Source organism: Methylobacterium sp. V23 (assembly GCF_002917135.1).
Lineage (GTDB): Bacteria > Pseudomonadota > Alphaproteobacteria > Rhizobiales > Beijerinckiaceae > Methylobacterium.
In genome coordinates this window covers 57489-101780 of sequence record NZ_PDHT01000020.1, presented here as the reverse complement: position 1 = coordinate 101780, position 44292 = coordinate 57489, and the positions used below count along the sequence as shown (strand labels likewise).

The 44292-nt window shown below is 69.2% G+C and carries 40 protein-coding genes and 2 pseudogenes (1 of these 42 cut by a window edge); 20 read left to right on the top strand and 22 right to left on the bottom strand.

Going from position 1 to position 44292, the window contains the following annotated elements:
* Window positions 1–431 precede the first annotated feature (431 nt).
* From CRT23_RS18635 to CRT23_RS18625, 3 genes are read left to right on the top strand one after another with little or no spacing between them, the layout of a single operon-like run.
* Window positions 432–1556: an efflux RND transporter periplasmic adaptor subunit gene (locus CRT23_RS18635; protein WP_245436349.1), complete on the top strand. Its 1125-nt coding sequence runs from the start codon at window positions 432–434 to the stop codon at window positions 1554–1556.
* The gene (locus tag CRT23_RS18630; RefSeq protein ID WP_103710984.1) at window positions 1556–3547 is read left to right on the top strand and encodes an ATP-binding cassette domain-containing protein; all 1992 of its coding nucleotides are present in this window, start codon (window positions 1556–1558) and stop codon (window positions 3545–3547) included. The genes CRT23_RS18635 and CRT23_RS18630 overlap by 1 nt, the downstream gene beginning before the upstream one ends.
* A complete protein-coding gene (locus CRT23_RS18625) occupies window positions 3544–5001 on the top strand; it encodes an efflux transporter outer membrane subunit (protein ID WP_103710982.1) in 1458 nt (485 codons plus the stop codon). The genes CRT23_RS18630 and CRT23_RS18625 overlap by 4 nt, the downstream gene beginning before the upstream one ends.
* A 280-nt stretch (window positions 5002–5281) precedes the next feature.
* On the opposite strand, the gene CRT23_RS18620 is transcribed toward CRT23_RS18625, so the two are convergent.
* Complete coding sequence (locus tag CRT23_RS18620) at window positions 5282–5653, bottom strand: transposase (protein WP_055958479.1); 372 nt, start codon at window positions 5651–5653, stop codon at window positions 5282–5284.
* A 250-nt stretch (window positions 5654–5903) separates the two neighbouring features.
* On the opposite strand from CRT23_RS18620, the gene CRT23_RS18615 reads away from it, so the two are divergent.
* The 12 genes from CRT23_RS18615 to CRT23_RS18560 all read left to right on the top strand — a co-directional run bounded on the left by CRT23_RS18615 (window position 5904) and on the right by CRT23_RS18560 (window position 19035).
* Entirely contained in the window at window positions 5904–7130 is a 1227-nt protein-coding gene (locus tag CRT23_RS18615; RefSeq protein ID WP_103710980.1) for a transporter substrate-binding protein, read from the top strand.
* A 55-nt stretch (window positions 7131–7185) separates the two neighbouring features.
* Entirely contained in the window at window positions 7186–8760 is a 1575-nt protein-coding gene (gene urtB / locus CRT23_RS18610; RefSeq protein WP_181017384.1) for an urea ABC transporter permease subunit UrtB, read from the top strand.
* Complete coding sequence (gene urtC / locus CRT23_RS18605) at window positions 8757–9872, top strand: urea ABC transporter permease subunit UrtC (protein ID WP_103710976.1); 1116 nt, start codon at window positions 8757–8759, stop codon at window positions 9870–9872. Before urtB ends, urtC begins: the two co-directional genes overlap by 4 nt.
* A complete protein-coding gene (locus CRT23_RS18600) occupies window positions 9869–10579 on the top strand; it encodes an ATP-binding cassette domain-containing protein (RefSeq protein ID WP_103710974.1) in 711 nt (236 codons plus the stop codon). The genes urtC and CRT23_RS18600 overlap by 4 nt, the downstream gene beginning before the upstream one ends.
* 11 nt (window positions 10580–10590) lie before the next feature.
* Complete coding sequence (locus CRT23_RS18595; RefSeq protein WP_103710972.1) at window positions 10591–11304, top strand: ATP-binding cassette domain-containing protein; 714 nt, start codon at window positions 10591–10593, stop codon at window positions 11302–11304.
* A gap of 22 nt (window positions 11305–11326) precedes the next feature.
* Window positions 11327–12283 (top strand): acetamidase/formamidase family protein, encoded by a 957-nt coding sequence (locus tag CRT23_RS18590; protein WP_103710970.1) that lies wholly within the window; start codon window positions 11327–11329, stop codon window positions 12281–12283.
* A gap of 229 nt (window positions 12284–12512) precedes the next feature.
* Window positions 12513–13493, top strand: a complete 981-nt coding sequence (locus CRT23_RS18585) for a quinone oxidoreductase (protein WP_103710968.1) — start codon at window positions 12513–12515, stop codon at window positions 13491–13493.
* Window positions 13494–13577: 84 nt separating this feature from the next.
* A complete protein-coding gene (locus CRT23_RS18580) occupies window positions 13578–14363 on the top strand; it encodes an ABC transporter ATP-binding protein (RefSeq protein WP_103710967.1) in 786 nt (261 codons plus the stop codon).
* Window positions 14363–15259 (top strand): ABC transporter permease, encoded by an 897-nt coding sequence (locus tag CRT23_RS18575; RefSeq protein WP_103710965.1) that lies wholly within the window; start codon window positions 14363–14365, stop codon window positions 15257–15259. The genes CRT23_RS18580 and CRT23_RS18575 overlap by 1 nt, the downstream gene beginning before the upstream one ends.
* Window positions 15260–15387: 128 nt before the next feature.
* A complete protein-coding gene (locus tag CRT23_RS18570) occupies window positions 15388–16365 on the top strand; it encodes an ABC transporter substrate-binding protein (protein ID WP_103710963.1) in 978 nt (325 codons plus the stop codon).
* 69 nt (window positions 16366–16434) lie between these two features.
* A complete protein-coding gene (locus CRT23_RS18565; RefSeq protein ID WP_103710961.1) occupies window positions 16435–17754 on the top strand; it encodes an amidase in 1320 nt (439 codons plus the stop codon).
* A 33-nt stretch (window positions 17755–17787) separates the two neighbouring features.
* Complete coding sequence (locus CRT23_RS18560) at window positions 17788–19035, top strand: amidase (RefSeq protein ID WP_103710959.1); 1248 nt, start codon at window positions 17788–17790, stop codon at window positions 19033–19035.
* A 283-nt stretch (window positions 19036–19318) separates the two neighbouring features.
* On the opposite strand, the gene CRT23_RS18555 is transcribed toward CRT23_RS18560, so the two are convergent.
* The 6 genes from CRT23_RS18555 to CRT23_RS18530 form a co-directional block, all read right to left on the bottom strand.
* On the bottom strand, window positions 19319–19741 hold the full coding sequence (locus CRT23_RS18555) for a hypothetical protein (RefSeq protein WP_103710957.1): 423 nt from the start codon (window positions 19739–19741) through the stop codon (window positions 19319–19321).
* A gap of 140 nt (window positions 19742–19881) precedes the next feature.
* Complete coding sequence (locus tag CRT23_RS18550) at window positions 19882–21495, bottom strand: ABC transporter ATP-binding protein (RefSeq protein WP_103710955.1); 1614 nt, start codon at window positions 21493–21495, stop codon at window positions 19882–19884.
* Between the two features lie 2 nt (window positions 21496–21497).
* The gene (locus tag CRT23_RS18545) at window positions 21498–22919 is read right to left on the bottom strand and encodes a M20 family metallopeptidase (RefSeq protein WP_103710953.1); all 1422 of its coding nucleotides are present in this window, start codon (window positions 22917–22919) and stop codon (window positions 21498–21500) included.
* 41 nt (window positions 22920–22960) lie between these two features.
* On the bottom strand, window positions 22961–23860 hold the full coding sequence (locus CRT23_RS18540) for an ABC transporter permease (RefSeq protein ID WP_245436348.1): 900 nt from the start codon (window positions 23858–23860) through the stop codon (window positions 22961–22963).
* Window positions 23861–23910: 50 nt separating this feature from the next.
* On the bottom strand, window positions 23911–24825 hold the full coding sequence (locus CRT23_RS18535) for an ABC transporter permease (protein WP_055958525.1): 915 nt from the start codon (window positions 24823–24825) through the stop codon (window positions 23911–23913).
* Window positions 24826–24879: 54 nt separating this feature from the next.
* Window positions 24880–26361 (bottom strand): ABC transporter substrate-binding protein, encoded by a 1482-nt coding sequence (locus CRT23_RS18530; protein ID WP_103711000.1) that lies wholly within the window; start codon window positions 26359–26361, stop codon window positions 24880–24882.
* 236 nt (window positions 26362–26597) lie between these two features.
* Between CRT23_RS18530 and CRT23_RS18525 the strand changes: the two genes are divergently transcribed.
* The gene (locus tag CRT23_RS18525; RefSeq protein ID WP_103710949.1) at window positions 26598–27506 is read left to right on the top strand and encodes a LysR family transcriptional regulator; all 909 of its coding nucleotides are present in this window, start codon (window positions 26598–26600) and stop codon (window positions 27504–27506) included.
* Between the two features lie 1093 nt (window positions 27507–28599).
* Here CRT23_RS18525 and CRT23_RS18520 read toward each other — a convergent pair.
* The 4 genes and pseudogenes from CRT23_RS18520 to CRT23_RS18505 all read right to left on the bottom strand — a co-directional run.
* Window positions 28600–29463, bottom strand: a complete 864-nt coding sequence (locus CRT23_RS18520) for a methyltransferase domain-containing protein (RefSeq protein ID WP_103710947.1) — start codon at window positions 29461–29463, stop codon at window positions 28600–28602.
* A gap of 351 nt (window positions 29464–29814) precedes the next feature.
* A complete protein-coding gene (locus tag CRT23_RS18515) occupies window positions 29815–30630 on the bottom strand; it encodes a methyltransferase domain-containing protein (RefSeq protein WP_103710945.1) in 816 nt (271 codons plus the stop codon).
* Between the two features lie 219 nt (window positions 30631–30849).
* Window positions 30850–31233, bottom strand: coding sequence for a VOC family protein (locus CRT23_RS18510; protein ID WP_103710943.1), 384 nt, complete (start codon window positions 31231–31233; stop codon window positions 30850–30852).
* Between the two features lie 127 nt (window positions 31234–31360).
* Window positions 31361–31758 (bottom strand): annotated as a pseudogene (locus tag CRT23_RS18505) (IS3 family transposase); the annotation flags it as partial.
* Window positions 31759–31765: 7 nt separating this feature from the next.
* Between CRT23_RS18505 and CRT23_RS18500 the strand changes: the two are divergent.
* Window positions 31766–32150, top strand: a pseudogene (locus tag CRT23_RS18500) (PLP-dependent aminotransferase family protein); the annotation flags it as partial.
* Between the two features lie 198 nt (window positions 32151–32348).
* Here the strand turns inward: CRT23_RS18500 and CRT23_RS18495 are convergent.
* From CRT23_RS18495 to CRT23_RS18480, 4 genes are read right to left on the bottom strand one after another with little or no spacing between them, the layout of a single operon-like run.
* The gene (locus CRT23_RS18495; protein ID WP_103710941.1) at window positions 32349–32897 is read right to left on the bottom strand and encodes a cytochrome b; all 549 of its coding nucleotides are present in this window, start codon (window positions 32895–32897) and stop codon (window positions 32349–32351) included.
* On the bottom strand, window positions 32894–34006 hold the full coding sequence (locus CRT23_RS18490; protein WP_103710939.1) for a catalase family peroxidase: 1113 nt from the start codon (window positions 34004–34006) through the stop codon (window positions 32894–32896). The genes CRT23_RS18495 and CRT23_RS18490 overlap by 4 nt, the downstream gene beginning before the upstream one ends.
* 51 nt (window positions 34007–34057) lie before the next feature.
* On the bottom strand, window positions 34058–34831 hold the full coding sequence (locus CRT23_RS18485) for an anti-sigma factor (protein WP_103710937.1): 774 nt from the start codon (window positions 34829–34831) through the stop codon (window positions 34058–34060).
* A complete protein-coding gene (locus tag CRT23_RS18480; protein WP_103710935.1) occupies window positions 34828–35358 on the bottom strand; it encodes a sigma-70 family RNA polymerase sigma factor in 531 nt (176 codons plus the stop codon). The genes CRT23_RS18485 and CRT23_RS18480 overlap by 4 nt, the downstream gene beginning before the upstream one ends.
* A gap of 289 nt (window positions 35359–35647) precedes the next feature.
* Between CRT23_RS18480 and CRT23_RS18475 the strand changes: the two genes are divergently transcribed.
* Both CRT23_RS18475 and CRT23_RS18470 read left to right on the top strand, forming a co-directional pair.
* The gene (locus tag CRT23_RS18475) at window positions 35648–35911 is read left to right on the top strand and encodes a hypothetical protein (RefSeq protein WP_103710998.1); all 264 of its coding nucleotides are present in this window, start codon (window positions 35648–35650) and stop codon (window positions 35909–35911) included.
* A gap of 374 nt (window positions 35912–36285) precedes the next feature.
* Window positions 36286–37542, top strand: coding sequence for a glycosyltransferase (locus CRT23_RS18470; protein WP_245436347.1), 1257 nt, complete (start codon window positions 36286–36288; stop codon window positions 37540–37542).
* Window positions 37543–37598: 56 nt separating this feature from the next.
* On the opposite strand, the gene CRT23_RS18465 is transcribed toward CRT23_RS18470, so the two are convergent.
* From CRT23_RS18465 to CRT23_RS18450, 4 genes are all read right to left on the bottom strand, one after another.
* Window positions 37599–38351 (bottom strand): phytochelatin synthase family protein, encoded by a 753-nt coding sequence (locus CRT23_RS18465; RefSeq protein ID WP_103710996.1) that lies wholly within the window; start codon window positions 38349–38351, stop codon window positions 37599–37601.
* 41 nt (window positions 38352–38392) lie between these two features.
* Window positions 38393–39313 carry an adenylate/guanylate cyclase domain-containing protein gene (locus CRT23_RS18460; protein WP_103710931.1) on the bottom strand — a complete coding sequence of 307 codons (921 nt, stop codon included), beginning with the start codon at window positions 39311–39313 and terminating at the stop codon, window positions 38393–38395.
* A gap of 8 nt (window positions 39314–39321) precedes the next feature.
* Window positions 39322–39567, bottom strand: a complete 246-nt coding sequence (locus CRT23_RS18455) for a hypothetical protein (protein WP_103710929.1) — start codon at window positions 39565–39567, stop codon at window positions 39322–39324.
* A 244-nt stretch (window positions 39568–39811) separates the two neighbouring features.
* On the bottom strand, window positions 39812–41050 hold the full coding sequence (locus CRT23_RS18450) for a cytochrome P450 (protein ID WP_103710927.1): 1239 nt from the start codon (window positions 41048–41050) through the stop codon (window positions 39812–39814).
* A gap of 233 nt (window positions 41051–41283) precedes the next feature.
* Here CRT23_RS18450 and CRT23_RS18445 point away from each other — a divergent pair, with 233 nt between their 5' ends.
* Window positions 41284–41520, top strand: coding sequence for a hypothetical protein (locus CRT23_RS18445; RefSeq protein WP_103710925.1), 237 nt, complete (start codon window positions 41284–41286; stop codon window positions 41518–41520).
* Between the two features lie 96 nt (window positions 41521–41616).
* Here the strand turns inward: CRT23_RS18445 and CRT23_RS18440 are convergent, their stop codons facing one another.
* From CRT23_RS18440 to CRT23_RS18430, 3 genes are all read right to left on the bottom strand, one after another.
* Complete coding sequence (locus CRT23_RS18440) at window positions 41617–42369, bottom strand: alpha/beta hydrolase (RefSeq protein ID WP_245436346.1); 753 nt, start codon at window positions 42367–42369, stop codon at window positions 41617–41619.
* Window positions 42370–42467: 98 nt separating this feature from the next.
* Entirely contained in the window at window positions 42468–43706 is a 1239-nt protein-coding gene (locus CRT23_RS18435) for an MFS transporter (RefSeq protein ID WP_245436344.1), read from the bottom strand.
* Window positions 43707–43720: 14 nt separating this feature from the next.
* On the bottom strand, window positions 43721–44292 hold the 3' end of the coding sequence (locus CRT23_RS18430) for a glycosyltransferase (RefSeq protein WP_103710921.1). Its footprint extends 700 nt past the window's final position; 572 of the gene's 1272 nt are visible here — the last part of the coding sequence; the start codon falls outside the window, past its right edge — the gene reads right to left on this strand; the stop codon is at window positions 43721–43723.

The window sequence follows — 44292 nt, the reverse complement described above, 5'->3', positions numbered from 1 at the left end:
GCCGGTCATCAGCGCGGTCTGGGGCGGCAGGCCGCCGCAGGGCGGGTGGTAGGGCAAGGGGGGCATCCAAAGGGCTCCGTGTCCGACAGGTGTGACGAACTTCCCCGGAACGCGTCAAGCTGCCGGTGCACCCGCCACACGGCGTGGCGGTTTTTCGATCTCGTTTCACAGGGGATGTGAAACCCTGCCAAGCTTGCCGCGTCGGCTTCGGAGGCGGCGTCCTGGCTTGCGCTCACGGGATCGCCGCCGAGAAACGGGCTCGCAACACAGCGTCGCGGCGCCATTCGCCGATTGCCAACGATCCCGGCTTTTTATGATCGTTGATCTCTTCAACAGATCCGTATGTCTGGCGTCAGGGCAACAATATGCCGAAAAAGCTCAAGGCATTCGTCTTCACTGTTGCTGTGCTTGTCATCTTGGCGGGAGCCTATGTGGCTTTCCGATCCCGGGGCACGGAACAGGGAAGCTTTGTGACGGCGCCGGCCTATCGCGGCGACATCACCACCATCATCGCGGCCAGCGGCTCGATTGAGCCGATCCGACTCGTCAGCGTCGGCGCACAGGTGTCCGGACGGGTGGTGGGCCTTCATGTCCAGCTCGGGCAGCAGGTGACGGAAGGGCAGCGCATCGCCGAGATCGACTCGATGCCTCAGATGAACGCCGTGCAGCGCAATCAAGCGGCCTTGAATGCCCTCCAGGCGCAACGCGAGCGCGCGAAGGTGGTTCTCAAGCAGACCGAGTCGGCCTTTCGCCGCCAGGGCGACATCGTGGCTGGAAAGGCCGGGACCCGTCAGGACTACGAGGCGGCCGAAGCGGCCTACGGGATCGCCCAGACCGACATCGCCGCCCTCGACGCGCAGATCGAGGGGGCGACGGTCAACGTCCGGAACGCACGCACCGAACTTACCTACACGCAGATCACCGCGCCGATCGGCGGTACCGTCGTGGCGATCGTCACGAAGCAGGGACAGACGGTGATCTCGTCCCAGATCGCGCCGACGATCGTCCGCCTCGCCGATCTCGGTACCATGTCGGTCAAGGCCAGGGTCTCGGAGGCCGATATCGGACGTCTCAAGCCGGGCATGTCCGTTCTCCTCAGTACCCTGGCGCAGCCCAACCGGCGCTACGAAACGACCTTGAAGACGATCGATCCGGCGCCCGATCAGATCGCGATCGAGGCGAATGCCTCCACGCAGGCGGGCGGCGCCAACGCGTCCAGCACGGAGAACCCGGCGGTCTACTTCAATGCAAGGTTCGAGATCGCGAACGCGGATGGGGCGCTCAAGCCGCTGATGACTGCCCTCGTGAGCTTCATCCTGGAGGAGGCCAAGGATGCGGTCCTGGTCCCTGCCGCCGCCGTCGAGCGGACCGGTCCGCGCCAGGGCCGCTTGCGGATCCTGGGTCAGGACGGCCGGCCGGAGGAGCGCAGCGTTCGGACCGGCTTGAGCAACGGGGCACAGCTTCAGGTCCTCGAGGGGGTCGCCCCCGGGGAGGTGGTGATCATCGCCGACCCGCGGGACGGTGCCAGTTTCGCCAATTCCCGGAAGCGCTCGTAATGGAACGGCGCGAGGCTCCGCAGACGCCGTGCGTCGGGGGCACGGCCCCCGACGCCGAGGCGCCGGTCCTGCTGGTCCTGGAGAACGTGCACCGGACTTACCGGATGGGCGACCAGATCGTGGCGGCGCTCGACGGGATCGACCTGCGGATCCGGGCCGGGGAATTCGTGGCCATCATCGGGCAGTCGGGCTCCGGCAAGTCGACCCTGCTGAACCTCCTCGGCTGCCTCGATCGACCGAGCGAGGGCCGCTACTGCATCGACGGGCGCGATACCGCCGGGGTCGATCCCGACGCGATGGCAGCGCTGCGCCGGCACACCTTCGGCTTCGTCTTTCAGAGCCACAATCTGCTGCCGCGACTCCCGGCTTGGGCCAACGTCGCCCTTCCGGCGATCTACGCCGGGGAAGCCGCTGCCTCGCGCAAACGGCGGGCTGCCACCCTGCTCGTCCGGCTCGGCCTCGGGGAACGCCTCGATCATCGTCCAACCCAGCTCTCCGGCGGACAGCAGCAGCGCGTCGGCATCGCCCGGGCGCTCATGAATGGTGGGCGGATCATCCTGGCGGACGAGCCGACCGGATCGCTCGACAGCCGCACGAGCGCGGAGCTTCTCACCCTGTTCCGGACCTTGTGCGACGAGGGCCACACGGTGGTGATCGTGACGCATGATCCCCAGGTGGCCGCGACGGCCGACCGGGTCATCGAGATCGCCGACGGGCGCATCCGCACGGATCGCACGCAGCGGATGGGTCAGGGGACCCGCCCGCCCCTCCAGCCGATCCCGGACGGATCGCGCCGCTGGGCCAATCAGATTCCGGAGGCGGTCAAGAGCGCGATCGGCACCCTCCTCGCGCATCGTCTGCGCAACGTCCTCACCATGCTGGGGATCGTGATCGGGATCGCCGCGGTCATCCTTGCCGTGGCGATCGGCCAGGGCTCGGAGCAAGAGGTGCTGGAAAAGATGAAGGGCCTCGGGAGCAACAGGACCGAAGTCTTGTCTCGATCCTACTACAGTTCCGGCCTGGGAAGTCAGAGGGGATCCCTGTCCCAGGCGGACCTCGACCGATTTTCGGCCTTCTCCTTCGTGACGGGGGCAACGCCCAGTGAGGAGAAGCCGAGCGTTCTTCGCCATCAGAACATGGTCATGTCTGGGACGGTGTACGGTGTCGAGCCGGCCTTCTTTCGCATTCACGATTTTCCGATCGTCTTGGGGCGAAACTTTACGGAAGGCGGCGCGCGAAGTTCAGGCGTCGAGATCATCATCGATGCGTCGATACGTGCGTCGCTGTTCGCACCGGGTGAAGATCCGCTCGGCGCCCTCATCCTGGTTGGGATGGTTCCGGCGCGCGTCGTCGGCATCGCGCAGATCGATGGTTCGTCCCGCTTCGGGCGTCGGCCATTCGCCGCCATCCTCAACAAGACCTTCAGCTATCGCATCTCGGGCCACGCGTACTTCGGACATCTGACGCTCCAGATCGCCGAGACCGTGGACCGCGACGTGGCCCTGGCCGCCATCTTCAAGTCGTTGCGCGCCTGGCACGGCGCTCAGGATTTCATCTTGTTCGACGCCGAAGCCCAGCGGGAGGCCATGCTGAAAGCCAAGGTCATCCTCGGGTTGGTGACCGTCTCCATCGCTGGAATCGCCCTGGTAATCGCCACCGTCGGCGTGATGAACATGATGCTCGTCGCGGTGACCGAACGAACCCGTGAGATCGGTCTGCTGATGGCGCTGGGCGCACGGCGTTCGGACGTGATGCTGCAGTTCTTCATCGAGGCCTCCACCCTGTGTGTCGTGGGCGGGGCCCTTGGAACCGGCCTGGCCCTCGCGCTCGGAGAAGTGGCGCAGGTCGTCACGCTGCCCTTCACCCTGGCCTTCGGCTGGCGCTCGGCGGTGGCCGCGTTCCTCTGTGCCAGCCTCGCCGGCCTGGGGGCGGGCGTCGTGCCGGCGCGGCGGGCCGCTCAGGTCGATCCGGTCGAGGCGCTGACACGATGACACCACCCGCCACCGGCCCGATGCCGTTTCTGGCGATGGCCGCCCTCCTGACGGCCGCCCTGCTAATGGCGGGCGGGTGCGTGGTGGGTCCTGACTTCGTGCCGCCCGTCCCGCCGGATGTTTCCCGGTACGGCGAGCGAGCCGATCCGACGCATCTGGTCGCCCCCGGGGTCGGGGGAACGCAGGTTCTGATCGCGGGAGCCAACCTGCCCGACGCGTGGTGGCACCTGTTCCGCTCCCGTCGTCTCGATGCCCTGGTGCGCGAAGGCCTCTCGGCGAACCCCACCGTCGAGCAGGCCGAGGCCGCCCTCCGCCAAGCCCAGACCCTGACCCAGTCCGTGCGGGCGGACATGCTGCCGAACCTCTCCGTCGGTGCCACGCGCGCCGGCGGTGGCGGCCTGGGACAGGCCGGCCCCGTCTCGTACGGGCTGTACGGTGCCAGCGTCACGGCCGGTTACACGCCCGACCTGTTCGGTGGGATTCGCCGCGCCGTCGAAGCCCAGGCGGCCCTGGAGGTGGTGGCGAGCGAGCAGCTGCGCGCGGCGACGCTCGCGCTCACGGGCAACATCGTCACCGCGGCGATCCAGGAAGCGACCGTGTCGGAGCAGATCGCCCTCTCCGAGGTGATCCTGCGCCAGTACCGAGATCAACTCGCGCTCGTGAAGGTCCGTTACGACGCGGGGGCCGAGCCCATCGCCAACGTCCTGAGCCAGGAGAGCTTGATCCGTTCCCAGGAGGTGACGATCATCGCCAGCCGGGCCGCGCGGATCCAGACGCGGCACCGACTCGCCGTGCTCCTGGGGCGACTGCCCAGCGCGTACGAACGCCCGAGCTTTCGCCTTCGCGAGCTGACGCTGCCCCGGCGCCTTCCGATCAGCCTGCCGTCCAGCCTGCTGGAGCAGCGTCCGGACATCCGCGCGGCCGAAGCTCAGTTGCACGCCGCCTCGGCCGGCATCGGTGTGGCGACCGCGAACCGGCTGCCCAACATCACCCTGAGCGCCAACCTGGCTGCAAGCGCCGCGACCCTCGCAAGCCTGGCGGCATCGAGCGCCTGGGGGGGCGGGCTCGGGCTGGCGCAGCCGCTCTTCGACGGAGGAGCCCTGGCGGCCCGACAGGCGGCGGCTTCGGAGGGCTACGCGATCGCCCTGGCGACCTACCGCATGACGGTCTTGAACGCGTTCCAGAACACCGCCGATGTGCTGACGGCGCTCGAGGCGGACGCGAAGATTCTGACCGGCGCCATGCAGGCGGAAACTCTCGCTCAGGAAGCGCTCACGGCGTCCCAAGTTCAGTACAAGGCTGGGTCCCTCGCCTATTCGGGCCTTCTTCTGAGCCAGGTCCGCTACGCCTCGGCAACGCTCACCCGTCTCGCGGCTCAGAGCCAACGCCTCATTGACACGGTCGCGCTTCAGCAGGCCCTGGGCCGGAACCGGTTCCAGCCGGACATCGACTGATCGCGATCCGGTCTGAAGTCCAAGGCGGAAGGCCACGGCGCCAGTCTACAGCGATCCTGTCGATCGACCTGCACCGTGGCCCTCTCGACGACGATCCCGCCTGCCCGGCCCCGGGGCGCTGCGCCGGCGGTCGCTGGCTCTGCCCCCGGGACCTGGATCGGTTCACCCTGCCGGGCTGTGTCGTCTCTCCGGGATGGCACTTCCGGGGTCTGAGTCCCGATCCGGTCCGCATCGATGGAGCCCCGTGGACCTAGCCCGCGCCCGTCCGGTCCTTCGGAGCTCAGGTCGCGGTCCTGAGACCGGCATAGCGACCGACCGAGGCGTGGCCGCCCCTGAAGCCGGTCGCCGGACCTGCCGATCCGGGCATCGGGGTCGCGCGTGGCGGGGATCCACGCTCCCTCCCGGCCGATGCCGATGCGAGGAGTGCCTGCCGGAGAGACATGACTTCGCTCCGCAGGCGCGCGTTCTCGCGCTCGACGTCCCCCAGGCGCGTGACACCGGCCGGCGACAGGCCACCGAAGCGTCGGCGCCAGCGGTAGAACGTGCCGATGGAGACGTGGGCGGTCGCGCAGATGGTCGCGATGGCGGTTCCGCTGGCCGCCTCCTGCAGCAGGAAAGCGATCTCTTGATCGGTATGTTGGGATCGACGCATGCGCCTCAGCCAATCGAGCGAGTCTCCGAGGACGCGGCCCAGCAAGAAACGCACCGTCGACCGATGGGTGCGGAAAGACCTGTCGCCCGGTCCAGAATGCAATTTTTGACGTTCGACCTGCGCGAGCGCACGCGTCGTGGGCGGAACGCCGTGGTTTTACGCAAGCCGCCGCCGCTCTGCAGCCTATTTGGCCTTCCTCCCCGAGCGCTCAACTCGGACAATTCGCCGGTCACGGAACGAGGCGAGAGCGATGGTCGAATTCACGAGACGCAGCTTCCTGGGAACGGCGGCGACCCTGTCCGCTCCGGCCATCATCCGCCCGGCCTGGGCCGCCGACACCGTCAAGCTCGGCTGCCTGTTCTCGTCCTCGGGCACCATGGCGAATATCGAGGGTCGCCTGAACCACGTGGTGCGGATGGCCGCCGACGGCATCAACGCGAAGGGCGGCGTCAACGGGCGTCGCCTCGAGGTGGTGACTTCGGACCCCGCCTCCGACTGGCCGCTCTACGCGCAGATCGGTCGACAGATGCTGCAGCAGGAGAAGGTCGCTGCCCTGTTCGGCTGCTGGACCTCCGTCTCACGCAAGTCCGTGCTGCCGGTGGTCGAGCAGAATGACGGGCTGCTGTTCTATCCGCTCCACTTCGAGGGCGACGAGAACTCGAAGAACATCGTCTACGTGAATTCGCCCCCGGCGAGCTCGGTGCTGCCGGCGGTCGATTACCTCATGGGTGCGGAGGGCGTCGGGGCTAAGCGGTTCTTCATGATCGGCTCGGACTACGTCTGGCCGCGGACCATCAACAAGCAGCTCAAGGCCTACTGGATGTCCAAGGGCGTGCCCGAGACCGCGTGGCGCGAGGAATACGTGCCGCTGGGCTTCTCCAACTTCCAGACCCTGGTGAACCAGATCCGCAGCTTCGCCGCGCAGCCCGGTGGACAGCCTATCGTAGTACTCACCGTGGTCGGCTCCTCGATTCCCGATTTCCTGCGGGAATTCGCCAATCAGGGCATCCGCGCCACCGACGTCCCGATCCTTGGCCTCGACATGGTGGAGGCGGATCTCGAGGGCCTCGACACCGCCCCCCTCGTCGGCCACCTCAACTGCTGGGCCTATCTCCAGGCCGCCAAGGCCGAGGCGAACACAACCTTCTTGTCCGAGTGGGCGGCCTACGTGAAGGCCAAGGGCGTCCCCTTCAGTGCCGACACGGTCATCGACCCCATGGTGTCGGCCTATGACAGCGTCCAGCTCTGGGCGCTCGCCGCCGCCAAGGCCGGCAGCTTCGACGTACCGGAGGTCCGCAAGGCTTTCCCCGGCCTCAGCTTCGCCGACCCGTCCGGTTACACGCTGACCATGGGGAGCGAGAACAACTACGTCGCCCGGGGCGTCTTCATCGGCTCGGTCAACGAGAAGCAGGGCTTCGACATCCTCTGGCAATCGCCCGATGCTCCCAAGCCCGTGCCGTTCAGCCCGTATGGTTGAGGGCCCGGGACGGTTCGGTTTCGTCGCTCTCCTGCTATGGGCTTCGAGCCTGGTGATGCCGCCGGCCCTGGCGGCCGAAGCGGCGCTCGATCGCGGCGCCCTCGCCACGGCGCTCTGCGGAGACGGCGCGGCGCAGGCCAAGGCGGTGGAGGGAGTCCTGCGCAATTCTGCGGAGGCGACATCCGGTGACCTCGCCTGGGCCGGCACGATCCTGCGCGCCCTCCTCGATCGGCGCCTGGCATGCCTCGGTGAGTCTGCCCTGGTCCTCGACCGAGCCGGTGCCGCCGATGGTCGCGACGCGGCCACCGGCACGGCGCGCCCGGTCACGGGCGGGCGCTCGCCGGTGCTCGGCCTGCGCCAGCGCGCCCTCGTCGAGACCGCCTCCGGAGCGGCGTCGCTGCTGACCGGGGCGGATGTCGAGCTGCGCCGGGCCGGACTTGCCGCCCTGGAGCGCCGGATCGCCACCGTTCCGGAAGCCCTCCTCCTGCGCGCCGCCTCCGCCGAGAGCGATCCGGGCCTCAGGGCCGGCCTCGCAGCGATCGCGCAATCGGCCGCCCTGTCCTCCGTCGATCCGGTGCGCCGCCTCGCGGCGATCCGGGCCGTGTCGGAGGCGCCCTCGGGCGCGGCGTTCTCGCGGCTCTCCGCTCTCAAGGCCGACGCGGCCTACGGCAGCGATCCCGCCTTCCGCAGCGCCCTCGACGCCGCCCTGGCCCGCGTCGAGCGGGCCGTGTCGATCGGGAACGGTCTCGCCGTGCTCTACAACGGCCTGAGCTTTGCCAGCATCCTGTTCATGGCGGCGGCCGGCCTCGCGATCATCTTCGGGCTGATGGGCGTCATCAACCTCGCCCAGGGCGAATTCATCATGATCGGCGCCTACGCGACCTACGGCGTACAGGAAGCCGTCCGGCGCCTCGCGCCGGGCTGGCTCGACGCGTACCTGCTGGCCGCGATCCCGGTGGCGTTCCTGGCCTCGGCGCTGGTCGGCATCGCCATCGAGGCCCTGATCCTGCGCCATCTCTATCGACGACCGCTGATGAGCCTGCTCGCCACCTGGGCGGTGAGCTTGTTCCTCATCAACGGGGTACGGGTCGCGGTGGGGTCGCAGAACCTGCAATTCGCGATGCCGCCCTACGTCAGCGGTGGCGTCCCGCTCTATGCCGACTTCGTGGTCACCTGGAATCGCCTGTTCGCCATCGCCTTCGCGGCCGTGACCCTGGTGCTGACCCTCGTCATCCTGAAGCGGACGCCGCTGGGCCTCGCCATCCGCGCGGTGACGCAGAACCGCGACATGGCCGCCTGCCTCGGCATTCGCACCCGGCGGGTCGACCGGCTCGCCTTCGGCTTTGGCTCGGGGCTGGCCGGCCTCGCCGGGGTGGCCCTTTGCCCGATCTACAGCGTGAATCCCGGGATGGGCGCGAACTTCGTCATCGACAGCTTCATGGTGGTGGTGCTCGGCGGCGTCGGCACCGTGGTGGGCACCCTCGTGGCGGCGCTCGGCATCGGGGGCGCCAACGTCCTGATCGAGCCGTTCTACGGGGCCGTGGCCGCCAAGGTCATCGTGCTCGCCGGCATTATCCTGTTCCTGCAGCGCCGCCCCGAGGGCCTGTTCGCCATGCGACGCCGGCGATGAGCGGCGCTCTCGACCTGTCGCCCGGCATCCCGGCGGCCCGACGGCGCGGCCCGATCCTCGGGGGCGACCCGCTCCTGGCGGGCCTCGTCGGGCTCGTCCTGGCGGCGGCCCTCGGCCTCGTGCTGCTCCCACCCGCCCCCTACCTCGTCAACACGGTCGGGCAACTCGCGGCCTTCGCGATCCTCGCGGTCTCCCTCGACCTCGTCTGGGGCTATCTCGGTATCCTCAGCCTCGGGCACGGATTGTTCTTCGCTATCGGCGGCTACGTCTGCGCGATGCACCTTCTCGCCCATGCCTACGCGGTCACCGGCACGGCCCCGGACCTGATGCAGTTCATGGGCTGGAAGAGCCTGCCGGTCTACTGGGCCGGCCTGACCAGTGCGCCCTACGCCCTGGCCCTGGCGCTGGGCCTGGCGGCGGCCGTCGCCTTCGTGTTCGGTCTCGCTTCGTTCCGCTCTCGGGTGAACGGCGTCTACTTCTCGATCATCAGCCAGGCCCTGGTCTACGTCGCCATGCTGCTGATGTTTCGCAACGATACGGGTCTGGGCGGCAACAACGGCATGACGGGGTTCTCGCTGCTGTTTGGCTGGCCCATGGGCGCCCCCGGAGTCGTCACCGGTCTCGCCGTGGCGACGCTCCTGTCCCTCGCGGCCGTGCTGGTCGGTGCGCGGGCCCTGGTGGCGAGCCCCCTCGGGCGACGCATGCTGGCCTGCCGGGACGACGAGGCGCGGCTGCGCACCCTCGGCTACGGCACCACGCGCCTCAAGCTTGGAATCTGGTGCCTCTCGGCCGCCATCGCGGCGCTGGCGGGTCTCCTCTACGTGCCCCAGGTCGGCATCATCAATCCACGGGTGCTCAGCCCCGACCTGTCCATCGAGATCGCGGTCTGGGTCGCCATCGGTGGTATGGGCCGGCTCGGCGGCGCCGTGATCGGCGCGATCGCGGTCAACGCCCTCAAGTTCTGGCTCAGCGCGGCGATGCCGGAAGCCTGGCCCTTCATCCTCTCGGGCCTCGTCCTCGTGGTGGTCCTCGGGTTGCCCAACGGTCTCCTCGACCTCGCCACGCTCCGGCTGAAGCCGAACTGGCTCCAGCGCGCGGGACCGCAGCCGTGAGCGCCCTCGTCATCGACAGCCTCGAGGTCGTGTTCGGTGCCTTCCGGGCCCTGGACAGCCTCTCTCTCGCGGTCGATCCGGGTGAGGTCCGCGCGGTGATCGGTCCCAATGGGGCCGGTAAGACCACGCTGCTCGATGCGATCACGGGGATTGCCCGACCGAGATCCGGGCGCATCCTCCTTGGGGATGGGCGCGACCTGACCCAGGCTTCGGAGGCCGAGATCGCCCGGGCGGGGGTACGCCGCAAATTCCAGAAGCCGAGCGTCTTTCCGGCCCTGACGGTGCGCGAGAATCTCGGCCTCGGCTGTGGCCCGGATTGTCCGGCGCGGGAGCGGCCGGTCCGCCTGGCGCGGGCCCTGGCGGAAACCGGCCTCGAAGCGCGCGCCAGCGTGCCGGCCGGCGCTCTCGCCCACGGCGAGAAGCAATGGCTCGAGATCGGAATGGTGCTGGCGTCCGAGCCCCGGGTCCTCCTCCTCGACGAGCCGGTGGCGGGCCTGTCCGACGACGAGACCGCGCGTACCGCCGAACTCATCGGCGCCCTGCGCCGGCCCGACCGGGCCATCCTGGTAATCGAGCACGATATGGCCTTCGTCGAGGCGGTGGCCGACCGGGTCACGGTGCTGCACGAGGGCCGGACCCTGTTCGAAGGCGCGATGGCGGGAGCCCGCGCCGATGCCCGCGTGATCGACGTGTTCCTCGGTCGATGACGCGCGCCCCCATGCCAGCGCCCGCACATCCGGCCAGCCTGACGGTGACGGGGCTCGACCAGCACTACGGCAGCGCCCAGGTGCTCCGGAACGTCGGCTTCAGCGTCGCGCCCGGCACCTGCCTCGCGGTGCTCGGACGCAACGGCGCCGGCAAGACCACCCTGCTGCGCTGCCTCACCGGCCTGATTCCGGTGACGCGGGGGACGGTCACCCTCGATGACGTGGACTTCACGCGTCAGCCTTGCGACAGGCGGGCCCGTTCCGGGCTCGCCCTCGTGCCGCAGGGCCGCGAGATCTTCGCCGACCTCAGCGTCGCGGAGAACCTCCGGGTCGCGGCCCGGGCGCACGGGCTGGACCGGAGTGGCGCCGTCGACGAGGCCGTCTCGCTGTTCCCGGCCCTACGCGACCTCTGGCACCGCCCGGGCGGCAATCTCTCCGGCGGCCAACAGCAGCAACTCGCCATGGCCCGGGCCCTGGCGACGCGGCCCCGTGTCCTGCTCCTCGACGAACCGACCGAGGGCATCCAGCCCTCGATCGTCTCCGCCATCGAGGGCGTGATCGCCGGGCTCCAGGGCCGCGTCACCGTCGTCCTGGTGGAGCAGTACCTCGCCTTCGCGATCCGGCTCGCGGACGCCTTCGTCGTTCTCTCGCGCGGCGCCGTGGTGGAACAGGGCCTGCGCCAGGACCTGAACCACGACGCCGTTTCCCGGCACATCGCCGTCTGACCCGCCCGACCCAGGAGCCCGCATGTCGACGCATCACGAGATCCCCGCGACCCCCGAGAGCATGGTGCTGGGCTACTTCGACGCCACCCTGCCCCCCGTGCTGGAGGTGGCCTCAGGCGACACCGTGACCCTGCACTCGTTCCCGGCCGGCGGACGGGAATCCCTCCACCCCGATCCCGCCCGCGTCCCCGCGGATTATCGGTTCGCCCTGGACACCCTGGCGCAGGGGCCCGGCCCCCACTTCGTCACCGGACCCGTCCACGTGCGCGGTGCCGAACCCGGCGACGTGCTCCAGGTCGACATCCTGGACCTGAAGTTCCGCATGGACTGGGGCTTCGTCGCGATCCTGCCGCTCCTCGGCACCCTGCCGGACGAGTTCACCGATTACGAGACCATCCACCCCGACATCGACGTCACGCGCGGCGTCGCCGTGCTGCCCTGGGGCACGGAACTGCCCCTCGATCCGTTCTTCGGCATCATGGGCACGGCGCCCCCGGCCGCCTGGGGCCGGGTCGGAACCCCGGTCCCCCGCGGCTTCGGCGGGAACATGGACAACAAGGAGCTCAGGGTCGGCACCACCCTCTACCTGCCGGTCTACAATCCGGGCGCCGGCTTCTACGCAGGCGACGGACACGGCGTGCAGGGGGACGGCGAGGTCTGCATCACGGCCCTCGAGACGGGCCTCACCGGCACGTTCCGCCTCACCGTGCGCAAGGATCTCGGCTACGCGTGGCCCTTCGCCGAGACGCCCACGGACCTGATGTCGATCGGCCTGCACGAGAGCCTGGACGAGGCGATGCGCCAGGCCGTGCGCGAGATGGTGCGTCACGTCTGCGACCGCACGAACCTCACCCGCAACCAGGCCTACATGCTGTGCTCCCTCGCCGGGAACCTGCGGATCACCCAGACGGTGGACGGCAACAAGGGCGTGCACATGCTGATGCCGAAGAAGGCTCTGATGTCGAAGCGTGCCCTCTGATCCCGAAGGGCGCTCGCGGCTCGCGCGGGCACCCGGGCTGCGAAGGCCGGCCTCCTGAGGCCGGGCTCACGCCGGGGCGTTGAGCCGTCGCGAACCCAGCCGCCAGGGCCGGATGGACGAGGCTGTTCGCGGACATCCTCTCGGGGAGGCCGGGTTTGGTGCGTGCAACGGCCGGCCTCGCGGCTTACTGAAGTCTGACCCATCCAAGCCGCCAGGGAATCTCAGCCGCATGGTCATGAGACGAGTCGTCAAGCTCACCGCGTTCGGCGCGCCGCAGGTCCTTTCGATCGTCCGGGAGGCGCTTGCCCCGCTCGCGCCCGGTGAGGTGCGGGTTCGCCAGACCGCCATCGGTTTCAATTTCATCGACATCTACCAGCGCAAGGGGGTCTATCCCCTCCCCCTGCCGACCGGCCTCGGCTTCGAGGCGGCCGGCGTCGTCGACGCAGTCGGGTCGGAGGTCGCGGGCATCCGGGTCGGCGACCGGGTCGCCTACATGAATGCCGGGGTCGGCGCCTACGCGGACCTGCGCAACGTGCCCGCTGACAAGCTCGTCACCTTGCCCGAGACGATCACCGACGCGGCTGCGGCCACCCTCCTGTTCAAGGGCATGACCGCCCAGTACCTCCTGCGCCGGACATACCCGGTCCAGGCGGGGGATCTCCTGCTCGTCCATTCGGCCGCCGGCGGCGTCGGGCAGATCCTGACCCGCTGGGCGACGGCGCTCGGGGCGGAGGTGATCGGAACCACCGGCTCGCCGCACAAGCACGAAGCCGCGCGCGCCGCCGGATGCGTCGCGGTGGTCGACCTGAACGACCCGGACTGGCCGGAGGCGTTCCTGACGGCGAGCGGCGGTCGCAAGGCCCGCGTCGTCTACGATGCGGTCGGCAAGGACACCCTGATCCGATCCCTCGACTGCGCCGCGCCCTTCGGGCTCGTCGTCTGCTACGGCGCGTCGTCCGGCAAGGCTCCGGCGGTGGATCCCGAATTGCTCAACAAGAAGGGCTGCCTCTTCCTCACCCGCCCCTCCGTCTTCCCGCACAACGCCAATCCGGCAACGTTCCGGGCCAATGCGGCCGACCTCTTCGATGCCATCGCCCGGGGGCACGTGACCGTCGACATCGGCGGCCGCTTCGCGCTCGACGCGATCGTGGAGGTCCACCGCGCGGCGGAGGAGCGTCGCTGCAGCGGAGCACTCCTCATCACACCGTAGACGATCGGTCACCGGGCCGGTGTTGCATCCATAATTCGGTTGGCCCGAGGTTTGCTGGAGCCCTGTCACAGACACGGAGGGTTCATGACGGCTTCCTCGGTCCAACTCAGCCTGGACAGTATTCGTAAGTCCTTTCCCGGCAAGGGCGGATCGGTGCCGGTTCTCGACGGACTGAGCTTCGACATCTTCGAACGCGACTTCGTCAGCATCATCGGGCCCAGCGGCTGCGGCAAGACGACGGTCTTCAACGTGATTGCCGGGCTGCTCGAACCCGACAGCGGGACGATGAGGTTCCGCGGCGAGGTGGTGTCCGGACTCCAGGGCCGGGTCGGCTACATGATGCAGAAGGACCTGCTCTTCCCCTGGCGGACGGTTCTGCAGAACGTGATGCTCGGCCTGGAGATGAAGGGCGTCGACCGGGCCCAGGCCCTCGACACGGCGCGAGAATACCTCTCGACCTTTGGGCTGTCGGGCTTCGAGAACGCCTATCCGAAGATGCTCTCCGGCGGCATGCGCCAGCGGACCGCCCTGATCCGGACCCTGATCATGGATCCCGACATCCTGCTGCTGGATGAGCCTTTCTCCGCCCTCGACTACCAGACGAGGCTCTACCTCGAGGGGGTTCTGCTGGACGCGGTCGAGACCTTCCACAAGACCGTCGTCCTGGTGACGCACGATATCGACGAGGCCGTGGCCCTGTCCAAGCGCGTGGTCGTTCTCGGCAACCGTCCCACGACCGTGAAGTCCGTCCACGAGATCGGGCTCGATGCGCGATCGCCGATCGGCGCACGGAGCGATCCGCGCTTCTCGGACTACTTCCAGACCCTCTGTGGCGAACTCGAGATCCAGACCCGTCAGAGGGCTGCCTGATGGCGACGCAGACGCTGAAGTCCTCCCCGACCTTGAAGCCCGCGACGGCGACGCGTCCGGCCCGCGCGACGTCAGCGCGGACCCGTCCAGGTCCGGGATCCCTCGCGCGGGCTGCGGACACGACCCTGGGGCGCGCCGTCATCCAACTTCTGGCCGTCGCGGCGTTCTTCCTGGCCTGGGAGGTCGCGGTCCGGGCCGGCTGGCTGACGGAATTCCTGGTCGGCGCCCCATCGGGCATCGGGCGGGTCTTCCTCGCTTCCCTGCTCGACGGGTCCTTGCCCGTCGACACCTGGTACACCGTGATCGAGGCGATCATCGGGTTCCTGATCGGCACCCTCCTGGGCTCGGTGGCCGGTCTCGGCCTGTGGTACTCGGCCTTCGTCGCCCGGCTCGTCGAGCCCTTCATCGTGGCGATCAACTCGGTGCCGAAGATCGCCCTGGCCCCGATCGTGATCCTGTGGTTCGGCACCGGATTCGTCTCGAAGGTGGCGCTCGCGGTCTCCCTCACCGCCCTCGTCGCCCTGATCGCCGCCTATCAGGCCGCGCGCGACGCCGACCCCGACCTGCAGGCGCTGCTGGCCTCGATGGGCGCCTCGAAGAACCGCATCTTCAAGAGCGTGATCGTGCCCTCGACCCTGCCGGCCATCATCGGGATGTTCCGCATCAACATCGGCTTCGCCCTCGTGGGCGCGGTGGTCGGCGAGTTCATTTCATCCCAGCGCGGGCTTGGGCATCTGATCTACGCGGCCTCGAGCCTCTACGACCTCAACACGGTCTGGGTCGGCTTGTTCGTGCTGATGTTCGTGGGCTTCCTGCTCTACCACGTCATCGATTTCGCCGAGCGTCGCATCCTGCCCTGGCGCCAGGTCACCACGGCCGGGCAGGTCCAGGTCTGATCGCACCTCTCGCCCGGTCCGCCCGTGTCTCCGGTCCGTCCTTTCGCGCTGAACCGAGGCCGGGCGGGCGCAGCTGGATTCTGCCTCCATCGAACCTCCCGACCATCTTTCGAAGAAGGGCCCCTCGGATGATCCGCTCCAAGCGTCTGCGTCTCTCGACCACCCTGGCGGCAACCCTCGTGTTCGCCGGTCTCGCGACGCTGCCGGCCCGGGCGGCGGACAAGGTCACGATCTCGCAAGCCTTCCAGTCCATGCTCTACCTGCCGTTCTACGTCGCCATGGATGGTGGCTTCTTCGCGGGCGAAGGCGTCGAGGTCACGAAGGAGACGGCGGGCGCCCCCGCGGTCGCGCTCTCGGCCGTGATCTCGAAGAGCGCGCAATACTCGATCCACGGGCCCGAATGGACCGCGATCGCCGCCTCGAAGGGCGCCCCGGTCAACGTGGTGGCGAACGTGGTCAACGGGGCCGCCGTCTGGATCGCCACCGCGCCCGACGTGACCTTCAACGACGTCAAGGATCTGAAGGGCCAGAAGATCGTCACCGGGCTGATGCCGACCACGAGCACGTCGCTGTTCCTCAAGCTCCTGAAGGAGAGCGGGCTCAAGCCCGAGGACGTCGAGATGACCCAGGTCCAGCTCGGCTCCGAGCCGGGGCCCCTCCTAGCCGGCCAGGCCAAGATCGCCGTGATGTACGAGCCCGGCCTCGACCAGGTCGTGGCCCGGGGCATGAAGGTCGTGCTGGGCTTTCCCGAGCGCTACGGACCTTACGCCTTCTCGGCCGTGAGCGCCCGCAAGGACGTCGATCCCGCCGTCACCCAGAAGGTCGTCACCGGACTGCAGAAGGCGATCCGCTTCATGCACGCCGAGCCCGAGAAGACCGTCGCCATCGCCAAGAAGCAGTTTCCCACCCTCGATCCGGCCGTCGTCGAGGCGGCCGTCAAGCGGATGATGCGGGAGAAGGTCTATCCCGACAGCGTCGACATCACGGCCGAAGCTCTCAAGACAGGCATGGAAACGCAGGTGGCGCTGGGCAACCTCTCGGCCCTGCCCGGTTACGCGACCTTCGTGCGCCGCGACTTCATCGAGAAGAGCCTCGCGGCGAACTGATGGCGTGCATCCCCGGAGGCCGTGCCGCATCGGCGCGGCCTCCGCCCGCCCAACACAATGGACCCCCCGATGCTCAACCACCTCGGTCTCGTCGATGCCCTGCGGGCGTTCCGCGATGGGCGCGCGTCGCCCGGCGCCTACCTGGCGGCCTGCCATGAGGCGGCCCGCACCCGCACCGATCTGGCCGCGTTTACCTTTCTGGCGCCGGAGCTCTCGGTGCCGGAGCTCTCGGCGCAGGGCGGTCCCTGGGGCGGCATCCCCGTCGGGGTCAAGGATATCATCGCCACCGCCGACATGCCGACCACGAACGGCTCGCCGATCTATGCCGATCGGGTGCCCGCCGCAGATGCCTGGATCGTCGCGCGCCTCAAGGCCCTCGGGGCCTCGGTTCTCGGCAAGACGGTCTCCACCGAGTTCGCCTGGCGCCACCCGGGACCGACCCACAATCCCTGGAAGCGGGGCTTCACGCCTGGTGGGTCCTCCAGCGGCTCGGCCGCTGCCGTCGCGGCCGGGATCGTACCCCTCGCCCTCGGGACGCAGACCTTCGGATCGGTGATCCGACCGGCGGCCTATTGCGGCGTCGTCGGCTTCAAGCCGAGCTACGGCGCGATTCCGCGCACCGGCGTGCATCCCCTCGCCCCGTCGCTCGACCACGTCGGCCTGTTCACCCGCTCGGTGCGGGATGCCGCCTTCGCCCTGTCTCACCTGATCGGCCAGGATGACGCGGATCGGCATGGACGCCCGCTGCCGGCCTTCGCCCTGGATCTGGACACGGAGCTCGCCCCGCGCGCCGCCCCGCGCCTGGCCTTGGTTCGGACGACGCTGTGGGATCGGGCCGAGCCGGAACAGCACACGATGCTCGAATCCGCGGCGGCGGCCTTCCGAACGGCCGGAGCGCAGGTGTCTGACCTGACGCTGCCGGTGGCCTTCGAGGGCCTCTGGGATTGCGCCCGCCTCCTCCTCGCTGCCGAGGCCAGCGCCTGCTTCGGGCCCCTTGTGGCCCGGTTCCCGGATCGGACGAGCCAGGTCCTCAAGGACCTCGTCGCGGAGGGGGCGCGGATCCCGGCCGTCGCCTATCTCGGCACCCTGCAGCAGCAGGCCGCGCTCCGGGCGGAACTCGATACCGTGCTCGCGGGCTACGACGCGGTCCTGACCCTGCCCGCCTCCGGGCCTGCCCCGGAAGGCTTGGCCTCGACCGGCGATCCTGCCTTCTGCGTGCTCTGGACCTGCCTCGGCGTTCCGGCCGTCGCCCTCCCGGCCGGAACGCACGGGGGTCTCCCGCTCGGGCTTCAACTCGTTGGGCCCTACCGGACCGATCGCGCGTTGCTCAGCACGGCTCTCTGGTGCGAGACGGCCCTCGCCCGTCCCCTCGCATTCCCCGCCCTCTGAAGGGCCGTCCTCGCGTCACCGGACCACTTTCCCATGCTCTCCCTCCTGTCGCTGCGAAAGCAGATCGATGCCGGATCCCTCACGCCGCGCGCAGCCATCGCACACGCGGAAGCCGCCATCGCCGCGCATGAACCGGTCGTCAGGGCCCTGGTCAGCCGACTGACCGACCCGATCGTGCCGGAGCGGGGGCCCCTCGCCGGCCTCGCCGTCGGCGTGAAGGACATCCTGGACACTGCCGACCTTCCGACGCAGATGGGCTCGCCGATCTATGACGGCTGGCGCCCGCGCGCCGATGCGGCGGTCGTGGCACGCCTCAAGCGCCTCGGTGCCGTTCCCCTCGCCAAGACCACCACCACGGCCTTCGCCTTCCTCGACCCGACCGAGACGCGCAATCCGCGCCATCCCGGCCATACGCCGGGTGGGTCATCGGCGGGCTCCGCCGCCGCGGTGGCCGCCGGGATGCTGCCTCTGGCCCTCGGCACCCAGACCGGAGGCTCGGTGATCCGCCCGGCCGCCTATTGCGGCGTCGTGGGGATGAAACCCTCCTTCGGACTGCTGCCGACGGTGGGGATGAAGTGTTTCTCCTGGACGCTCGACACACTGGGCCTGTTCACCGCCGGCGTCGCGGATGCCGCCCACGCCCTCGCGCTGATGACGGGACGCCCCGGTCTCGACCTCTCCGCCGCCGACCCGGGCACCCCGCGGATCGGCGTCGTGCTGCAGGACTTCTGCGCCCCCGGAGAGCCCGAGGCCCTGGACGCCCTCGCGCGGGTGCGTGCCGCTATAGAGACCGCCGGAGCCCGCGTGCGCGACCTGGTCCTGCCCGCGGTCTTCGCCGAGGCCTTCGGCCTTCACGGCACGATCCAGGATTACGAGGCGGCCCAGTCCCTGGACTGGGAATACGCGACCCATCGCGCGGATCTCGGCCCGCTTCTGGGCGCGCATCTCGACGCCGCGCAAGCGGTCCGCCCCGCCGCCTACGACGCGGCACTGGCGGTGGCGGACCGCGCGCGGCGGCAACTGCCGGACCTCTTCGCCGCGTACGATCTCGACGTGATCCTGACGCTCTCGGCCCCCGGCCCGGCGCCGGAAGGCTATGCCAGCACGGGGGATTCCCGTTTCAACCGGCTCTGGACCCTCATGGGCGTCCCCTGTGTGACCGTGCCGGTGGGAAGTACCGCGGCGGGCCTGCCGCTGGGTGTGCAGGTGATCGCCCGCCTCGGCGACGATGCCCGAGCCATCCAGGCGGCCCATTTCGTCGAAACGCGAATGCGCGGCTAGGTTTCTCGCCAACGGGTTTTCCCGATAGAGTAAGAGTGGGAGTCTTGCGGAATACTTGATTGGCGTCGTTGATCTGCCGAAGCAGGGTAAGTCATTGGAGCTGTGATATTCGCACGATCTTCGCCGAGCCGCCGGCCTTATCGCAGGTCTGCTTAGGTCCCCCTCGCCGCTTCCCGTCCCTTTTCGGAAGGCGGCCAATCGAGACCGGACCAGTCGAATCCCGCTGGATCCGGTCGAGCGCGGACAGGCCGGTGGCGACCCGATTTGGACTTGGCGCCGATGGTCAGATCGCGCCGCCTACGGACGTCCTGCGATCGCTGCGACCCACCAAGGCGGCGATCGGGTCGTTCAAGTGTCGGGGCCGAACGATTTCGTGCACGCCATCGGTGAGGATGCGGGTGCCGATCGCGCCGAAGGCCAGTCCCAACAGAGCCTCCGTGGTACGCGCGAGCCGCGCCTGGATCCGCCGCACCGGTCCCGTCGAGACCAGCAGTGGGTAACCGCGGGCGATGAGGAGCGCGGAAGCGCAGCCGAGCACCTGCAACGGGGTCAGACCGGCACCGTAGAGGAAGGCCGCGACGGAGGCAGAGGCCGCGGCGGCCTTCGGGTTGGAGAAGGTGATGCGCAGGCCGTGCCGCCAATCGGCAAGGGGCGTCTGGCCTGCCCCTGAAACGTGGTTCTCCCGATAGATATGGCTTCGAGCCACCGACGATGCACGACCTTCAAACCTGCGCCGTCGGGTACGTCGTCGTCGAAATCGCACCCGTTAAGGGATCAGGCGCCCGCGCCGCTGGGGCTCGCCACCGGCACATCCGTGGCCTGAGCCTCCTCCCCCTGGAGCGACGGTTAGTGGGGGCGCGCCGTCTGCAGGCCCGGTACGGCTCCGAGGAGATCGCGCGTGTAGGCGTGCTCCGGAGCGCGGAACAGCTCGGCGGTGGGACGCATCTCGACGATGCTGCCGCGATGCATCACGGCGATGCGGTCGCAGATCTTGGCGGCGACGCGCAGGTCGTGGGTGATGAACAGCATCGCGAGGTTCAGGCGTTGCTTGAGGTCTTCCAGGAGATCCAGCACCTGCGCCTGGACCGAGACGTCGAGGGCCGAGACCGCCTCGTCGGCCACCAGCACGTCGGGCTCCATGGCCAGCGCCCGGGCGATGCCGATGCGCTGGCGCTGGCCGCCGGAGAAGGCGTTGGGGTAGCGCTCGGCTGCGCTCGCCGAGAGGCCCACGAGGTCGAGGAGGTCGCGGGCCCGAGCGCGGGCCTCCCGCGCGGGCGTGCCGTGCGCGATCGGTCCGGCGGTGATGATCTGCTCGACGGTGCGGCGCGGGTTCAGGGACGCGAAGGGGTCCTGGAAGATCATCTGGATGCGCTTGCGCTCGGTCCGCAGGGCGCGGGGGGGCAGCGCCGTGTAGTCGAGGCTGCCGAGGCGTACTGTGCCCCGGTCGGGCTCGATCAGCCGGATCGCGAGACGCGCGGTGGTGGACTTGCCCGAGCCGGATTCACCCACGAGGCCGAGGGTCTCCCCGCGGCGGACGTCGAACGCCACCGCCTTGACCGCCGCGACCACGCGCGGCTTGCCGAACAAGCCGGTGCGGGTCTCGTAAGTCTTGGTCAGGCCGATGGCCGAGAGGGCGAGCGGCTCGGCCGCGCGGGAGGCGCGCGCCGGCGGTACCAGGCTCGGCACCGCGGCGAGCAGGGCCTGGGTGTAGGGGTGCTGCGGGTCCTGCAGGACGGCCGCGGCGCTGCCCTGCTCCACCAGCCGGCCGCGCTGGAGCACGGCGACGTGGTCGGCGATGTCGGCCACCACGCCGAAATCGTGGGTGATGAACAGGACGCTCATGCCCCGGCGCTGCTGCAACTCCCGGATCAGCTTGAGGATCTGTGCCTGGGTGGTGACGTCGAGGGCCGTGGTTGGCTCGTCGGCGACGAGGATCGAGGGTTCGAGGGCGAGCGCCATGGCGATCATCGCGCGCTGGCGCTGGCCGCCGGAGAGCTGGTGCGGGTAGGCCCGCACGATCTGGGCCGGGTCGGGCAAGCCGACTTCGGTCGCGAGGGCGATCGCCCGGGCCCTGCGCTCGGCCGGGGTGAGGAGACCGTGTGCCTCGAACATCTCGGCGATCTGGTCGCCGATGCGCATGACCGGGTTGAGCGCCGTCATCGGCTCCTGGAAGACCATGGCGATGCGGCGACCGCGCAAGCCGCGCCAGCCGCGCTCGCCCAGGGTGAGGAGATTCTGGCCCTCGAACAGGATCTCCCCGTCGACCGGCTTCAGTGCCCGGGGCAGGAGGCCGGTGAGCGCGTAGGCGCTCATCGACTTGCCCGAGCCCGACTCGCCGACGACGCAGAGGATCTTGCCCGGCATCAGGTCGAGGGAGAGGTCCTCGACGGCATGGGGCCGGTCCGAGCCCTTCGGCAGCGCCAGGGTGAGATTCCGGATGCGGACGACGGGCTCGGTCATGCTCAGGCTCCCTTGAGGGTAGTGCGCCGGGCGAGCACCGCCGGTCCGGTCTCCGCGAGGTCCCAGTACAGGCCCGCCATCAGCATCAGCGCCTCGCGCGAGGGCGGCCCGAGCAGGTGCTCGTCGGGTCCGTGCTGGAGACAGGCCGGATAGGAATGGGGCACCCACAGGGTGGGCAGCCCGAGGATCTCCGAGAAGGCGTCGTTGGGCAGGGACCCGCCGAGGTTCGGCAGCAGCGCCGGCCGCTTGCCGGTGCTCGCGGCGATCGAATCCAGCGCCCAGGTGACCCACGGGTCCTCGACGGGAAGCCGGGTGGCGCGGAATACCTCGGTCCGGGCGGCGCGGACCGTGACCATGGGATAGCCGTGCGCATCGAGATGGGCGCGCAGCGCCGGCAGGATTCCCTCCCAATCGGTGCCGACGACGAAGCGCAGCTGCAGGGTTGCCTTGGCGGTGGGCGGCACGGCGTTGAGGGGGCCGTCCGGGTCGCCGGTCTTGAAGGCCAGCACCTCGAGGGTGTTCCAGGCAAAGACCCGCTCGGCGGCGCTGAGGCCGGGCTCGCCCCAATCCGTATCGATCGTCGGCGCGGTCGGGTCGGTGCCGACGGTGATGTCGGCGAGCGCCGCGCGCACGGTGTCGGGGATCGCGGGCGGCCGCAGGGCGTCGAGGAGGATCCTGCCGCGTCCGTCGACGAGGGTCGCGATGGCGTTGGCCAGCACCGTGCCGGGATTGCGCAGGAGGCCGCCCCAGTTGCCCGAATGGTGGCTGCCTTCGCGGAGATCCAGCAGCATCTCGAAGGTGTAGCCGCCGCGCGAGCCGAGAAAGACGGTCGGTCGCTCGGCGCTGACCCGTGGTCCGTCCGAGGCGATGAGCACGTCGGCCTTCAGGGCCTCGGCCTCGGCGCGGCAGATCTCGCGCAGGCCCGGCGAGCCGGATTCCTCGCCCATCTCGACCAGAAGCTTGGTGTTGAAGCCGAGGCGTCCGTCCCGCGCCGCCATCACGGCCGCCAGCGCGCCGAGGTTGAGGATGTGCTGGCCCTTGTTGTCGGCGGTGCCGCGCCCGTACCAGCGCTCGCCCTCGATGGTGATGGTCCAGGGGGCGAGCCCGTCGCGCCACTGCTCGGGATAGCCGCGCACGGTGTCGCCGTGCCCGTACATCAGCACCGTGGGTAGGTCGGATCCCTCGTGGCGCTCGGCGATGAGGAAGGGGCCGTGCGTGCCGTCCGGGTTGTCGAGGATGCGGCTGGTGAAGCCGAGCGGCGCGATCAGCGGGACGAGGAACTCGTCGAGATAGGCGCGCAGTTTCGGCAGTTGGCCGGGGGTCTGACTCTCGGTGGGACGGGCGACGGCCTCCTGCAGGACCTGGAGGAAAGCGCCCTCGTCGTAGTGGCGCGCGGCGCGCGCGATCGCATCGTGTCGGGACATGGACTCACTCGATCTCGGTGACGGGTTGGTGGGAGGGGCGCTCAGCGCCGCCCCTCGGGGGCGGTGACGTCGCGGATGCCGTCGCCGAGCAGGTTGATCGCCAGGACGAGGACCAGGAGGGCGACGCCCGGGATGGTGATGACCCAGGGCTGGAAGAACATGTACGGCTTGCCTTCGGCGATCATCAGGCCCCAGGACGGCAGGGGCGGCTGGACGCCGAGGCCGAGGAAGGACAGGGCGGCCTCGAGCAGGATGGCGTGGGCCATCTCCAGGGTCGCCACCACGATGAGCGCGTTGAGGATGTTCGGCAGCACCTCCTGGAACAGGATGCGGGCCGGGGAGAATCCCGTGGCGCGCGCCGCCGCGATGAAATCCTGGTCGCGGATCTGCCGGGTCGCCGCGCGGGTGACCACGGCGAAGCGGTCCCAGAGCAGGAAGCCGAGCACCAGGACCACGACCTTCAGGGAGCCGCCCACCAGGGAGGCCATGGCGAGGGCCACCAGCACCACCGGCATGGCGAGCCGCGTGGTCACGACGTAGCTCACCACCGCGTCGACCCGGCCGCCGAAGTAGCCGGCGCAGATGCCCAGCGTCGTGCCGATCACGCCCGAGATGGCGGCGGCCGCGATCCCAATCAGGAGGGAGATCTGGCTGCCGTAGATCAGGCGGCTGAGGTAGTCGCGCCCGAGCTTGTCGGTACCCAGCACGTGTTCCCAGCTGCCCTTCTGTTGCCAGATCGGCGGGATCAGGCGGCGGGAGACGTCCTGGGCATAGGGATCGTGGGGGGCGATCAGGGGCGCGGCGAGGGCGCAGAGCAGGATGATCCCGAGGATGCCGGCACCGATGAGGAAGCCGCCATGGTGAAGGCCGCGCCGGAGGGCCAGGGCGGTGGGCGAGCGGGCGGCGGGCAGCGAGGCCGCAGCGTCGGTCGGACCGGTCATGGGCGTCTCCGGAAGGCCGGCGCGGAGCGGGGACACGGATGGCTGGAGGGTCATTGGCGCAGCCGGGGATCGAGGGCGGCATTGAGGAGGTCGGCGGCCAGCGTCAGGGCGATGTAGATCATCGCCAGAACCAGCACGATCGCCTGCACCACGGGGAAGTCGTTGCGGGCGATCGACTCCCAGGCGAGCTGGCCCAGCCCCTGGAGCGAGAACACCGCCTCGATCACGATGGAGCCCCCGAGCATGAAGCCGAACTGGACGGCGGCGAGCGCGATCACCGGAATGACGGCGTTGCGCAGGGCGTGCCGGATCAGGATTTTCCGCGGGGGCAGGCCCTTGGCCCGGGCGGTGCGGACATAGTCCGAGGCCAGCACCTCGAGCATGCCGTTGCGGGTGAGCCGCATCACCGCCGGCATGGCGTAGTAGCCCAAAGCGACGGCCGGCAGCACGAAGTGCTTCCAGGTCGTGTTGCCGGAGACCGGCAGCCAGCGCAGGTTCACCGAGAAGATCATGATCAGGGTCAGGCCGAACCAGAAGCTCGGCATCGCCTGGCCCAGCACCGAGACCGAGAGGGCGGCCCGATCGATCCAGGTGTCGCGCTTGACCGCGGCGAGCACCCCGAGGGGGATCGCCACGAAGAGCGCGACTGCCAGCGCCACCACGCCGAGGAACAGGGTGATCGGCAGGCGGGCGGCCAGCAGGTCGATCACACGTTCGCGGAAATAGAACGAATTGCCGAAATCGAGCTGGATCGCGCGCCCCGCCCAGGCGACGAACTGCGCCAGGAGGGGCTGGTTGAGCCCGTACTGGACGCGGATCGCCTCCACTTGCACGGAGGTCGCCTCCGGCCCCGCGATGGCGGTGGCGAGGTCGCCGGAGAGGTGCAGCAGCATGAAACTCGCCACCGACACCGTCACGGCGACCGCGAGGGCCACGAGACTTCGTTGGATCATGAACCTGAGCATGGTCCGGCTCCCTCGCTCGATGTTGGCGGTCGGTTCGGCGTCAGGGACCGGCCGTCACTTCCACTGGGCCGCGTAGAAGCGCGGCAGCTCGTCGGGCTGCGCCGTGAAGGTCAGGTCCGAGGTGAAGGCGTAGTTCGTCGAGTAGGAGAACAGCGGCAGGGCATAGGCCTGGCCCGCGATGCGCGTCAGGGCTTCGGCGTACTTCACCTTCCGCACGGCCGGATCGGTGGCCCCGTCCCCGGCCTGGAGGGCCGCGATGGTCTCGGGATCCTTGGTCAGGTCCTCGTCGCCGCCGCGGAAGTAGACGCCGGTGAAGGCCGAGACGTCGAGCACCGAGAACGAGCCCCAGGTCTGGAAGGCGATCGAGACCTTGCCGCCGCGGATCAGGTCGCGCAGGGCGGCGTAGCGCAGGTAGTTCAGCCGCGCCTTGATGCCCACCGCGCGCAGGTAGCCGATCACCGCCTCCGCGTAGTCGCGCTCGCGGTAGGCTCCGAGGTCGATCTCGAAGCCATTCGGATAGCCGGCCTCCTTCAGGAGCGCCTTGGCCTTGGCCGGGTCGTAGGCGTAGCGCGGAACGCCTTCGTCGGTGCAGCCGAACTGATCGATGAAGCAGGCGGCGTTCATCACCCGGCTGCCGCCGCGCACCAGGTTGTCGACCATGGCCTTGCGGTCGATGGCGTAGGAGATCGCCTGGCGCACGCGCGCGTCCTTGAGGGGCGAGTTGGCGGCCGCGCGTCCAAGGGTGTCGAACTGCAGGAAGCCGACCCGCATGGTCTCGGCGCTGAGCACGGTGACGTTCGGGGCGGCCTTCAGCTGGTCGGCTTGGTCGCTCGGCACCCGCCAGATCCAGTCGATTCCGCCGGTGACGAGTTCGGCCATGCGGCTGTCGGCGTCCGGGATGACGCGGAATTCGAGCTTGCCGATCTTCGCCGAACCGATCGGGCTGCCGGGCCAGTACTTGGCGAAGCGTTCCATTTTCACGCCGCGCCCGTTCTCCACCGCGGTGACGCGGTAGGGGCCGGTGCCCACGGGCGCCTTGGCGAACCCGTCGAGTCCAACTTTCTTAAAGTAGGCCGCGGGGAAGATCGGAGTCGGGCCGGCCAGGTATTCGAGTGCTGCCGGGAACGCCGTCTTCAGGTGGATGCGGACCGTATGCGCATCGACGACCTCGGTCGATTTCATCCAGTCGACGTTCTGCTTCGTCACCGTGCGGGCGTCCGGCGTCAGCACGTAGTTGAAGGTGAAGGCCACGTCCTCGGGGCCGAAGGCGTCGCCGTTGTGGAAGGTCACGCCCTCGCGCAGGGTCAGCTCGAGGGTGACAGGATCGATCCATGTCCAGGCGGTGGCCAGCATCGGCTGGTAGGTGCCGGTCTTCGGATCGCGGTAGATCAGCGTGTCCCAGACGTTGCGGGCCAGGATGACGCCCTCGCGGGCGCTGTTGTGATAGGGGCTGACATTCTCCGGCTCGGTGTCGGAGGCGTAGACCAGGGTGTCGTTGGCCTTGCCGGCGAATGCGGGCGCGCTCGGCGCCAGCATCAGCAGGGTGAGCGCAGCGCGCAGCGCGGAGCCGTGTCGCGCTCCAGTCCCATTCGCCATGATCTGGTTCCTCTCAGCGCTGGCATGAGCCGGCGAAGCCGTGACCGCTCCGTCCTGCCACTTTTTTAGCCCTGCTATGGTGTTGTGCAATTAACATCGCAACAAGTAGAATTTTGCGATTGCTGCCGTGCCGATTCAGCAACGGATAGCGACGGTTTCGCCGACGGAGAGAGGCCATGCAGAGTGCGAGCCTGCGTTACTTCCTAGCCGTCGCCCGCACGGGCTCGATCGCTGCCGCCTCGACACAGCTGAACGTCGCGGCGTCCGCGATCAGCCGGCAGATCGCCAATCTCGAGGCCGAACTCGGCTGTATTCTGTTCGAGCGCCGCCCGCGCGGCATGGTGCCGAGTCCCGCGGGCGAGCTCCTGTCGGCGCACGCACACCAGACCCTGATGCGGGCCGAGCAGGTGGCGGCCGAGATTCAGGAGTTGCAGGGTCTGGCCCGCGGCTTCATCCGGGTCGCGACGTCGGAGGGCTTCGCCCTCGACCTGTTGCCGAACGCCATCGCGGAGTTCCACGCCGTCCATCCGGGCATCCGCTTCGAGGTGCAGATGCTGCCGCCGGCCCAGGTCACGCAGGTGGTGGCGGCGGGCGACGCCGATATCGGCATCACCTTCGCCATGGCGCCATCGAGCCTCGTGTCGGTCGTCTATGACAACGCGGTCGAGATGGTCGCGCTCAGCGCCCCCAATCACCCCCTGGCGCGCCAGCCCGCGATCCAGCTCGCGGACCTGCGGGCCTATCCGGTCGCGGTGCCGACCCTCGATACCACGGCTCGCCGGGTCTTCGACGCGGCCTGCCTGGCGGAAGGGATCACCATCGAGCCGACCCTGACGGCCAACGTGCTATCGGCCCTGCTGCCCTTCGTCCGCCGGACGAAGGGATTGGCGCTGATGTCGGCGCTGACGGTGCAGACTCCGGTGCGTCTCGGCGAACTCGTCTGCATCCCGGTGCGCGCCCGAGCGAGCCTTATGCGCGGCATCCAGGTCCAGGTCATGCGCGACCGCAAACTGCCGCATGCCGTGCAGGCGTTCCTGCGCCAGCTCATCGCTGCGCTGCCGCAGGCGGGGGGCGCAACGATCTGATCAGGCCTGAAGCGGCGGGACCTGACCGGTTGTCCCGCGACCCCGATCCCGCGCACGTCCGGTCTGACCAGCGCCCCATGGGCCGATGTCCGCGGCCTAGCCGCCGAGAGCCTCGGTGCGGCGCCGGCCCGGGTCCGTTTTGCCAGGAGGCCGGGGCGAAGGCTGGCCGTTCTGACCTCCACCCATCCGGGTCCCAGGGCCGGCGGGGGGCGACCGAAACGGGTCGACCCGCGCGGTCACGCGCATCGCGGTCAGGAGGCGCGCGCAGCAGGGACGTTGTCAGCGATACCGATTGGGAAGACCGTCTCGTCCGAGGGTCCTGAGATCGAACTGCTGAAGGTTTCGCGAATAAGTTTATTTCTTGTTCTAATCTTGTGCGGGGCTCGAAAAGTGCCTGGAGTTCTGGGGTGACTCCATCATAGGCGCAACATGAGCAAGGGTTAAATTGCTTTTGTCTTGACGGGTTCGAAGCGTACAGCGTGTGCTTCGCCAGCGCCCGCCGGGCCCTGACACCGAAAGCCCGCATGGCGATCCTCAGCTTCACGAGTTGCGACTACGCCGATGGACAGGCCTTCGAAGCCGACAGGGATCACTACGGCGGTGGCTCGGAGGTCACGTCGCTTGGCACGCCGTTTGCAGCCTCCGTCAGGGGCCTCCGCTTCTCGCACGCCGACCGCTGGAGCCACGCCCGGACAGCGGATCTTCATCGCCCGTCCATTGACTTCGGCGTGAGGCGACGACCAGACCCTGGCCATTCGCGCCAAAGCGGATATTCGGCTGCGACTGTCCGATTGCATGGCAGCAACGGCCACTCGGCTTGCTGCAGAAATCGAGGGATCTGAACCCGCCAGCCCGTTTTCGACACGGGTTGTCGGCCGTCGAAGACCTGGAAGATGGTACGTATCAAAGTGATCCGGCGGAGGGTATCCGTTTCGAGGAAATCCAGCGTCCCGCCCGGATTTCCGTTGCTGAGACCAGGGTGCGACCCCGCCACACGATAGCTTCGATCCGCCGCCCAAGGCGTGAGGGGGGAAGTCGTGTGCCGGCTGACGCCGAGCCAGCGAGACGGGGCGTCTCCCCCTGCTCGTCCCTGTCAGCGTGCCGGGTTGCGTGCCCGAACGATCCACGCCGCGCCGTCGATCATCACCGACCGCGCGCCGGGGCGGTTCGCGAAGGCGGCCCGGACCGCGGTCAAGGCGCGGGCGCGGATGTCGTCGGGCTGATCCGCGAGCGCGCGCGACAAGGGGCCGACCTTGGACGCCATCGCCACCGCGTCGTCGATCGCCGCGTCCCACGTCTCGCCCTCGCCGTATGGGATAGACGCATCGAAGGGCGCGATCGCGATCTCGGTGAAGCCGGCCGCCGATAGGATACGCTCCACCCGACCCCGGTCGCCAAACGAGAAAGGGCCGGGCGCCTCGGCAGCGGGCTGCACGGTCGGCGGGACGATGCCCTTGATCGCGCCCATCGGTAGGCGCACCCAATCGTTCTCGGCCGCCCCGCGCCAGCAGACGAACGCGACCCGCCCGCCCGGCCGGAGCGCGCGGCGCATATGGGAGAACGCCCCGGTCGGATCGTCGAAGAACATCACGCCGAAACGCGAGAACAGGATGTCGAATGCCCCCTGGGGCAGCGCCGCCCTGCCGGCGTCCGCCACCTGGAACAGGGCCGGAATCTCCTGTGGTGCAAGCGTGCGCGCGCGGTCGATCAGCGCTTCGGAGATGTCTACGCCCAGCACTTGGCCCCCCGCGCCGACGCGGGCGGCCAGAGCCAGGCTCGACGCGCCCGCGCCGCAGCCGACATCCAGCACGCGCTCGCCCGGCCCGGGCGCGGCGGCTTCGATCGCGGCCTGGCCGAACACCGCCAGCATGGCGTCGAGCCGTGACTGGTACGCGACCCAGCGCTCCCCGCTTCGGCCATTCCAGTCGGCGATCTGATCGGCATTTCGCTCGGCCATGCCTGATCCTTTTTCAGAGCAAAGGGTACATGTCGAATCTGATAGTGCCCTACAGATCGGCTGCACAAGACAAAAGAAAGTCTAGCGATGCGCGTTCGTCGCGCTAAGGCCGCGGAAAGCCGACATCCCTCCGCGACTTCATCTCGGGTGCAGCCCATCCAATCCAGTCGCACGACGGATCGGTGAGAACGACGCTGTGTAAAACACCATGTCTGTCGAAGAGGCGTCCCTCGTGCACCCGGAACCGTGCAATCACAGGCGCCCTGATTGCACCGCGAGTGTCATCCAGAATGTTCGGATGGTGGCATTGCAGAAGAACGTTTGGCAGTTTCGGCGCACGCCTCGGATCACCTACGCGTCGCGCGCGATCCGCGCCGAGACGAGAAACGCCAAGTCCCAGACGATCGTGCCGGCCGCCGCGCGATGCTCCTCCCGGAGACGATCCGCCAGCGTGTCGAGGCCCAGCGCATCCGCGCTCGTCACGCCGCGCTCGATCATGCGGGGGAGCATGGCTTGGGCCAGCGTCGCCAGGAAGGACGGCTCGCCAGGCTGCAGGAGCACCCCTTCGCTGCGTGCCACCTCGATGCCGTGCCCCGCCGCCCGCATCAGGTCCACCAGGCGCAGCGCCAGCCCCGGATCGCCGCCCTCCGCTGCGACCGTGTCCCACAGCCAATCGTAGAGCCGACGATGCAGCGTCAGCGGGCCGAGCCCGGCGGGCAGTCCGGCACGCCCGTGCTCCTGGAACGCCAGGATCGCCCCGGGCTTCCCGAGAGCGGCGAGACGCGCGAGCGTCGCCGCGGCGGCGGGCAGGTACATCAGGACGCGGCGCCCGACGATGGCATCGAAGCGGCCCAGTTCGGGCAGCGCACCCGCGAGGTCCGCCTGCCGGTACCGGATCGGCGCCGCCTGCAGTCCCGCCTCGGCCGTATGGCCCATCGCCATCGCCTCCGGGCTCCGGTCGATCGCGATGACCTCGCCGTCCGGTCCCACCAAGCGGGCGACGAAGCGGCTCAGGTCCCCGTTCCCGCAGCCGACATCGAGCACGCGCATACCGGGGGCGAGGCCGATCTCGGCGAAGAACCGGGCACTGGGTCCGTTGGCCGGGTTGGGGGCGGCCTGCGCGACGGCAGGCGGCAATGCGAGAGCGGGCGAGGCGACATGGGACATGGCCTCACCGGTAGGATCAAAGCGCTTCTCCGCCAAGTCGCTCGCCCCCGCCCGGCTCTGGCGAGGGCCATCGGCCTCGGACGTGTCGCCGCTCAGAGGGACGCTTTCACAGCTGTGAACCGGGAGGCCCAGCAAGCGCCCTCCGTTGTCGCCGGGTCGCGGCGCGATGGGGTGCGGCCCTCGCGCCGCTTCCCCCTGCCGGCAGGGGCCAGGGGCCCGTCAGTCCGCCACCTTGTAGCGGGCGCAAAGCTTGTTGCCGTCCGGGTCGCGCAGGTAGGCCAGATAGATTCGGCCCATCGGCGTCTGACGCTCGCCCGGCGGGTTTTCGACGGACGTCCCCCCGTGGGTGATCCCCGCCTCGTGCCAAGCCTTTGCCTCGTCCGGGCTGTCCATCGCGAACCCGATCGTGCCCCCGTTGGCGGCGGTCGCCGGATCCCCGTTGATCGGCTTGGTGATGACGAAGCGGCTGCCGCGATGCGCGTAGACCAGGCGCCCGAGGGCATCGGTTTTGCCGGCCTCGCCGCCCATGGCTCCGAACAGCGCGTCGTAGAACGTCTTCGACTTGGCGAGGTCGTTACTGCCGACCACCATATGGCTGAACATGTGGTTCCCTTCCGCGATCATCCGCTCGCTGAGCTACCGCGTCCGGTGCCCCGGCTGCAACCGCGGGCCCTTCCGCGTCTGGGCGGGATGCTGGTGAGAGACGATCCATCAACGCGCCTCTCCGCACCTCTCGGCGCCAGGTGCGCTGAAACCCGTCCTTGCCCACCTGCCACCCGGCTGCCTGCAGCAGCGCCGTGACGCGGCGAGAGCCGGAGCGTCCGTACGCGAATGCAAGGGCGACAATGGCGCGGGTCCACGGATCCTCGTCAGCCGGGACCGTCGACACGTCGCGTTGCGAGCCCCGGTATTGGCCGATGATCCGGCAGGCGTGGTGCACCGAGAGGCCGTACTTCTCTTGCATCCCGTCGACCGCCTGCCGGCGGCGCTCGGGGGCTACAGGTTTCCCGAGGCGGCGCCCGCCAGGACCTGACCCTCCAGGGACAGGTCGGCCACGAGCCGGCGCAATTGCGCGTTCTGACGCTCCGGATCCTTCATGCGGCGCGCTTTGACGATCTGCAGGCCACCGTATTTCATGCCCTCGCCGATCTCCAAGGCTCTGACGACGCGCTGGATCATGGACGGCACGGCGGACGCCATCGTGCAATTCGTTCGACAGGAGTCGACCGCGCGCCAGCGCATCGTGGCTTCGCTGCTTCCAGAGGGGACCTACACCGCCGACCTGCACGGCTTCCCCGTCTGGATCATGCTTCCTGAGGGCTGGACGCGCGCGACGTTCGCCAGTCGGGGACGGCCGGCGGGGCTTGGCGCGATCGGCAGCGACCCCTTCTGCGAGGCAGGGACGCCACTGGAGACGGTGCGCCTCAGCCTGGGTGACCCCTCGACCCGGCAGCAGACCACGCAGGGCTTGGAAGGTGCACGCCCACGCGTTTGAAGGCTCGCCAACCCTTGCCTCGACCGACAACGGAGACAGTCGAGGCGCAGTCTATTGGTTGGTCTTCGGGTGGTTTCCGCGCCAGAACGAAGCGCATAGGTCCCCGAGCGGACGTTAAAGCCGCAGTCGCGAGGAGCCCGCTCTGGCTGGCGGACCCCGGCCTACGGCTCGCGTCCGCCCTCAGGTGCTCCTTGGCCCGACGTGGATCGCGGCGGCCATCGCTTCAGCGCGACCGGTATGGGATCGGGCGCGCGGCCATGCTGGAGAAGACCCCGTCCCGGCGGATCAGCCCGTGCATCAGAGCTGCGCCGAGATGGGCGAGGATGACACCGAATAAGGTATAGGCCAGGAGGGTGTGAAGCGAACGCAGCCACGCATAGAGGTTCGGATCGCGCGGCAGGATCGGCGGAAGCACCACCGCGCCGCCGAGCCCGATGGGGTAACCGGCGGCCGACAGCATCGCCCAGCCGACCAGCGGCAGCCCCAGCATCAAGCCGTAGAGCAGGAGGTGCGAGGCGTGTGCCGCCCGACGCTGCCAGGCCGGGAGGTCCGACGGCAGTTCCGGCGGTGGATGGCGCCAGCGGTTCGAGAGGCGCAGCAGGGCCAGGACGAGGATGCCGAGGCCCAGCGGCCGGTGCAGGGCGACGAGCGCATGATAGTGGGCCACGGAGGTCACCATCGCCACGCCGATCAACAGCATGGCCAGGATCATGACGGCCATCGTCCAGTGCAGGAGTCGGGCCGGCCGGTTGAAGCGTGCGGTGGTGCTCACAGTCCGGCTCCTGAAACGGGTGTGTCGTGGACGGCGCTCGGCCCCTTCGGCTCGCCGGCGCGCCGCGTGAACGAGACCGAGTAGGCGGCCGAGCGGGCGCTAAGCAGCGGATCGTCCGACGCCATGATGCCGGCGGGCAGAACCAGGGGGTCGAAGTTCACGTCGCGGCAATTGCCGTCCGCCTCGGCTTGCGTCTCGGCGATGATGACCGTCCCGACGTCGAGGCTTGGTCTCTCGGCGGGCCAAGGACGCGTCGCGTCCGCTGTCGGATCGCCCGCGTCTCCCAGCGTGACAACGAGGTGCCAGCGCACGGGAGTCTGACGGACCGTGTCGGCGAACGCGTCGAACAGGTAATTCTTGTCCGTGGCCGCAGCCTGAGCCGGGCTCTGCGCCGTAGCGGTCTGCTCCGGGATGAACGCCCATCGGACCGGTGTCCGCGTGCCGTCCTCCGCGACGAACCGGAAGGCATTGAGGCTCCGGAAGGTGTCGTCGGCGAACCCGGAGGTGATCGCCCGCGCCTTGATCTGGGCGGCTGCTTTCGCACTCTCCGGGTGCGCGGCAAAGAAGGCCTTCAGCGCCTCGGGATCGGGCTTGCCCGTGGCCGGGTCGGGCTTGGCGGCGAGAAGCTGTTCGTAGAACGCCTCCGGGGTGCGCACGGGGAAGACCGGGATGTCGTTGTTGCCGGTACGCCATTCCTCGCCGTCGGGAAGCTCGAAGCGCAGCGCGAGGCTGCGCACCGTCGTGGCTGCGTCCGCCGCGTAGGGCTGGCCGCCCGCCAGCGCGATGCGTCCGGTGACCGGCGTGGCCCGGTCGGGGGCGAACAGCGAAGCCCTCGACACGCGCGCGCCTCGGCCGCTGCTCTCGAAGCGTCCGGCGAGGCAGAGCCCCTTGGCGTGGTTGCGCCGGAACCCCGGATGGGAACCGTTGACCGCCTCGAAGCGATCCACGATCCGCGCCTGGGTCAGCATGCCCGGCGAGAGCCAGCCGCCGGCATACGCGAAAGTCCCCGCGGTGCCGGTCACCAGGGCGCCGATCGCGCCGAGACGCAGGAGGACGGCACGCGGACGCAAGTCGGGACCAGCGCCGGTGAGGTCGTTCAGGAGAGACATGGTGGACCTTCAGGGAGACTTTGCGAGCTTTCAGAGAGACTTTGCGATTTTTCAGAGAGACTTGGCGGTGGCGCGTCGAACCGCGTCGGCGAGCGGATGCAGAACGCTGTCGTCGGCCGTACCCACGAGGCTGTAGCCCAGCCCGTCCTGGGCCCAGGCGTAGCCGCTCGAGGTCTCCGTCGTATGGGGACGCATCGGCGCATCGCCTGGCACATGCATGGGCCGCATCAGCATGACGAAGCGCGCGCCGTGCCCGTCATCGTACATCAGCAGCCCGGCCGGTCCCTGCGGTGTTGCCACGAGGCGTCCACCCATCAGGCGATAGCCTGAGCCGCTGAGGTCCGGCACGCCCACCGGCCGCTTCAGCCGGGCCGAGAACCAGCCGGCGAGTTCGTCCCGGTTCGCGGCGGCGAGCTCGACGGGCCGGGTGTGGTCGGGCGCGTAGACGGCGTAGTTCATGCTCGCGGACTGGGCCAGCGCCTCGATGCCGGTCGGCACGGGCGAGACCACCTCGCGCAGGCCCCAGCCTCCCGCTCCCCCGATGAGGAGCAGAAGCCCGGCCGCCATGGCCTGCCAGGCGGGCCGCGCCGGTCGACGGCGCGCCTCGACGATCCGAGCCAGGTTCAAGCGGGCCGGTACGGGTTCGGCTGCGACGGGTGCGAACGCGGCACGCATCTCCTCACGCAGGGCCACCATGCGTGCGACCCGCATGCGCGCCTCGGGATGGTCGTCGAGATAAGTCTCGACCTCCCGCCTGCGGCTGGCCTCGAGCCGCTCGTCCACGAGGCCCTGGAGATCATCGTCGCCGATCGGACGCATGGTCATTTTACCCTCCGCAGGAGCGGTCGCTTGGCGGGAACGGCGGCGTCGGTGCCGTCCATGAACTGGATCATCCGGTCCCGGGCCCGGGACAGACGGGACATCACGGTCCCGGTCGGGATCGCGAGGATGTCGGCGGTTTCAGCGTAGGACAGGCCCTCCACCGTCACGAGCAGGAGGACGCCGCGCTGCTCCTCCGGCAGGGCGTCCAGGGCGGTCATCAGGTCCCGATGGCGCAGGCCGCTCTCCTGGGTCGGCGCCACCGCGAGGTTGGCTTCCGCTGTGTCCTCGATCGGCATGTGGGCACCGCGGCGGACCCGCTGGCGCATCTGCGTCACGGCAAGGTTGTGGAGAATCGCGAAGAGCCAAGTCCGTGCATCGCCATCCGCTTGGCGCTGATGCCAGCGGCCGACTGCGCGCTCGAGGCAGTCCTGCACGAGGTCGTCAGCATCGGTGGGATTGCGCAGGAGTGCACGCGCATAACGGCGCAGGGCCGGGATCAGCGGCTCGATGAGGCGCATCATGTCCGTCATGTCCGGTCTCCTGGCATGGGCGGGACTCCTCTGCTGGCACACCGGGCGTTTCGAACGCGCTCCGAGGCAGGCTACGGAGGCATAGACGCCGCCATTTCGAGATTATTCCACGCACGCATCGACATTTATTGAACCAGTATCGCCTCGTGTCGCGCGCCGCTGGGCTCTGAAGACAGCGAGTCGATTTTTCTGACAATGCTTGGAATAAGCAGCTGGAGACGTCGTCTGTCCGGTATCCCTGCTCGACACTCTTGGATCGAGCAGGAAACACTGGAGATCTGACATGACGATGCGCAAGACCATCTCGGCCGTCGCTCTCGCGTCCGCCTGCACCTTCGCTGCCCTGACCGGCGCCTCCGAGGCCCGGACCGTCACTCGTCCGATGGAGAGCCCGGCGGTCACCGGCTCGATCCTGCCGCAGGCGCGGTCCGCATCCTGGCTCGGCGGCCCGGACACCGACAGCGGCAATGCCCGGAACCCCGCCCTCCCCGGCTATGCCCAGGCCCGCGGGCAGGAGACCGGCGGACCCGCCCGTGAGCTGATCCCGAACTAGCTCCGGTTTCCCCGAGCGCGGACGAGCCCGCGCTCGGGCACTCGCGACTCCAGCCAGTCGAGGCAAGCTGTTTAAGATCGGCACCGAGGTCCCGACGCAGGCATCCAGCGGGCAACCGGGGGCGGTCGCCCGTGCGGGGGTCTGATTGGGAGGGATGGCCGGCGGTCCGACGTTACGGACGTAACGCTCCCGCGGGCCGCTGAAACGCTGCAGTCATCTGCAGGGCGCAGACGATCGCACCGGGATGGCATCGGTCGTTCACCGCCGAGCGCAAGCGCGGCGCGTGCGGCCGTCCATCACTTCTCCTTCGTCGCACCGGGGACCGCATGAAGATCCTTTTTGCCGCCACGCCTTCCGCCGGCCATCTCAATCCGTTGCTCGCCATCGCCCGCATGGCCCTCGCCCGCGGCGACGAGGCCCTGGTGGCCACAGCCACTTACCTCCGGACGTCGGTCGAAGCCTCCGGTGCTCGATTCCGACCGCTCGCCCCCGGTGCCGACATCGATTTGACCCGGGTCGAGGAGGTTCTGCCCGAGCGCGCCAGCCTACCTCCCAGCCCGGAGCAGCTCCGCTACAATTTCGAGCGGATCTTCCTCGATCCGATGCTGCCACAGGCAGAAACGCTGCGCCGGATCATCGCGACGGATCGCCCCGATCTCGTCGTCGTCGACGATCTGTTCTTTGGCGCGACGGCCTTGTTTCTGGATCGCGAGAGGCCCCGCCCGCCGATCGTCGCCTGCAGCATCACGATCATGGTGGCGAATAGACCGGACGGTGCGCCGACCATGATCGGGCTGCCGCCTGCCCTCGACGAGGCCACGCGGGCGTCCTACGCAGCCATGGCGGTTCAGGCTGAGACCGTCTTCGGGGCGCCGGTCCGAGCCTACGCGGATGCCAAGCTCGCCGAGTTGGGCCTGCCGCCGCTGCCATGTGGAGTGCTGCACTCGCGGCACCTCATGGCCGACGCCTTCCTGCAAACGACCGTCCCGGCCTTCGAGTACGATTTCGGACACATGCCCGCTCACGTCCAGTTCGTTGGCGCCTTGCCCCCTCCGCCGTCGCGGGATGTCGCCCTGCCGGATTGGTGGGATCAACTCGACGGATCCAGAAAGGTCGTGCTCGTCACGCAGGGCACGGTCGCGAACGCGGATTTCGGTGAGCTTGTCGAGCCGACCCTCGCCGCCCTCGGCGACCGCGAAGATCTGTTGGTGCTCGTCACCACCGGACGTCGGCCGATCGGAAACGTCCGCGGACCGATCCCGGGGAATGCGCGGCTCGCGGAGTTTCTCGATTTCACGGCGCTCCTGCCGAAGATCGACGTGCTGGTGACCAATGGCGGTTACGGGACGGTGCAGCTGGCCCTTCAGGCCGGCGTGCCGATCGTATCAGCGGGGCGGACCGAGGACAAAGCCGAGGTCGGTGCTCGGGTCGCATGGTCGGGTGTGGGTCTCGAGATCCCCTCGCAGCGGGCGGAACCTCGGGAACTGCGTGAGGCGGTCGATCGCGTTCTGACCGATCCGTCCTATCGCGACCGTGCAAGGGCGATTGCGGCGGACATGGCTGCGATCGATACGCCGGCTGCAATATTCGGGGTGCTTGATCGCCTCGTTCTGAAAGCCCGAACAGCTTGACCGGCGTCTCGGCAGCGACAGGCAGGTCCTGTCGCCCGAACCGTCATGGCCGAGACTCAATCCGCTTCTCCTGGCCTGTCAGACAAAGCGGTATCGATGATCAGCAAACCGCGGGGCTTGCCCGACGTCCCGTCCATCGTCGCGACGGCACGCCACAGGCGCTCGCTGCTGACCAGAAAGGGTCGGTAGTCTCCGTTGACATCCCCGACAAAGACTAGATCCGCGTCCGCTAGATATCCAAGGATCGGCGAAAAATGCCCAGCTCCCCGGCCGAATAAGGGGCCTCGATGGAAGTTGACGATCAGCCGTTTCTCAGGATTGTTGCTGCGCTTCATCGCCTCGCGGAACGCGGCCAACGAGAGATCGCGCACGACATGGACCTGACGGTCGAGCCGTCGTCGTAGTAGGTCGGCCAGCTCCTCCAGCGTCAGACCGTTCACGAGCACGCCGAACCAGGGCTGGAACGTCGTTCCGCGAAGGACGTCGGCTTGCGAGAAGTCGACGCCGAGAGAGCGGAGCAGGTTCGCCACGGTGGCGGGACCGCAGAAACTCGGGTTGCTCTGGTATTCGTAGGGCCGCCTGCGGTACGCGGCGGCGACCGGCAGCGCCCAGGCCTGCGCCAGCAGCGCAGGATCATGGAAGTCCGACCGCGTCTCGATCGACCTGACGGATGCATAGGCGTTCGGTCTGAGAAGATGCGCCCCGACACTGGCCGCGCCGGCGCATCCTGCCAGGAGTGCGGTTAGTCCGAGGAAGGGCGCCAGACGGCGCTTCCTGACCCCGCCTCGTCGAACCTGTTCAGCCACCATGTAGATCGTATCCCGGTGCATTGGAGATGGTGGCCGGCCCGCTACGTGGCCAGCGCGATCGCAAACAGGCGCAGGACGGCACGCGCGCCTCGTACGGGCTGAACGGCGACGATCCGCGCCTCGCAGGACGTCGCATCCCGCACCACGGCTTCGGAGACGATGCAGTCGCAGGCCGTTGTGCGGGTCATCTGCTCCAGGCGGCGGGCGACGTTGACGGTATCGCCCACCGCGGTGAACTCGACGCGGTCCGCCCCGATGGCCCCGACGAACACCGGACCGCGATGGAGGCCGATCCCGATGCGGACCGGCGGCAGACCGGCCCGCCCTCGCTCGCGAGTCCAGACCAGCATCGCGGCGGCGAGGGAGCGGGCCGCCGCGAGGGCGCGGTCCGTGTCGTCGTACGCGGCCTGCGGTACGCCGAATACGGCCATGACCTCGTCACCGACGAACTTGTCGACGAGGCCACCCGCCGCCTCGATCGCCGCCGCGGCGCGGCGCCGAAATTCGGTGAGGAAGGCCGCGACATCGCCCGGTGACACCGTTTCGCAAAGGTGGGTGAAGTCGCGGATGTCGGCGAACAGCACCGTCGCCTCCTGCTCCCAGCCAGCGCGCAGGGTGACGGGATCCGTCTCAGCCACCAACCGTGCCACCGCTGGCGACGCCAACCGCGCCAGGTTGTCCCTGTGTCGCGTCACGACCCGCGCGGCGGAGCGCAGGCGCCGCACCTGCAGCGCCAGCGTTGTCAGGGCAAGCCCGGCGAGGCCGAGCGTAACAGGGGCGGACCCGGTCGCGGATGTGAGCCCGACAAGCAGGGGTGCCGGAACCGCGGTCAGAAGCGCGCCACCCCAGGCCGCGGCCGTGCGGTACCGGCAGAGTGCCGGAGCCGCCCCGATCCCGCGCCGCGGCGAGCCGAACCAGGGAGCCGGATCCGTCGCCGCGCCGGTGGTCTCCGGAAGGACCATCGCCGACATCAGCAGCCCGAGCAGATGCGATTGATGATGCGTTGCGCCCGGAGATGCTCGCGCTCGAGCGTGGGCGAGCGGACTTCCCAGCTCGTCGCGTGCAGGAGCGGGCGCAACCGCGCGGCGGGGCTCGGCAGATCGACTTGCGCGAAGCGCGGGGCCGCCTGCGACAGCGCGGCGCTCGGAAGCGCGAGGAACAGGAGAAGGGCTCGCGCCGCCGTGCCTGCGATCGGTCTTGTTCGCCTGAGAACCATGAACGTATGCTCCGATGTGTGGAGCTCCAGGATTGACCTTGTGAAATTTCACTGCGATGTCGCAGGGACTGGGGATCCGTGACATCTGAAACGTAAGCGGATGAGTATGTACTTGCCGTATTGGTCGAGATGCTGGCAATTCTCGAGAATGATCCGCTGAAGCTCGGTCGGCACCCGTTCCGTTCGGTCGGGTGCCGTTGGGCGTGCCAGGGATTGACGGCCGCTCCCGAGATCCGATGCGCGATCAGGCGGCGACCTGCAGCGGCCCGATGCGACGGATGCCGCTATGGCCCTGGAGGACCGGCATCGCGCCTGTCAGGCGCAGGTCCGGAGCGAGGCGCATCAGCGCGCCCAGACCCTCCTCCAGCTCGATCCGGGCGAGGGCCTCGCCGATGCACCGGTGTGCGCCGCCGCCGAAGATCGGATGCAGGCGCGGAAGGTCGACGCGACGGACGTCGAACGTGTCGGGCTGCGTGTAGACCGCCTCGTCCCGCAGGGCCGACAGGGTCGAGAGCATGATCATGCTTCCGGCCGGCACGACGGCCCCGTCGAGGTCGATCGCCTCGCGAGCGACCCGCCCCGCGGAGCCGACGCTCGGCTCGTAGCGGAGGGCTTCCGCCACAGCGGCCGGGATCAGGCCTGGATCGTGGCGCACCGCCGCCCACTGCTCCTGATGCTGCAGCAGCAGCGCCGCCTGCATGGCGCCGGCGACCCGGGTCGTATCGGTCCCGCCGATGATCATCTGTACCAGCTGGACGACCACTTCCTCGGGCGTGAGATCGCCCGCCGCCTCCGCCTCCGCGAGGAAGCACGATAGGAAATCCTCCTGGGGCGCCGACCGGCGGGCCTCGAGGATCGTCCGCACGTAAGTCTGCAGCGCGGCCGCCGCCCCTTCGAGGTCCGCGATGTCCTCCGGTCCGAAGGTGAAGCTCAGCACCCGGGAAACCTCGTAGGCGAGGTGCGTGAAGCGGGGGATGTCCTCGTGCGGTAGACCCAGGATGTCGGCCAGGGTCTGCGCCGGGATGAGCGCGGTGTAGCGCTCGACGAGGTCGACCTCGCCGTCCGGCAGCCAGGCTCGGACGAGGCTCTCCGCGGCCGCGCGGATCCGGGGGCGCAGGCCTTCGATCATTCGGGCCGCGAATGTCCGGGTGAAGGGCGAACGGCGCCGGCGATGGACCGCCCCATTGGCGGTGAGCATCCCGTGCGCAAAGATGTCGAAAAGCCGGCCCTCCGGGATCCCGCGCGTCTCGGGGTAGAGCGACTCCGTTGCTTGGGCCCGCGGATCGCGCATGAGCCGATCGACGTCCCTGGCCCGGAGGACGACGAAGCCCGCGACCTCGTGGCCGACGACGGGCAGCCGGGGCCGCCAGGTGCGGAACGTCCCGTGCGGATCGGCCTCCAGTTCGGCAACCGTCAGGGTTGGGATGCCCTGGGATGGCGCCAGCGGGCCGGCCTGTCGAATCCGATCTTCGTTTCCATCCATCGACACATCCTCGCTGTTGCTTTGCGAGAGGAGTCTCGAACGCCGAAGTTACACGATCATGTCCAATGTAGAGCCGACGGTTACGGTCATAACATGCGGCGGAGCGGAAGGCCGTGCGTGCCATTCGTGCGACAGAACACGTCTAATGCACGGCTTCGCAGGGGGCGCGATTTCTGAAATCGTGCCGTCATCGAGTGCTCTGAGAACGACTCCGCATCACGGGAGGATTTCTCATGCGGGCAGAGCAAGCGGACCAAGACATCTTCGAAGCGTTGCTGAGGCGTACGATCACCCAATCCGTGATCGAGGACCTGGATCACGCGATCCCCGGCGTGACGGTCCTCGCCGCGCTCCTGCAGCACGACGCGTGGCAGGCGCGCAAAGAGCAGCTGAGCCCCCAGACCCTCCAGGTCATGGCGTCGGCGCAGCGCCTCCTGGGCAACCAGGCGGCAAGGCGGCGCGAGACCTGAGACGGACTCGCGGTCCAGGGCGGCATCCGTCCCGGATGCCGCCCTGGACACAGGCATTGTCTGGCGTGATGCGGTCGGAATGGCGTACGGACCCTCTCAGCCGCGGGCCTTGAAGCCCACAGTCAGGAACCGCTCGATCATCGCGTTGACCTGATCGGCGACCTCGATGGTATTGAAATGCCCCGCGAGCAGCGTCTTCGCCGTCACCAGTTGCGGGCAGAGTTCACGCAGCCTGTCGAGGTTCCGTGCCTGCTCCACCAGGGGGACGTCTGCCGAGATGTAGACCATGGGGATCCGGCAGGCGCGTGCGGCCGGGACGGGGTCGTGGTGAAGCACCATGCTGCGCAGCGCCGCGTAAGCCACGTGCTGCGGCGTCCGCTCAGCCGGGCCGCGGATGAACGTGTCGAAGAGCGCCTGCCGCCGCGCCGGATGATCGTAGTCGCATCCGATTGCCCAGGCCATGTCGCGCACGACGGTCCGGTAGTTCGAGCCGCCCACGCCCGCCAGCAGGCCCTCGATTTCGGAGCTGCCCGCCGTGTCGGGCGATGGTAGCACGATCGTGTCGATCATCACGAGACCGGCGGCGAGTTCGGAATGGCGGCCGCACAACTCCAGGGCCACCGCGCCACCGAGGCTGTGACCGATGACGACAGGCTTCGACAAGCCCAGGGTTCGGCACTGCCACGCAATGTCGTCGGCAAAGCCCTCCATCGCGTAGTCTCCCTCGGGTGCATCGCTGGCACCGTGGCCGCGCAGGTTGACCGCCACGACGCGGCGTGTACCCGAGAAATGCGCGATCTGTGGCGTGAAGACGCCGTGATCGCCGGTCCAGCCGTTGATCAGGAGCAAGGGGGGAGCCTGGGGCGTGAGGGGTCCGGCCTCGATATGGGCGAGCCGGGTGCCGTCGCGGGTCAGGTGGACGGGCTGCCACGGGGGCGGGTCACAGATCATGCGGGTTCTCGGTGTGGCTGCGAGGGGGGGAGCGGGACGAGGACGGCCGGACGCGCAAGGCCGGCCAAGGCGGCGGTCGCCGCCAGGCAGCCGCCGAGCATCACGGTGGCCATCGACAGGGCGGAGCGCCCGTCGAAGAACCGGGCGACGAGATCGCTGGCGATGGCCGCTCCGACCATCTGCAGGCAGACCGCCACGGCGCCGGCGGTGCCGGCGGCCCCGGGGCTCGCCTCCGTCGCACCGTGCAGGGCGTTGGGCGAGACGAGGCCGAATGCGAAGCTCGTGCCCGCCATGGCAGCGATCACCGGCAACGCCGCGGGCGGGCAGGCCAGCGCATGGAGGAGGAGCATCGCCGCCAGGAGGGTCGCTCCGGCAAGACCGACGCCGATCACCCTGTGGGGACAGATGCCCCGGGCGGCGAGGCCGCCGTTCACGGCGGCGCCGGCCATCACCGACAGGGAACTCGCCCCGAAGATGAGCCCGTAGGCCGACGGGCTGAACCCGAGGGCGTCGAGGAAAACCAGCGGGGAGCCCGTGATGTAGGCGAAGACTGCGCCCGCCACCGCGGCGTTGCAGAGGGCGTGGCCGAGGAAGGCGCGGCACCCCAGGATCGTGCGATAGGGACGCAGAATTCCGACCGGCATCGGGCCGGCGGCGCGAGGCAGGGTTTCGGCGAAATGTGGGATCGCCGCCAGGACCGTCAGGGCCGCCACGAGCGGTGCGGCGTGGATCAGGCGCCAGCCGCCGAGGTCCATCAGATCGGCCCCCAGCGTCGGGGCCACCATGAGCACCACGTTGACGGTCAGGACGACGAAGGACATCCGGGCGCGCGCGACCTCGTCGGCGAACAGGTCTCGCACCATCCCGAAGACCGCCATACCGGGGCCGGCCGCGCCGATCCCCTGGAGGGCCCGGAACAGCAGGAAGTGCGGCAAGGTCCGCGCTGCGGCGCAGCCGATGCTGCCTCCGATCAGGAGAAGGCAGCCGCAGACAATCGCTGGCCGGCGGCCGACACGGTCCGAGACCGACCCGTAAACCGGGAGCGCGGCCCCAAGCCCGAGCAGGTAGACGGCCATGGCGGCCCCCATCGCGGCAGCCGGGACGTGCAGCGCGGCCGCCGTCTCGGACAGGCTCGGCAAGATCATGTCGATCCCGAAGGTCGGGAGTGCCGCGAGGAGCCCGAGCAGCGCCGAGAAGGCTCGCGAATCGGGGCGAATTCGGGGGCGTACCGGCACGGTGGCGGTTCCTTTCAACCCCAGAGCCGGCCTCCGTCCCGGGCTGCGCCGCCCCGCTGCGCGGCGACCATCGCGGTGATCTCCCGGACGAGCCCGCCCGCGTCGAGATCGGCCCGGACGGCGGCTCCGAGGCCCCCGGCGGCCGTGCGGAAGCCCGGTTCCGCCAGGAGCCGGTGGACCGCCGCCGCGATCTTGTCCGCGCTCGCCGTCGCGGGCAGGCGCAGGCCGGCGCCGCGCAGCGCGATCCGGGCGGCGTTGTCGGTTTGGTCGCGGGCGAGCGGGATCACCAGCAGCGGCACGCCGTGCAGCAATGCGCGGCTGACGGTCCCGTGACCGCCCTGGCAGACCACCAGGTCGGCCTCGGTCATGAGGGTGTCATGGGAGGCCGTCGCCACGACACGCATGGTGTCGGGGGCGTCCAGGTCCGTGGCTTCGACGTTCGGGCCGGTGGTCACGATGGTCTCGGCCTCGACCGTCCCGACGGCGCGCACGATCCGTCGGAGGAGGTCGGTCTGGTTCTGGGCACCGGTGCTCCCGGCCACGAGGATGCGCGGCCGGTCCGCCCCGGACCACAGGGTCCCGGCGC

What these genes read in the sequence shown, in the direction of transcription:
- CRT23_RS18630 (WP_103710984.1), top strand. Translation starts at nt 1,556, where the DNA reads ATGGAACGGCGCGAGGCTCCGCAGACGCCGTGCGTCGGGGGCACGGCC.
- CRT23_RS18625 (WP_103710982.1), top strand. Translation starts at nt 3,544, where the DNA reads ATGACACCACCCGCCACCGGCCCGATGCCGTTTCTGGCGATGGCCGCC.
- CRT23_RS18620 (WP_055958479.1), bottom strand. Translation starts at nt 5,653, where the DNA reads ATGCGTCGATCCCAACATACCGATCAAGAGATCGCTTTCCTGCTGCAG.
- CRT23_RS18615 (WP_103710980.1), top strand. Translation starts at nt 5,904, where the DNA reads ATGGTCGAATTCACGAGACGCAGCTTCCTGGGAACGGCGGCGACCCTG.
- urtB (WP_181017384.1), top strand. Translation starts at nt 7,186, where the DNA reads ATGCCGCCGGCCCTGGCGGCCGAAGCGGCGCTCGATCGCGGCGCCCTC.
- urtC (WP_103710976.1), top strand. Translation starts at nt 8,757, where the DNA reads ATGAGCGGCGCTCTCGACCTGTCGCCCGGCATCCCGGCGGCCCGACGG.
- CRT23_RS18595 (WP_103710972.1), top strand. Translation starts at nt 10,591, where the DNA reads ATGCCAGCGCCCGCACATCCGGCCAGCCTGACGGTGACGGGGCTCGAC.
- CRT23_RS18590 (WP_103710970.1), top strand. Translation starts at nt 11,327, where the DNA reads ATGTCGACGCATCACGAGATCCCCGCGACCCCCGAGAGCATGGTGCTG.
- CRT23_RS18585 (WP_103710968.1), top strand. Translation starts at nt 12,513, where the DNA reads ATGGTCATGAGACGAGTCGTCAAGCTCACCGCGTTCGGCGCGCCGCAG.
- CRT23_RS18580 (WP_103710967.1), top strand. Translation starts at nt 13,578, where the DNA reads ATGACGGCTTCCTCGGTCCAACTCAGCCTGGACAGTATTCGTAAGTCC.
- CRT23_RS18575 (WP_103710965.1), top strand. Translation starts at nt 14,363, where the DNA reads ATGGCGACGCAGACGCTGAAGTCCTCCCCGACCTTGAAGCCCGCGACG.
- CRT23_RS18570 (WP_103710963.1), top strand. Translation starts at nt 15,388, where the DNA reads ATGATCCGCTCCAAGCGTCTGCGTCTCTCGACCACCCTGGCGGCAACC.
- CRT23_RS18565 (WP_103710961.1), top strand. Translation starts at nt 16,435, where the DNA reads ATGCTCAACCACCTCGGTCTCGTCGATGCCCTGCGGGCGTTCCGCGAT.
- CRT23_RS18560 (WP_103710959.1), top strand. Translation starts at nt 17,788, where the DNA reads ATGCTCTCCCTCCTGTCGCTGCGAAAGCAGATCGATGCCGGATCCCTC.
- CRT23_RS18550 (WP_103710955.1), bottom strand. Translation starts at nt 21,495, where the DNA reads ATGACCGAGCCCGTCGTCCGCATCCGGAATCTCACCCTGGCGCTGCCG.
- CRT23_RS18545 (WP_103710953.1), bottom strand. Translation starts at nt 22,919, where the DNA reads ATGTCCCGACACGATGCGATCGCGCGCGCCGCGCGCCACTACGACGAG.
- CRT23_RS18540 (WP_245436348.1), bottom strand. Translation starts at nt 23,860, where the DNA reads ATGACCGGTCCGACCGACGCTGCGGCCTCGCTGCCCGCCGCCCGCTCG.
- CRT23_RS18535 (WP_055958525.1), bottom strand. Translation starts at nt 24,825, where the DNA reads ATGCTCAGGTTCATGATCCAACGAAGTCTCGTGGCCCTCGCGGTCGCC.
- CRT23_RS18530 (WP_103711000.1), bottom strand. Translation starts at nt 26,361, where the DNA reads ATGCTGGCGCCGAGCGCGCCCGCATTCGCCGGCAAGGCCAACGACACC.
- CRT23_RS18525 (WP_103710949.1), top strand. Translation starts at nt 26,598, where the DNA reads ATGCAGAGTGCGAGCCTGCGTTACTTCCTAGCCGTCGCCCGCACGGGC.
- CRT23_RS18520 (WP_103710947.1), bottom strand. Translation starts at nt 29,463, where the DNA reads ATGGCCGAGCGAAATGCCGATCAGATCGCCGACTGGAATGGCCGAAGC.
- CRT23_RS18515 (WP_103710945.1), bottom strand. Translation starts at nt 30,630, where the DNA reads ATGTCCCATGTCGCCTCGCCCGCTCTCGCATTGCCGCCTGCCGTCGCG.
- CRT23_RS18510 (WP_103710943.1), bottom strand. Translation starts at nt 31,233, where the DNA reads ATGTTCAGCCATATGGTGGTCGGCAGTAACGACCTCGCCAAGTCGAAG.
- CRT23_RS18490 (WP_103710939.1), bottom strand. Translation starts at nt 34,006, where the DNA reads ATGTCTCTCCTGAACGACCTCACCGGCGCTGGTCCCGACTTGCGTCCG.
- CRT23_RS18485 (WP_103710937.1), bottom strand. Translation starts at nt 34,831, where the DNA reads ATGACCATGCGTCCGATCGGCGACGATGATCTCCAGGGCCTCGTGGAC.
- CRT23_RS18480 (WP_103710935.1), bottom strand. Translation starts at nt 35,358, where the DNA reads ATGACGGACATGATGCGCCTCATCGAGCCGCTGATCCCGGCCCTGCGC.
- CRT23_RS18475 (WP_103710998.1), top strand. Translation starts at nt 35,648, where the DNA reads ATGCGCAAGACCATCTCGGCCGTCGCTCTCGCGTCCGCCTGCACCTTC.
- CRT23_RS18465 (WP_103710996.1), bottom strand. Translation starts at nt 38,351, where the DNA reads ATGGTGGCTGAACAGGTTCGACGAGGCGGGGTCAGGAAGCGCCGTCTG.
- CRT23_RS18460 (WP_103710931.1), bottom strand. Translation starts at nt 39,313, where the DNA reads ATGGTCCTTCCGGAGACCACCGGCGCGGCGACGGATCCGGCTCCCTGG.
- CRT23_RS18455 (WP_103710929.1), bottom strand. Translation starts at nt 39,567, where the DNA reads ATGGTTCTCAGGCGAACAAGACCGATCGCAGGCACGGCGGCGCGAGCC.
- CRT23_RS18450 (WP_103710927.1), bottom strand. Translation starts at nt 41,050, where the DNA reads ATGGATGGAAACGAAGATCGGATTCGACAGGCCGGCCCGCTGGCGCCA.
- CRT23_RS18445 (WP_103710925.1), top strand. Translation starts at nt 41,284, where the DNA reads ATGCGGGCAGAGCAAGCGGACCAAGACATCTTCGAAGCGTTGCTGAGG.